The organism is Magnetovibrio sp. PR-2, assembly GCF_036689815.1.
Taxonomy (GTDB): Bacteria; Pseudomonadota; Alphaproteobacteria; order Rhodospirillales; family Magnetovibrionaceae; genus Magnetovibrio.
The window spans coordinates 57,510-104,191 of sequence record NZ_JBAHUR010000013.1 but is presented as its reverse complement, the minus strand read 5'-3'; the positions used below and the strand labels follow the sequence as shown (position 1 = coordinate 104,191).

Below are 46,682 nucleotides of genomic sequence, written 5' to 3'. Positions count from 1 at the left end.
GAATCCATGGGCCTCTCCATGTGGGGATTGTTGCAGACCCGACAGGTGTGCCAGCACAGGAAACTCACATTTTCAACACCTTAGCCCCTGGAACAAAACTTGCTTTGTGTAAGCCAAACCCACAACCAGGACCGACCCATGAGCTACACAGACGTCGACATCACCGCCGCGCAAGATCTTCTGAAACAAGAGGGCCTGATCGTCATTGATACCCGCACCGCGCACGCACAAAGTCAGGGACAACTTCCCGGCGCCCAAGCGGCGTCCGATGAGTTGATGATGAAGCTGATGAAAAGCCGCCGCACCAACCCGCCGGTGCTGGTGTACTGCTACGAAGGCAATTCCAGCCGCGATATGTGTCAGTTCATTGCAGGCCTGGGCCTCACCCAGGTGTATAACTTGGCGGGCGGGTGGAAAGCCTGGACTGCAGCGCCAGCTTAAACGCCAACTTGAAAGCGGAACATGGCGATGACAGTGACGATCAAACCGTTGATCAAACAGGCCACCGCAAACAAAAATAGCGCGCGCTCAATATCGACCGCTGTGGCTTGGGCCGTTCCATCCCCCATGTAAGGCGCTTCCACAGCATGCTGTGAATATTGGCGTGGGCCCGCGAGCGCCAAGCCCAAGGCCCCGGCCATGGCGGCTTCGGGCCAACCGGCGTTGGGTGAATTGTGTTTGGGTGCGTCGCGCCACATGGTCTTAAACGCGCGCGCCGGGTTGGCTTTGCCGGAAAACAGGGCGGCGATGGTGAAGATTAGGCCAGACAGCCTGGACGGCACCAAATTCAACACATCGTCCAAGCGCGCCGCCGTAAATCCAAACGCGGCGTATTTGGCGTTTTTATAGCCGATCATGGAATCCATGGTGTTCACGGCCTTGTAAACCAATAGGCCCGGAAAGCCGAACAGCACGTACCAAAACACCGGCGCCACAACGCCGTCGGAGAAGTTTTCCGCCAAGCTTTCGATGGCCGCCCGGCTAACCCCGTGCTCGTCCAAGTAGGCCGGGTCGCGTGCGACGATTTGGCTCACCGCCGTGCGTCCGCTTTCCACACCGTTTTCGCGCAAAGCCACCATCACGCGTTTGACGGCGCTATACAGTTCGCGCTGGGCCAGCAGGCTGATCACTAAAAACAGCTCCACCGCCCAGCCAAAATCGTGGTGGAAGGTGAGCCACTGCACGCCCCAGCCGACCAAAGCGGCAGCCGTGGCGATCACAAGGACCGTGATAAAGCCCCGCACCGCCCGGTCCATATTGGGCCGGCTGTCGCGGTTGAGCTTATTGTCGAACCAAGAAATCACGTTGCCGATGACAACGACCGGGTGCGGGACCAGCTTAAACACGGGCCCCATACCGCCCAAGGCCGCGTCTAAAACCAGCCCCAAAATCAAAAGGATCAAGGGATCGAATGTGGCCGCAGGGTCAAGGGTTCCAAAGGTAAACATGAGCGCACTTTAATCGCCCTGGATGAAAGAAAGAATAAGATTTGAGGTGCAGGTGCGAAAAGACTATAACGGGGGCCACCTAAAACGGCACTGAGCGGGCGGAGGCCATGACCACCCCAGCCGTTTGAGCTCGAAGGCCATGACCAAGCTATAAAGGAACAAAAAAACATGTCAGACCTCCCATCCATTATGATTTGCGGCCACGGTTCGCGCGACAAAGGCGCTGTGGAAGAATTCAACCAGTTGGCCGTGCGCATCAAAGAACGCTTGCCCGAACACAATGTGGAAAGCGGCTTTTTGGAGTTTGCCACCCCGGTGATCGGCGAAGGTTTGGATAAGCTGCGCGATGCGGGGGCAAATAAGATCATTTGCCTGCCAGGCATGCTGTTTGCCGCTGGGCACGTGAAGAACGATTTACCCAGCGAAATCAATAACTACATGAACGAAAATCAAGGCCTTGAGCTTATTTATGCTGCCGATCTGGGCATCAACGCGGGCCTATTGGACGCGGCCAAACAACGCGTCGAAGAAGCCTTGGACGCGGCAGATAACGACGTTGCGCGCGAAGACACCTTGTTGTTGGTGGTTGGGCGCGGCACCAACGATTCGGACGCCAACTCCAACGTTGCCAAAGTCACCCGGATGATGTGGGAGGGACTGGGCATCGGCTGGGCGGAAACGGCATTTTCCGGCGTAGCCTACCCATTGGTAGACAAGGCGCTTGAGCGGTGTGTTCGCCTTGGTTTTAAACGGATTGTTGTGTTTCCGTACTTCCTTTTTTCCGGGATTTTGGTCACCAGAATATACAATTGGGCTGATGAAATCCAAGCTGCCTACCCTGAGGTAGAAATCCTCAAAGCGGGCTATCTCAACGATCATCCTAAGGTCATCGACGCCTTCATTACGCGTATGGAAGACGCTTTGGCGGGTACGGGTGATATGAACTGCCAGCTATGTAAATACCGTGAGCAGATTATCGGCCATGAACACGATCATGGTGCTCCACAAGTCGGCCATCACCACCATGTGCAAGGCGCAGGTGTGGAAGATAACCCCGAAGACCGCGGTGTGCATCACGGTCACGGCCATCACCATGGTCACGGGCATGATCACGGGCACCATCATCATTCTCATGGAGAAGCGGAGGAATAAGCCATGTCTTCTGCAATCTCGCGGTCAGTTTCAGACACGTTCGCATTTGATTACATCCACGAACCCGACGCCATTTCGGCGGAAAGCTTTGCGCGCATTCGTGCCGAAGCCCAACTGGACCATCTGCCGGGTTTGATGCAAGCGGTGGCGGAGCGTGTGATTCACGCCAATGCCTCTTTGGAAGCCGGCGACAGCCTGCGCTTTACCGAAGGTGCGCCGGAGCGGGTGCGCCAAGCGCTCGAAGCGGGTGCGCCTATTTTGGTGGATTCCCACATGGTGCGCCGGGGCATTACGCGCCGCTTTTTGCCCGTCGATAATGAAGTTGTCTGCTGTTTGGATGACGAGGGCGTGTCCCCAGAGGCCAAATCGCGCGGCGAAACCCGTTCCGCCATTGCGGTGGAACGCTGGGCGGATCGCCTGGACGGTGCGGTGTGCGTGTTCGGCAATGCGCCCACGGCGCTGTTTCGCCTGCTGGAAATGCTGCAGCTGGAAACGACGGCAAAACCGGCGGCCATTTTGGGCTTCACGGTCGGGTTTGTCGGCGCAAAAGAAAGCAAAGAGGCGTTGTTGGACCAGGTTATGAACGGCCCGCTTTCTGACATTTCGGTGATTGCCACGGCTGGACGTTTGGGCGGCAGCCCCGTCGCGGCGGGGGCGCTCAACGCCATCGCTTTGGGTGGGAATCCATGATCCAAGCCCTGATGACGGTTGTTGGCATCGGCGAAGACGGCCTGTTGGGTTTGAACCCTGCGGCCCGCGCGCTGGTGGACGGCGCCGAAGTTTTGGTGGGCGGGGAACGCCATCTCGCCAAAGCCCCGGAGGTTCAGGCCGAACGCCTGGGCTGGTCTGCGGGTTTCGATGCGACCCTGGATAAAATCGAAGGCCATTTCGGCAAGCGCATCATCGTGCTGGCCTCGGGCGATCCGTCGCATTGTGGCGTGGGCACAACGTTGATCCGCCGCTTTGGGGCTGAAAAGGTCGCGGTTTTACCGCATCCCAGCTCCATTTCGCTCACCTGCGCGCGCATGGGCTGGTCGGTGCCGGACGTTCAGGTGGTCACCATTCACGGACGTCCCTTGGAAAGCCTCAACCTGCACCTGCACAATGGAGCCCGTTTGGTGGTGCTGGCGCGCGACGGCAAAAGCCCGCGCGAAGTGGCAAAGTTGTTGAACGACCAGGGTTTTGGCGGCTCGACCATCTCAGTGTGGGAACACCTGGGCGGCGAGGCTGAACATAAAGTCAAGGCGCTGAGCCTAAATTGGGGCGATAAGTGCTGCGCCGATTTGTGCACGCTGGCGCTTGATCTTGTGGCGGGTGCGGATGCGAAACCCTTGTCGCGTCTCGCCGGATTGCCCGACGCTGCGTTTGAACACGACGGGCAACTGACCAAGCGCGAAGTGCGCGCCGTGACCTTGTCGGCCTTAGCCCCTAAGCCCGGCGAGATGCTGTGGGATTTGGGGGCTGGCGCGGGGTCCATCTCCATCGAATGGATGCGCGCGGATCGAAGCTGCCAAGCTGTTGCGGTTGAACGCGACGGGGACCGCGCCGCACGCATCGCCCGAAATGCGGCAGCTTTGGGTGTGCCGCGCTTGACTGTTGAACAAAAAGATAGCTTAGAATCTTTAAGCGAACTGAGCGGTGAGCCGGACGCCATTTTCATTGGTGGCGGTGTGGGCACGCCGGGACTGTTGGACGCGGCTTGGGTCCGGGTGAAGCCCGGCGGGCGCTTGGTCGCCAACGCCGTGACGCTCGAAGGGGAAGAGGCCTTGAGCCAGCTGCGCACCAAAGTCGGCGGCGATTTGCTGCGTCTGACGGTGGAACGTGCCGAACAAACCAAGGGGGCCACTTTCATGACCGCCCTGCGCACTGTGACACAGTTTGTGGGAGCCAAACCATGAGCACCATTGATAACGAAGCCCCGGACCCGGGCAAGCTGATCGGCGTCAGCATTGGCCCCGGCGCGTTGGACCTGATGACCGTGCGGGCCCAAAACGCGGTTAAGGATGCGGGCGTCATCGCCTATATGCACGCCATGGGGAAAGAGCCCTTGGCGCTCAAACTTGTGCAGTCATTGGTGCAGCAAAATGTGCAGCATATCGCCATTCCCGTGCCCATGGGGGCGGATCGCAAAACACGGCGTGAATGCTACAAAGCCAAGATTTTGGAATTTCGCGCGCACCTGGAAAATGGGCGTAATGTTGCGTTCATCTGCGAAGGTGATGCGCTGTTTTATGGGTCGTTCCAATACGTCATGGAACAACTGATCGAAGACTACGCCGTTGACATCATCCCCGGCGTGACGTCGGTTCAGGCCTGTGCGGCGGTGGCGGAAATGCCGCTGACACGCGACAACGACACGCTGCATGTGCTGCCGGCCACCTTATCCGAAGGGGCTTTATTGGCGCGCGCCAAAAAACGCACGGCGGCGCTGGCGTTCATGAAAATCGGGCGGCACTTGGACAAGGTCAAACGTGTGCTCGCCAAAACGGGCCGCCTGAAATACGCCAAGTGGATTGAACGCGCCACGCAAGACGGGCAGAAAATCGCCAAGCTCAAAGACGCACCGGATGAGGCGTCGTATTTCTCCCTGGTGCTCAGCCCCGCCAAGGGCCCGAAGCTGCCTAGCGATATCCCTGAGGGGGCAGTGATTTTGTGTTTGAACCAAGCGGGCCTGGACACGGCTGAAGCTTTGAAAGACGCCCTGCCGTTGAGCGAACTTTGGGTGCGCGAAGACCGTGGATTGGCAGGCGATCAAACGTTCCCCCATACAACAGAGGTCTTGCAAAGCCTATTCCGCCAAGGCCGTCCCATCGTGGCCATCATGGCAACCGGCATTGTGGTGCGCGCGTTGGGACCATTGTTGAATTCCAAACACGCCGAACCCCCGGTGGTGAGCCTGTCGCCCGACGGCGGTTTCGCCATTCCCGTACTGGGCGGGCACCACGGGGCCAACACATTGGCGTCGGCCATTGCGACCGTGACCAACGGCTTTTCCGCCATCACAACAGCGTCCGATGTGGTGTTAGGTGTGGCGCTGGACGAACCGCCCAGGGGTTGGCGGGTGGAAAATGTAGAGCGCGTCAAAGACGTCACGGCGAAGCTGCTCAATGGTGAACCCCAGGGCCTCACGGTTGAAAGCGGAGATGCGGACTGGTTGGAACCGGCAGATTTTGATGCGGGCGCGGACGTTGTGGTCACCCACAAACACATTGACGCGTCCGATGCTTTGGTGCTGCATCCCCCCACCTTGGCGCTGGGCGTGGGGTGTGAGCGCGACTGCCCGACGGATCACCTGCGCGACCTTGTTGAAACGACTTTGGCGGAGCATGCCCTTAGTCCGCAATCCATAGCCTGCGTTGCGTCTATCGATGTGAAGGCAGACGAAGCGGCGGTGTTGGCGCTTGCCGATCATTTGGGCGTGCCTGCACGCTTTTTTTCGGCGCACGATTTGAACGCCTACGCCGAACAACTCAAAAATCCATCCGACGTGGTGCAGGCCGAAGTCGGCTGCCCCGGCGTGTCCGAAGGCGCGGCGTTGGCCGCGTCAAACGGTGCGTTGATCGTTGAAAAAACAAAAACAAAACGGGCGACGTGTGCCGTCGCCCTATCCGAAGGAGACATCGACCCCATGGACAAGGGCAAAGCTCAAGGCCGCCTGTATGTTGTCGGCATTGGCCCCGGCACCGACGTGTGGCGCACGCCGCAAGTGACCCAGTTGATTTCCGACGCCACCGATGTGGTTGGCTACGGATTCTACTTGGACCTGATCCCCGATTTGATTGAAGGCAAAACGCGCCATACTTCGAACCTCAGTGAAGAAGAAGACCGGGTGCGTATGGCGCTCGATCTGGCGGCCGAGGGCAAAGACGTTGCCCTGATCTCGTCCGGTGACATTGGCATTTACGCCATGGCGTCCTTGGTGTTTGAGTTGTTGGACCGCGAAGACAAGGACGATTGGAACCGCCTGTACATCCAAGTCGAACCCGGCATCAGCGCCTTCCAAGCCGCTGCCGCACGCATTGGCGCGCCTGTGGGACATGATTTTTGCTTGATCTCCCTGTCCGATTTGTTGACGCCGTGGGACGTCATTCAACGCCGCTTGAAAGCGGCTGCGGAAGGTGGCTTTGTGGTGTCGTTTTACAACCCCGTCTCTAAACGCCGTCGCACCCAGTTGGCCGAAGCCCGCGACATCTTGCTGCAACACCGCGCACCCGACACGCCCGTCGTCCTAGCGCGCCAATTGGGCCGTCCGGACGAAGAGATCACCGTGATTGAGCTGAAAGATCTAACCCCGGATCACGCCGATATGCTGACGCTTGTTATGGTCGGCGGCGAAGACACCCGCGTCATTGAGCGCGGTGAAAACCGCTGGGTCTATACGCCGCGCGGATATGGCGGAAAGATGGATGCGAAAGCAGAGGAGCAGGGGCAATGAAGGTCCATTTCATCGGCGCAGGTCCAGGTGCCGCAGATCTGATCACGGTGCGAGCTCTCAAATTGGTGCAAACATGCCCCGTGGTTTTGTACGCAGGATCGTTGGTGCCGAAAGAAATTGTCGCTGAAGCCAGCGACGACGCCCGCGTGGTGGATACCGCGCCGCTGCATCTCGACGAAATCATCGACGAAATCAAAGCGGCCCAGGACAAAGGGCAAGACGTGGCCCGGGTGCATTCGGGTGATCCGTCCATTTATGGTGCCATCGCCGAACAGATGCGCCGCTTGGACGAGCTGGGGATTGATTATGACGTGACCCCCGGCGTTCCGGCGTTCGCTGCCGCTGCGGCTTTGTTGAAACGAGAACTCACCCTGCCTGACATCAGTCAGTCCATCGTGCTGACCCGCACGGCGGTGCGCGCCAGCTCTATGCCGTCGGGTGAGACCTTGGACAACTTCGCCAAAACGGGGGCGACCTTGGCGGTACATCTGTCGGTGAACAACTTGGCCAAAGTGGTTAAGGAACTGAGCCCGCATTACGGCGAAGATTGTCCCGTGGCCGTGGTCTACCGCGCCAGCTGGCCGGACCAGGATTTTGTGCTGGGCACGCTGGGCGACATTCGCCAAAAGGTCAAAGAAAAGGGCTTTACCCGCACAGCACTCATTTTAGTGGGCCGTGTGCTGGGCGCGGAAGACTTTACAGACAGCAAGCTATACGATGCCGATCACACCCACGTGTTGCGTGGGGAGTGAGGCAGTTAAGCGTTCAGGTTCCTCACCCAATCCACGGCCTCTTCGACACTGAAGACCCGATCCCCGTCCGGTGGCAGGGGACGGCGGATCAAGATGATGCGCGCCCGCACGCGTTCCGCAGCGTCCAGCTTCGCGCGTGTGGCATCCCCACCGCTGGCTTTGGTGACCAAGGTGTCGATGTTGTGTTCGCGCATCAAGGCTTCTTCTTCATCAACAGAAAACGGCGGGCGACCCGTCACGATGGTGTGTCGAAATAAGCTCAAAGGTTCGGCCGGTTCGTCCAACACGCGCACCAACAAGTGCGTTTTGTCCATCCCCTCAAAGGCGCTCAGCGCCTTCCGGCCAATGGTCAAAAACGCGCTTTCAGAGGTCGTGCGCACCAACAAATTGGCCGCTTCAATGGCGTCCGGCACAAACACTGCGTCGGTCTTGGCAGGCAATACCCATTGGGCGCGTTCTAAGCGCAGGCGCGGCACACTGGCCGCTTCACACGCGGCAACGGCATGGGCGGTGATGCGTTCGGCAAAGGGGTGCGTGGCGTCAATTAAGGCGTCGAAGTCGTGGGCTTCTAGATGATCGACCAAGCCTTGAATGCCGCCAAAACCTCCGATGCGCATATGGGCGCCAAAGTCGACGGGGCTGTCCGTTGCCCCGGATAAGGAATAAACTACCTTCAGGTCAGGTATCTGATTTTCTAGGGTTTTGTAAAGCTCTTGTGCTTCGCCGGTCCCGCCTAAAATTAATAAGCGTAATGTCATGAACTTAATCCAATACGGGTTCCGTCGCGATCATAGATCCAAATTTCCACCTCTGTCCCCCCGGCTAAGGTCGCCAGCGCGACTTCACGCGCTTGTCGGGCCATGTGGGTGGCGAGCGCGTTCGACAGCGGTCCGGCCAGTTGTAAGACACGCATGGCGGTGACGGTTTCGCGGGCTTCTCGGACGGCTTCGGGCCCTCCACCAACGTGGTCCAGCGCATTGGCAAGGCGTTCAAAGTCCACGCGGGAGCGGGACGAGTGCAAATCCATCGCCCCTTGAGCTAATTTTGTCATTTTGGCAAAGCCCCCCGCGATGGTGAGTTTGTCGACCGGGTGCCCGCGCAGATATTTGAGCAACCCGCCGGCAAAATCGCCCATGTCGATGAGCGCTTGGTCTTCGAACTGCAAAACGGTGTTGGCGGCGTGTTCGGATGTGCGCCCTGTGGCGGCGAGGACATGGGAAAGTCCAGCGGCGCGGGCCACATCGACGCCACGATGGATGGAATGGATCCAACTGGAGCACGAAAACGGCACCACGATCCCCGTTGTGCCCAAGACCGAAAGGCCACCGACAATGCCGAGACGGGGATTCATTGTCTGCTGTGCAGTTTCTTCACCCTTGGGGATGGTGACTTCCACGGTGACATCGGGCAGGCGCGCGTCGGGCCCGTCAAGGTCTTGGGCAACCGCCAAGAGGGCCGCTTGGATTTGTGCCCGTGGGCCGGGGTTGATGGCGGGCTCTCCCACGTTGAGGGGCAGGCCCGCCAACGTCACCGTGCCCACCCCGGGGCCAGCGCGAAATTGGACGCCGTCGCCGGGTGTGGCGGGGGTGAGTGTGACGATGATTTCCAAACCGTGGGTCACGTCCGGATCGTCACCGGCGTCTTTGACGATGCCTGCCGTGGCACAGCTGTCGCGGAGGTCTTTTGTCTTTAGATCAAACGTCGGGGTCTGGCCGCGCGGCAGCGTGATGGTTACGCTGCCGGCAAACGACCCCGTCCGTAACGCACGATAGGCCGCCGCCGCCGCGCCTGTGGCGCATGCACCCGTGGTCCAACCCTGACGCAGGGGCTGGTTTTTGGGTTTTCGGGGGGGCTCGTGCGTTTTCGACATAGGGCCAATGTAAGGAGAGCTGAGCGCGAGGGCAACGCTCTTGCGGCAGGGCGCGGACAAGCCTATTGTCCACTCAGCAACTGGGACACATTAAGAAACGGACCACGTCCATGCAACGCATCATCGTCATCGCCATCGCCGCTTTCGCCTTCGTCGCTTTTGCAACGATAGGGCGGGTGTATTTGGTCGATCAGCATAGCGAAGACGGTTCGGTCGGCAGTGTTAAAATTGGCGGTTCGTTCAACCTTGTCGACCACACCGGCAAGGCCGTCAGCGATCAAGACTTTATGGGCAAATATATGCTGGTCTATTTCGGCTATACCTTCTGCCCCGATGTATGCCCCACTTCGTTGAGTTTGATGGCGGGCGCTTTGGATGAATTGACGCCCCAGCAGTTGGACAATGTCACGCCGGTTTTTATCACGGTCGATCCCGAACGCGACACGCCTGAAAACATGGCAGCTTATGTGGAACACTTTCATGACCGATTGGTGGGCCTGAGCGGCACGGCCGAGCAAATCAAAGACATTGCGCGCAAATACAAAGCCTATTACGCCAAAGTCGGTACCGATCCCGACACGTACACAATGGATCACAGTTCCATCACGTATTTGATTGGGCCGAACGGTAAATATGCGGCCCACTTTGGGCACAACACGCCGTCAGAGCAAATGGCCAAGCGCTTGGCTGATTTTTTGTAAGGTACCTCCCCCATGTCGACAAACATTTCCGCCAACGGGTTGATTATCGCCGCACCATCGTCAGGCAGCGGCAAAACCGTCGTGACCTTAGGCCTATTGTCGTATCTGAAGTCCCAAGGCGTGCGGATTGCTTCCATGAAGGCGGGTCCCGATTATATCGATCCGGCGTTTCATGCGCGTGCGACCGAACGCCCGTGCTTTAACGCGGACAGCTGGGCCCTGCGGCCCGAAACCTTGGAGGCCGCCGCCGCCTGTGCGGCGAAAGACGCTGATCTGGTGATTTGCGAAGGGGTGATGGGCCTGTTTGACGGTGCCACCTCGCGCGAAGGCTCCAGTGCCAACATTGCGCAAACGACAGGCTGGCCTGTGGTTTTGGTGGTCGATAGCCGATCCCAAGGCACCTCGGCCGCCGCGCTGGTTAAAGGGTTCGACACGTTTCGCAAGGGTGTGCGCATCGCAGGTGTGATCTTCAACCGCGTCGGAAGTGCGCGCCACCAACGCGTGATTCGCGAAGCCATGTTGGAAGGCGCGCCGCACATTCCCGTATTGGGCATGATCCCGTGGGAAAGCGCCTTGGAACTGCCTTCGCGCCATTTGGGCTTGGTCCAGGCGATGGAACACCACAGTTTGGACCGCCTGATGCGCCGCGCGGCCAACACCATCGCCGAACATGTGGATGTTGCAGCCTTGCAAGCGTTGGCAAAGCCCTGGGACGTGGGGGGAGACATTAAGCCTATAGCACCCTTGGGCCAACGCATCGCCGTCGCCCGGGACGAAGCCTTCGCGTTCACTTATCCCATGGTCTTGGAAGGCTGGCGCAACCAAGGTGCTGAGATCAGTTTCTTTTCGCCTTTGGAAGACCAAGCACCACAAGACAACGCCGACGCCGTGTTTTTGCCGGGTGGGTATCCCGAACTGCACGCTTACCGCCTCGCCAGCGCGAATCGATTCCTAAGCGGATTGCGCGCGGCTGCGGCCCGCAGTGCCACAGTGTATGGGGAATGCGGCGGGTACATGGTCTTGGGCCGCGGCATGCAAGACGCAGACGGTACGCCGCATGCCATGGCGGGGTTGCTGCCCTTGGGCACGTCATTTGAAAACCGAAAGCTCCACCTGGGCTATCGCCAATTGAAATTAATCGCAGACACGCCCTTAGGCCCCGTGCATGCGCGCCTGCGCGGGCACGAATTCCACTACGCTACCGTGTCCAGCGAAGGCCCCGGCGATTCCCTGTTTGAAGCAGAAGACGCCGATGGCGCACCTTTGGGGCGCATGGGATTGGTGAACAATTCTGTCTTTGGCTCCTTTATTCACCTCATAGATCGCCAATCAAAGGGCTGAATTGTATAACTTTTCTAAAAATCCCTGCGAAAAAATGCTGCACTGCAAAAAAAATGCGTGAGTTCCCAGCCTAAATTGTTTAGGATTTTCAGCCAAACTAGAAAAAGAAGTGACCATGCTCTACCATTTTCACGAAATGCAGCACCTGGCTTTGAGTCCGTACCGCGCGTGGCTCAATGCGTCTCGCGCGGCGATGAAGCCGTTTCAACATTCTGCCGTTGGCCGCCCTTTGGCTGCCAGTCTGGAAATGGCTGAACGTCTGACGCGTCGCTATGGCAAGCCGGAGTTTGGCATCCGCCACGTCAATGTTGACGGTAATCCGGTGCGTGTGCGTGAAGAAATCGCCGATGAAACGGCCTTTTGTAGCCTGTTGCACTTTCGCAAAGAAGGTGTGTCCGACCAGCCTAAGGTTTTGATGATCGCGCCTATGTCGGGTCACTACGCGACACTGCTGCGCGGCACTGTCGAAGCCATGCTGCCCGATCATGACGTCTACATTACCGACTGGACCGATACGCGCGATGTGCCGGTGCGCGCCGGTAAGTTCCATTTGGACGATTATATTGAGCTGTTGACCTGGTACATCCAGCTGTTGGGTGACGATTGTCACGCCATGGCCGTGTGCCAGCCGTCTGTACCGTTGATGGCTGCCGTGGCTGTGCAGTCTCAAGAAATTAATGAAGGCCGCATTGGTCACATTCCCAAAACCGTAACCTTGATGGGCGGTCCGGTGGACACCCGCGAAAGCCCGACCCCGGTGAACCAATTTGCCAAAGAGCGTGATCTCAACTGGTTCAAATCCCATTCCATCCACCGCGTGCCGATGGTCTATCCCGGCATGGGGCGTGAGGTCTATCCCGGCTTCTTGCAATTGCAAGGCTTCATGGGCATGAACATGGACCGCCACATGAACGCTCACACGGAACATTTTTGGAATTTGGTCAAAGGTGACGGTGACGGAGCGACAGCACACCGCAAGTTCTACGACGAATATATGTCGGTGATGGACTTGCCTGCGGAATACTTCTTGGAAACCATCGAAGCGGTGTTCTTGAACCATTCCTTGCCTAAGGGTGAGCTGATGTATCGCGGGCGCAAGGTGGACCCGTCCGCCATCAAAGACGTGGCGTTGCTCACCATCGAAGGTGAGCTTGACGATATTTCCGGCGTTGGTCAGACGTCTGCGGCCCATACGATTACGCCGGACATCCCGGACGCCAAACGCGGCAAGCACGTACAAAAAGACGTCGGTCACTATGGTATTTTCAATGGACGCAAATGGCGTGGTATCATTCAGCCGTTGATTGCTGAATTTATCAAAACCCATGGCGGGGCGAGCGGTGCCGTTCAATCCAAGGCGAAAAAATCCAACGGATCCAAAGCTTAACAAGGCCTCTGGCGAACCGTTTTGGCGCACAAAGTGCCTTCAAGATCTCTCCGAATCCGAGTGGGAATCCCTGTGCGACGGCTGCGGTCGGTGCTGCTTGGAAAAGCTTGAAGACCTAGATACCGGCGAAATCAGCTATACGGATGTTTCGTGTTTTTTGTTGGACACGAACACGTGCCGCTGTTCCAACTATGAAGACCGCCACCGTTTTGTGCCCGATTGTGTGCCACTGGACCACGCCAATGTGGCCGAGCTGAAGTGGATGCCGCCAACTTGTGCGTATCGGATTTTGGCCGAAGGGGGCGAGCTGCCCAGCTGGCATCCGTTGATAACAGGAGATCCCCAATCGGTGCTGCGCGCAGGCGTTGCGGTCAAGGGACGGGTGACGTCTGCCCACGATGCCGATGACCTGGAAGATCATATTGTGGCGTGGCCCGCCAAATGGCCCAAAGGGGGGCGGTGATGGCGCGCGCGCGAAAAACGTCTGCACGGCACAGCATCGACATCGACGGTCAAAGTGTGCCGGTCGAAGTCAAGCGCCACCCCAAAGCCCGCCGCATGATCTTGCGTCTGGATAGGGAAGGGACTGGGGCAACCGTTACTATACCAAGCTATGTACCTTTCGACGACGGGCTGGAAATGGCCCGTCGCAAAGCGGCTTGGATCAAGCGTCAGTTGGCGAAAACGCCTGAAACAGTTGAGTTTGCAGACGGTGTTGAAATTCCCTATCTGGGCGAGATGATGGCGGTGCACCATCGCCCGGAGGGGCGTGGGGTGGTTCTTCGGGGCGGAAAAATTCTTGTTGCCGGGCGGCCTGAGCACCTACGCCGTCGCTTGGCGGATTGGCTCAAAGCCCAAGCGCGTAAAGAGATGACAGAGCGCGCCCACGCCAAAGCCAAAGAGATTGACAAAAAAATCACCCGCATCACCATCCGTGACACCAAATCGCGTTGGGGGTCGTGCGGTGTGGGCGGGACGCTGAATTTTAGTTGGCGGTTGGTGTTGGCGCCGGAGTACGTTTTGGACTATGTGGTCGCCCACGAAGTCGCACACTTGGTGCATCACAATCACAGTGATTGGTTTTGGGCGTTGACGGAACGTTTGTGCGATCGCTGCGACGGAGCGCGCGACTGGCTCAACGCCTTCGGTCACGATTTGCACCGCTATGGATAAGGAGGATATCCGCACGTGAAACATGCTTTGACGACCATTGATGTGCACACCACGTCTCAGGGTTTTTTTGAGATCACCCGGGATATCACGGCTTGGGTGCGCTCAGCTGGGATTGAACAAGGTCTGCTGACGGTCTTTTGTCGCCACACATCGGCATCGCTGACCATCCAAGAAAATGCAGACCCGGATGTGCAGCACGACATTCTTACATACTTCAAACAAACCGTGCGCGAAGACCCGTCGCTTTACACCCACCTCAACGAAGGAGCGGACGACATGCCCGCGCACATCCGCACAATGCTGACGGACGTGTCCTTGTCCATTCCGGTGCAAAACGGCCAGCCCACCTTAGGCACATGGCAAGGTGTGTTTTTGTTCGAACACCGCGCGCGTAATCATCACCGTCAAGTGGTGCTGCAGCTGATGGGCGACTAATGCCTAATACGTGGTGATGCCACCACCGGCCATTTGTTTCGCGCACGGCGCGCGCCGTTTTAGTCTGGTGTAAGCCGTCCAAAAACGGGGTGAAACCGAACAACATCCCCGGTGTTTCGATCAATTCAGCTGACACTCGTCCCATCAGTCCAGGTAAGGACAGCTCGACCCGGCCGCTTTCCAGTAAAAACGCGACCTTGCCCGGATCACCTTCTTTATAAAGCGTTTCCCCCTTGGCGAAGGTTTCCAGCTCCATATGTTGGGCGGAAGCTAAATCTTGGGTGTCCAAGTCATTGTCACTGAATATGGAACGCGAGTAGCGGCACAAACGGTCTGTCGTGGCGCGGAAAACGAAACGTCAAAATCCGCATCAAGTTGCGCACAAATGCAGGGGAAGCGTTGATGCGGTTTTCCAGATCTTCAGCCGTGATCAGCTCGCAAATGGTGTCAGGGTTTGTGGCGACGGCACTCATCATGCGCGGGCCATTGTCAATCAACGGGATCAGGCCAAACGCTGTTCCCGGCTTGGTGACGTTTTCCGCCACAAAGCTGCGCCCTGCTGCCTGTCCACGCTTAACCAAGTCCACACCGCCATGCACCATGACGTAAGCGGTGTCGCCTGTTTGCCCTTCTTCGAATAATGTTTCGTCCAGGCCAAACGAAACCCGAGGCGCATCTTGAGACACGTCTCCCTCCCCATATTGTGGTGTGCATCTTTGTTACACTTTTGGGACACTGTACATGAATTCCATTGTATGTAAATTCCGATCAGCCCTTGCCAAGGACGTTTGTTCGCACCACATTCTCATGAGCCTCCCCGGGTGACATGAACACAAACGGCTAGAAGAGTTACATATGAAAGCCTTGATATTTGATGTCGACGGGACTCTCGCAGATACCGAAGACGCCCACCGGGAAGCCTTCAACGACGCGTTCGCCAAAGCGGGCCTGGACTGGCACTGGGACCAAAAGCTCTACAAACACTTGCTCAGTGTGACGGGCGGAAAACAGCGCATCCGGTTTTTCTTGGAAGAACAAAAATCCCCCCTTCTCAACGAGTCCGATATCGATGAGCGCATCGCCGCGCTGCATAAAAGCAAAACCAGCTTTTATGTGGAACGCTTGCAAAATGGCCAAGTGCCGCTGCGCCCGGGCATCGAAGAGCTGATTTTGGAATGTCGCGACAAAGGCCTGACGTTTGCCATCGCCACCACCACAACACCGGTGAACGTGGAAGCCTTGCTGAAAGCCAACTTGGGCGAAGAAAGCTTGGGTTGGTTTGCGTGCATTGGCGACGGTGGTGTGGTTCCGGTCTTAAAACCCGAACCCGATGTTTACAACTGGGTTTTGGAGAAGCTGGGCTTGGATGCCAAAGATACCCTTGCCCTGGAAGACAGCCGCAACGGTTTGGTGGCCTGCCAACGCGCACATGTTCCGGTCTTGGTTGTCACCAATGCCTATACCGAAGGCCAGGACTTCACCGGGTGCTTGGAAGAGTGGCGCAGTTACGAAGGTGTAACCATCGAACAATTGCAAGCAGTTCATCAAAAGAACGGCTAATCGTCATAATTACACCATATTGGCACGATACTTTGGCATATATACCAAATATCGTGCCTTTTATGCGTTTGAACAGGTGCATTCTTGGCTATTTGGTCCTATATTTATAGGTGACCCTCGATCCGTGTTTGGCGCAAGCTGGATACGGGTCACACAATAAAAAAAGGAGTACCGCTATGTTGGATGCTCAATTTGTGTTCGTAACCGAAGATGCCCGCGTGTTGGCCAAGTGTATGGACGGACGCTTGGAAGACGTAACGGAAAAGTGGGATTTGCTGCCAAAGCGTCAAGCGAAGTTGAGCCCGCAAGAGCTCAGTGAAAAACGGCGCGCGTTGCTGCTGAAGTTCGCAGCTTAAACGTCTGGTACAGACGTCCGGCGATCAGCCTTTGATTCGTGTGAAGAAAGGGCTTGAAGGCTTTGTTGTCTCTGATCATCTTTTCCGGTCATGAGCGATGTCAGCGATTATCGCGTTTTCTATACTTAACAAATATAGACGTGGCTGCGGACAAGCCGAAGGTTCCGCCCAAAACCCGAACGCCCGCCAAGCGCAAAAAAGCGCCCAAGCGATCCTGGTGGCAAAAATTAATGGGTACAGGGGCAAAACCGAAACAGAAAAAACCTAAAACGTAGGGGTGGCCGCTTAGGCCGGGTAACGTTGCATCAGCGCCATGACCGCACAGACGTGGAGCGGTTGGGATTTCATATCTGCGCGTTCTTGTAAAAATTCGTCAACCAAAGCTTCTAAATTTTGCGGGCTCAAGGCCTGATCGGTGCCGTAGACCGCAGGCTTGCCGTTGGCTGTGAAAATCCGGTTGGCGGCATCAAGTCCTTGAATCAATCCGGTCAGGTAAACATCTAACACAGCACGTTCGTCTGCATTGAGCTGGGTGCGATGGAGAAATTGATCCATGGGCGAGGTGTGGTTTGGCCGCTTTTTGAAGAACATTTTTGACCTATAATTCATACAATTACACAAAATTATGAACCAAAGCGGGTGCGTCAGCTGTGACGTTCATCACAGGCATGAGTTTTGTGTCCATTGTATGGATATGGAGTTGAAAAAAATCAAAACGCATGGTTACTGTGGGACAGCAGAGGGGCGCCAACCCAACGCCGAAGTGGAGAATACCTTGCGCATTAAATTTTGGGGGGTTCGAGGCAGCGTATCGTGTGCCTATGAAGACTACCTTGAGTATGGCGGGAATACGTCGTGCGTAGAATTGGAAATACTCGGACGGACCGTTATCTTGGATGCGGGCACCGGCTTGCCGTGGCTGGGCAATGACCTGATGAAACGGGGCGTGCGGGATGTTGCCTTGTTGATGAGCCACTTCCACTCCGATCACACCAACGGCTTTAACTATTTCAAACACATTTATATTCCTGAGCACTCCGTGAAGATCTATGCGGCGTTGAATTACGGTGAACTTTCCGTCGAAGATCTGATCCGCCGCCAACTGTCTGAGAACCTCCACCCCGTGCAATACGAACACTTGCCGTCGACACTGAAATGCACCGGTTTTCGGGCCGGGGATGGTTTTGAACTGTTTGAGGGGGTGAACGTCAAAACCTACATGCTCAATCACCCGGCTGGGTGCTCGTGCTACCGCATCGAAGCTGACGGCAAAGTTTTGGTTTATGCCACCGATACCGAACACACGCCTGGTGAAACGGATGAGGGTTTGGTGGAAATGATGAAGGATGCAGACCTCGTCATTTACGACGCGACCTATACTGAAGAAGAATTTCCGAGCAAAGTCGGTTGGGGACATTCCACCTGGAACGAAGGTGTGCGCCTGTGCCAAATGGCCGGGGCGAAACGCATGGCCATGTATCACCATTCCCCTGATTATAACGACGACAAGGTGCGTGGTCTTGAAAACGAGGCCAAAGCGGCTTGGAGCGGGGCGTTTGCGGCCAAAGAGGGCATGGTTCTCGAGATTTAATGCCAGTTGGACTTTGCCTTCAGGGCGTATACGATTATCAAGGGCCGCCGCAGGCGAATTGAGTATCAACATGACGCGTATTATGGGCACACGCTGGTTTCGCAAGCTGGGTCTATTGCTGTGTGCGTGCATTGTGGGGTGGGGGCCAGTCGCCTTTGCCCAAGACCGCCCCGAACATCAAATCATGTGGATGCATCCAGACTTTCCCCCGATCAACATTATGGAAGGCCCGTTGGCTGGCCAAGGTGTTGGCGATCGGGTTTTGACCTATTTCCAGCGGCGCTTGGCGCAATACGACCACAAGCTTTTGGTGGGAAACTTCAAACGCATTATCGCGACGGTGTCGTCCGGGCAACAAGCTTGCGGCGTGGCGCTGCTGAAAAACGACCAGCGCGCAAAAACAGTCTTGTTTTCAGAACCCTATATGTTGGCACCGCATAACGAAATTATTGTCATGCGGAGCCGCTTAGAAGAATTTGAACCGTACAGGGATCAAAATGGGGCCATTTCGTTGGTGGAATTGCTCAGCAGTTCGGGTTTTGTGTTCGGGTATTCTATGGGCCGTTCTTATAGCAGTGACCTAGATGACGTTCTGAAATCCCATTTGTCGGAAACGAATGCCTACGGTACATACGGCCATGAAATCTTCGCAGGCCTGATCCAGATGCTGGACCGCCGTCGCTTCGATTACACCATCGGTTATGGATATGAAGCGCGCTACCTTCAAAAACAACTGGGTTTGAGCGATGATATCGTTTCCATTCCCGTGCGCGAACATGCGGGCTACACCAAGGTTTATGTCGGCTGTCCCAAAACGCCATGGGGGGAAAGGGTGATCGGAGATCTCAACGCCATCATCTTAAAGTCCCGCCATAGGAGTGAACTGTATGGGGTCTACAAACCGTGGCTCGATGAGCAGTCCTGGCAGCGTTATGTCGATGCGTTGCCGACATTGACTGAGTAAACCCACACCCCTAAATGAACGGGGTTTTGCCCCTAAATCCGCCGGATATTGTGTTCGGCGGTATTTTGTTGTTGCGTCTCAGGTTTTTGCCGTTGATGCAAAATCTTTGGTGAAAACAGCTAAAGCAGATGTGCGCTTCGACAATCATTGTCGTGTGGTGTAATGCACCACGTTATCGACGGGGGAATAACGGTTTATCACGGCGTGGCGGCGGCGGACGCTTGTTGTTGGGTCTGGGGGGTGGGGCACGATAGATGTTGATGCTGTCGTCTTGTTTGACCACGGTGTTGCGTTCGATAAATCGCTCAGCGCGTTGGGCGAAATAGCCGTCCGGGTGATGACGCAAATAGGCGCGGTAGTTCGCAAGCCTGCCGGTGGTGGACGCGGCACGCCAACGGGCCAGCTCCCCGGCCTCCAACAAAGCGACATTGGCGCGGCGGATAAAGCCGATGATGCCGTTGGTGTCGGTTTCGTACCACTTACCGTTCTTAGTGCGTCCTGTAAGCATGAGGCTATGGTCTTTGCGCACAAACGTGAGAATCTCCGTCCCCTTTTTGGGGTGTTCAAAAACTTTGGCATTGCGCATCGCGACACCGTAGCGCCGCGTGACAAGCAAGGCAGGAGCAGGCTCAACCGTTTCATAGGGTTCGTCAACCTGTGGCGCAACGGCTTTGGGCTCGACGGTGGCAACTTGTGTTTTGGGGGGCTCCGGTTTTTTATCTTCAACAATCGTCTTCGGGCGCACGGGCATATTCCCCGGCGGGTAAGAGGCAAAGACACGATCGAAGTTTCCCGACAAGGACACGTTTTGTTCGCGGCCAAAGTGACGCCGAGCGGCTTTGGACATGGTTTTGTCCAAATAGGCTTTCAATTCATCAGCCCACACCACACCGTCGGTGTTGGCATCGGCTTCGCCGTAGACACCACGCAGAAAGTATTCGGTGAACAAGCCTTGCTTGGCGTCGTGATCCCAACTGGCAAGTTGGTTGGATCCCGCAGCGGTGAGCACGGTGAGGCTGTCGTCCACCTCTTCGCTCAAAGGAACGATGACACCGCCTGACGATGACGGGAACAGGGTGCCGCCTGCGCTGGATCCGGAAAAGCACGAATCAATCACCACGGTGGCGCGCTTGAAACCTTTTAGGTTGTTGTAAAGCGTGGATAGCGGATAGCCATTAAGCTCCGCAAAGTCCGGCAGGGCGTCCGCAGGCAAAAGGTATTGGCGCTGATCGTTGAGACCCGACACGCCGTGGCCGGAATAATAAACAAAGACTTCGTCGTCTTTTTTCGAGCCGGCATAATGCCAAAGCTTGCCCTTCGGGTTCGTCGCGGTGCCCAGCGCCGTTTCCATTTGTGCCTTGGTGGCGTTGCGCAGATCGATGATGTTGTCTGGGTCAACCTTCATCACGTCGATCAAATAGGTGCGAATAGCATCTGCGTCACGCTCGGCATATTCAACGGTGGGCAGGTTTGTGCCATAGGTGGAGTTGCCGATGATGACCGCTGCCGTTTCTGCAACCGCAGGCGTGGCGCAAAGGGCCAACGTCAGGGAAAGTAATGTGCGCAAAGGCTGGATCATTCTGGCTTTGTCCTCTCAGACGCATATCTTAACGTTTCTTTTCTCAAACCCCAATAGATCGGTTACCGGATATCGGGCAAGGTTGTCAGAATACGGCGCACCGCATCATTGGCAATAGAATACACCAAACCTGTATCCGCGCTGAACGACGCGGCTTTGGCGGCATTGGCTAAGATCGACAGGGGCGAAAGCGGCACGCCGCCGTCGCCGCGCCGCGCCACGTGGGCACCGCGCCACAAGACTTCGTCCGTGCGGGTTTTCAACAGCTCCATCTTCACGCCGACGTGTTTGTCGGACCAGATCACAGCATATTGATCGCCGCTGCCTTGCAGCTCAATGGTGACGTGGTAGGCACAGCGTTGCGTGCGCGCAAAACTTTTAAAGTCGGCAGGCGTGCTTAAGTCATAGCCGTTCTTGCGCGCCAAGCGATCGCGTCTGAGCGGTGTGATCACCCGTTCCACCTTGCCGGTTAACTGGCGGGCTACAGACTTTTCGACAAACCGGGTCAGTTCTGTGGGGCCGTTTCCGATGATGGGCTTGATGATGGCGCAGTCGGGTGCGTTTTGATAGTAGGCCTCACTCACGTGAAACTGCACCGTGCGGTCGTTGGCTTGCATGGCCCCTTGGGCATCGGTTTCGACGGGTTTGACTTGGGTGGGGATGCACGCGCCCAATCCCAGGGTTACACTCACCGCACAAACGATTTGAAAAAGTTTCATGATTTACGTCCTCCATACACATCTGGACGTTTGGGCTTTGAGCCCGATGCGCCCGGCGACGGCTTTGCCATCGACGCTTAAGTTTTCGACAACGACGACAGTGCCGTTCAACCGGTAGCGCGCGCGGATGGATTTGGCTGTGCTGTAATGGGTGCCGATGTATTTGCGCAAGCCCCCCAACAACGCCGCATCCACTTGGCGCGGAAAAATGCGCACACCGGACGCGACGGACTTCATGTTGTGGTGTTTGCGAATGGCGGTTTCGGCGTTGCGTTCCAACGGGGTCAGCCAGCCTGCGGGCTGGCGCAAAAACCCACTGTAGCGGTCCAAGTTGATGTCCCAAGGCTGCCCGGTTTTGCCTTCGGCGACAAACAGGTGAGAGCTGTTGTCCATCACCGCCACACGCATGCCCAAGCACGCGGTCATGTGTTTGAACAAACGCCCGTGTTTGGAACGGTCACTGGGCCACGCGATTTCGATCAAGGGGCCTTTGCCGTGTTCCAAGGTTCTCAGCAATGTACGCCCTTCAACCACATCAGCCGCCGCAGGAACGAAGGGGGCCGGGGTTTTGGGCTTGGGCTTGGGTTTGGGCTTCGGTTTTGATTTCTGTACAACCTTTGCCTTGTGTACGGGCTTGGGCGGAGCCTCTTGCACAGTTTCTGTGACCGGTTCGGGTTGGGGCTTGGGCTTAACCCCTTTTGTAGGAGCTGGCTTTGGCGGTGTTGGTTTTGGGGGTGCTGGCAACGCCAAGGCTGCAGGAATGGGTTCGGGGGCTGGCTCGGCCTTTGCCACGTCCTCAGGCTTGGCTTGTGTTTTGCCCGGTTTCGGCTGCGGTGGTGTGGGCTGGATCAGCAGCGCTAAGATCCACACGGCCAACAGGGCGCTCACGCCTGTGGAAACATATCCCGTCCATGTGGTTCGGCGCGCCATGGCTTACCTCATCATCTTTTCGGCGAACATGAGCTCCATGTCGCTGGCTAAATCCATCAGGGCTTTGCGGCGGCTGACGGATTTGTCATAGGTGTTTGTCTCAACGGCTGCGGTTTGGGCAGGCTCTTCTTGGTCTTCGGGGAGCGGTGCGTTTTGACGCTGGGTGATTTCAGCTTTGATGCGCTCAGCCGTTTGCGTCAACCCGGGTGAAACGTCGCGGGGCGCTTTGTGGGTGACGCGCACGGGAACCTCTTTAGCAGGGGGGAGTTCAGGCATCTCCGTCAGCTGCTTGGGCTTTGGCTGGGGCTTTGGCTTGAGTTGGGGTTGAACGATTTCAGGAGCGGGCTCGGGCTCGGGCTGGGCAACGGCTGGGATGGAAAGATCACCCGGAACGGCGCGGGCCAGATCGACTTGTGGGCGGTCCATGACCAAAAATGCCAAGGCGGCGACGACGACGATGTTAAAGATCAAGAAACGCATGAGGCATCCTCCTTTTGGGCATCCAGGCGCGAATGGCTGATCAGCACCAAGGCGCGCAACGCCGCCGACGTGGGCAGGCCCACCACGGTGGTCATGAACGCAAGGCTGAAGTGATCGGTGAGTTGGCTGATGACGGTTTGCACCGTTGCGGGGGTGAGCTCTTGTTCGGACAAGGTGCCGATGCCAAGCGAGATGCCCAACAGGGTATAGGTCAACGCCAATGTCGACACACCGTTGGCACCGTGCAGTCCGGCTTCCAGCCACACACTGCGCTGTTTGTCGCTGAGTGTTGTGTCGCTTAAGCGCGTCCAGCAATAGACCGTGGCGAAGATCAGCCCGCTGAACAAGGTGATGAAGGTCACACCGAACACTTCCAAGGTCCACTCGGCAATGGCGTCGGGACCTTGGGAGGTCATGCCCACCGCGATGGCCAGGGCGATGACGCCACCGCCCAAAACATAGCTGAGTGAGCGCGACCCGGTTTCGGCGATGTTAAGCACTCTGCGCATATCAACGTTTCCCGATTTTGGCGGTCATCAAGGTGTCGGTGCTGACGGCAAACTGGTCCAGCCAGTTGTCGACCATGGTGAGATTTTTTTCGGTCGCGGAATGGGCCATGAACGTCACGTCATAGTTCAAAAATGCGCGGCGCACGATGGGCGTGGTTTTGCCGCGCAAGGATTTGTCGCGCAGGACCATGCGTTCCATATCGATCAAGCGGCGCTTGGACACATCGATGCGTGCTAAGCGTTCGTTGGGTTCCAGGTTGGTGTCCAAAAAATACTGAACGGTCTGGGCGCGTTCGCGTTCTAAGTTTTCCAAGGTGCCGGCTTTGGCGGTGGCGGCGACGGAAAATGCGGCGACGATGAAAGAGCCGACCAGCACGGTTTTTAAAGAGCGTTTCAACATAACAAGGTCTCCTATCAAATCAGTTGTCGAGGAAATAGCTGACGGACGTTGCGGGTTTCAGTGCGTTGGTGACGTCGCTGTCGGCAAGTTCCATATCCATGCCGTCTTCGGCCAGGTCCATGGCATCGAGCGCCACCAGCTTGGCCATGTAGCCCAAGATGGTTTCTTCTTGTTCGATGACGGACAGTTCCGACTGCACGTCGGACACCAAGCGGCGCAGGTGTTCTTTGCGGGTAAGCGGCAGGCCGTCATCAGTCATACTGGACGCGTTCATCTTGTGATTTTCGATGCGCGCGACCAGTTGTTCGATGGCCTGCATATTTTGGCTGAACTGCTGGGCGTATTTGCTTTCCGGTTCCATGTTGGTGGCGAAGAAGTTTTTGTCCACATCGGCGTAGGTGCGCTCGAACCGCTCAAACGCCGCGTCTTGGTTTGCAATGACCTCTTCTGCACCGGGGCCTTGGTTTTCCTGTGCGTTTAAGTGATCCAACATGTCTTCAAACAGATTGCGCTTGGTTTCCAAGTGTTGGCGGCGCAACGCGTTGCGATCCGTCATCATGTTTAAGTAGGCGCGTTTTTCGGCCAAAAACTCGTGGCGCAGTTCTAGGCGCACATCGCCGTTGCTGGATCCGATGGCTTGTTTCAAGTCCGCCAAGGTTTGCCCTTTGAGCGAGATGTTTTCTTCCGTCTCGCCCAAGGCCTCGCCGAGGCTGGATTGTTTGAAGTCGTGGTCCAAGGATTTTTTCAAATAGCTGGGTGGGAGCTTCACCAGACGTTCGCTTGATTGCGGCGACCAGTTGGCGTTGTCGGCCTGGGCGGGGGCTGTGCCCAGGACGGTCGTCGCCAACAAAGCCGAAGCGAATACCAGATGAGATAGGGAGGTTCTGCGGGTCATAGTGATCTCCTCACGCTTCGCGGATTAGTGTTTCTGCCAGTGTTTGACACGGCGCAGCTCGGCTTTGAGCTCACGGTTCACATTGGCGTTGGAAAAGCGCCCGGTTGCACCCGGTTTTTTTGCACCGACCAAAATTTCAACCGTGTCGATGAAGGACGAGCCGTCGGCGTAATAAAGATCCATGTCGACATAGGCGACTTTGAACTTGTCCAAGCTCACGCGGGCTGCTGTGACGTTGCCGCCTTTCAAATGGTTTTGGATGCTCAAGGCGTAAGCGCGCATGCGTTCTTCCTTGGCGACGCTTCCCGCACCCGGCCCAATGCTGGCTTCACATTTTTCCAACAGACGGGCGGAGGCTAAGTATTTGGCGGCATCGCCGCTCGAGCGGGCTTGGCGGTCCAGTTCCAACGCATCGTCGCGGCATTGGCGGAATTCGCGCATGGCGGACACTTCTTGGAAGCGCGCTTCGCGGTATCCGATGCCTTCGTCAAAGGTTTGGCTGGTGACGCACGCGGACAAGGCCGCGCTGGAGATCAAAACGGCAGCCAAAGCGCGGCTGCGGCTCAAGAATTTCTGGGATTTGATGTGGGTCGGCATAGCTTCGAACCTCTTCATAACTGTTTCTGAAGAGGGCTATGGACGGCCTAGGCGCGTTTTTTAGGGAAAGCAGAAAAAAAATTAAGGCTCGATCACAAACGGCAGTTCTGCCACGGCCAAACCGTCACCCGCAAGGGAATGGAAAATGCGCGGGATGTCGTTGGCGACGGTGGCCGGAAGCGGGCCTTTGGTCTGGCCTTTGAGGGGCTCGGGCAGTTCATCGGTGAGGTTTTCTTCCGACGCGAAGCACACGATGACTTCTTCGCCCGCCGGCGGGGCGAAGCGGACTTGGAAGGGGAAAAATTCTTCGCTGGGCATGTCGTAGGTTTCTCCCGCTTCAAAGCGGAAGACCTCTTCGACGTAAGGATTGGGGTAGAGCTGCAAGACCTTGCCGTCGGCTTGGAAATAAAAACAGTTGAGCCACGCGTTGCGGTTCATCTCAACCGCAAACTCCAAATGGTCGCCGTAGTTAAAGACCAAGTCTTCGCCGTCTTCGTTAAAGATTTCTAGGGCGAAGTCTTCTTCCTCGGGCTCCGGTTCCGCTTCGGGCTTTGGTTCTGCGGCGATTTCAGGTGCGGGCAGGGTGATGTCGCCTTTGATCTCCAACGCAGGCGGTGGGGTGGGCGTCTCAGACGCAAAATCGGGCAAGTTATAGACGATCACGGCAAATGCTGCGGCCACGACACCAAACATGGCCCAGCCCGCACGGTTGGTCTTGGCCTTTTGTGTTTCTTGTGCCCCCGAAGCAGAGCCTTGGGAGAGATGCAAGGGGGCCAGGGCATGCTCGACACTGCCTGCGGGCAAAATCTCGACCCCGTCGGGCAGTCGGCTGGACAACAGGTCTTTGTGATTGTTGCCCTTGGGCACGACGGCGAAAACGCGTTTTCCGTCCGCCAGCCACGTGGTCATTTGATCTTGGGCCGCTTGGGCTTTGTCGGCGATGTGGTCCACGGCTTTGACGTTTAAGTCATAGTCCACCATGCCCGTCATCCACAAAATGGTGTCGGCGTCTTCATCTGAAGACAGCACACAATGTTCGCTGTGATCGATGGCGTGGGCGGCATAAACACCCAGCTGCCAACTGCGCCCGGTGCCGATGGGGCCCGACGCGTCCAGGCGGAAGGCATTTTCTTCAAAGGGGCCGAATTCGCGCATGATCACGCCGCTGCCCGGTTTGACGAAGTCGTCATAGTCCGCGCTGATGGGCAGCACTTCGGACGTGCGGCCCAAACAGATCATGGATTGGGCGGCGAACTCGGGCGTGATGCGCTGGACCAGCACAGGACCGCCCGTGGTCGCGACGTGAACGGCGATGCGCTTCACTTCAGATAGGCCTCCGACTTCGGATCTTTCAACAAACGGACGATATCGGAATTTTTCTCCACAATCACTTGAATAATCCCATCGCGCGCTTGGGGCAGGGTCAGCAAAGCGGTGCGGTCCTTTTTGTCGGAAACGACCAAAGCCTTCGGTTTCTTAGAGGTATCGGCAAGTTCAATGATCAAATACAGCTGCGTTTGTTCCGCGCGCGACGGTTTGAGCGACAGCTTGCAGCCTTGGCCTGCGCGTTCGGGCAAGGTGTCCGCTTCGGCTGCGGCCATGGCTTCGGGGAAACTGTACATGGCGGCGCTGCGGATCATGGCGCCGTAAGCTTTGCGCATGTCAGGGTTTTGGTCGAGCGCATGTAAAACATCTTCAAAGCCGTCGCTGAGCTGGCTTTGGGCGTAGGCCCACAGGCGGCTGGGGGAGACGGCGCCGCCTTCGGCATCCATCAAGCCTTGGGCTTGGCTGAGTGCGCGAAACTCGGCTTGGGCGACCTCTTTATCTTTGGGGTTGGGTGTGTAGGTGATCATGAGGCTTCTCCGTAGAGTGCTCTAAATTGTTGGCGAAAGGCTACGCGGTCCGCATCGAAATGGGTTTCAAGATCAAGCTTATCCAAGGCCTTCAACAGGCCTTGCAGTTGCGTGCGCACACTGAGCAAGGGATCGGCGGCCAGCTTGAAGGCATCGGCGTTGTCGCGGGCACGGTCATCAAAGCCTTTGCGTGTGAGCTTCTTAAACGCTTTGGCGCTGTCGTCCTCTATACCCGGAAAGGCGACGACCGTGTCGGATGCGACCACATGCAGACAGGCTTGGATCAGTTGGTGGACATGGGCTTCTAAGGTTTCAAAGGTGGTTTTGCGTTCGGTGTACGCTTCAGCATCGGTGCATTGGACCCGGTTCTGCACAGACTCTTCGCCGCGCCCGATTTGCAAATCGTTGGTGATGGCCGATTGCAAAAATCCGAAAATTTCATAGCGCAAAAAAGCCAAAGCCAAAGACTGAACCTTTGGCCCATAGGTCATCAAAGTCTCAAGGGGTTTCAACTCGGTGCTTTTTTTGAAAAACTTGATGTCGGATAAGGGCGGTTCTTCGAAGACGTCCAAAGGGCTTTCCCAATTTGGGGACAAGACGTCAATGCTGTCTTCGCCAATGTCCAGCTCTCCGCCTTCGCGGTCGGCACCCAATACGCCTGCGTCTTGGGCAGCGCGACGCGACGTGACTTCGTCCATCGCGGCCATGAATTTGAAAAACAAATCGAACACGGTTCTATATCCCTTATAATCGTTTTGTTGATTATGGAGGGCCCAGAACTCAAAAATTGCCGCGTCGTCGATTTGGAAGGCATTTTGTGGACTGCGGTCTTGCAAAAAAGAATACACCGTCGTGAATTTCCCATCGCTTTCGGCAGAGGCTAAGTGTTGCAGGCGATAGTGGCGCATGCGGCTGGACAATTGATTGGCGGCGGCTTTGATGGCGGCAAGATTTGGGCTTTGTTCCAACTCATCGAGGATGTCGTTGAACGCGCCAAAAAACGAAAAGGCGTCGAGCCCGGCTAAGAATTCGAACAAGGCGACCAAACGCGGCATGCGGCCATAACGGATGGAGAACGGGGCCGGGCCTGAGTTGAGGGTGACTTGCTCGTCTTCTACAGTGAGACCTTCTCCAGCAACGGCGTCGTCAAAGAAGGATTTATACGCCGCCGGTGTGGCTGGGTTGAGGCCTAAGAAGAACTCAGCACGCAAATCTGCACCGCCACCGAAGCCGAGTTTCAGTGCTGTTATGAGATGACAGAGTTCAAAAAGCGGGGCGTCCTTGTTGGGACCGCCTGCAGCCCCGGTGACGAACTTGGCCAGCCACATCAAGGTCGGTGTCTCACTATAGCGCGGCGCACCACTGAGCGTGGTGGCTTCGGCGACGGCGCGAAAATCCTGGATTAAGGTGTCACGTCCCCCGGATTGGGCGAGTGTGCTGATCGCAGTGTTCACGAAGGCGCTCCCCTTGTTGGCCTGGTGCCTAGTTTACGTCCTGGTTCATGTCAAATCAAACGTCAGTGCCAATGCTTGGGAAAGTGTGAGCCGCGGAACACACGGACCGGTCCGCGGCGTTTGGCGTGATGGCGCGGCGGCGGGCGGCGGTCGAAGGCAACATCACGATGGCGCGGGCGTGGTTCGAGGTCGATCACTTCCCATTCGTCGTGTTCATACGCGACGTCTTCTGCATGCGATTCCCATTCCACGATATCAAGTTCTTGCACATCTTCTGGCACATCTTTTGGCACATCGCTTTTCGGTGCGGCTTTCGCTACGCGGACGTTTTCAGTCTGGTCGGACAGCACTTGCCACACGGCGTTTTGTTCGGTGTAGACCTGTTGCCATTTCATCACCGATTTGACATAGCGCCGCGTATAGGCATGGGGATGGGCGTCGGCACCGCTTCTATTCAGTGAGCCGCCGTTGTAGTGCGATAGCGCCAGTTCCCAACGCTCACCGTACATGTGATGCAGTTCTTTGAGAAAGCGCACGCCCAAACGCACGTTGGTCTGCGCATCCCACAAATCGTCTTCGGCCACACCAAATTCGTCTTGTGCGGTTTTTGGCATAATCTGCATCACGCCGCGCGCCCCTGCGGGGCTGAGCGCGTGGGCGTTAAAGTCGGATTCGACTTTTGCGACAGCTAAGGCCAAAGACGGCGGCACGTTTTTATCCAGCGCGGTTTCCACGACCAAACGTTTGACTTCGACGCGGGTCAGGGCAAAAGCGGGCGCAATACCCACAATCCAAACGGCGAGGGTGAGCAGGCCTAAGATGATAAAGCGGGGGTAAACGCGGATCATAATGACGTCTCCTTCAGGGCTTTTTGCCACCGTGCGTCTAAAGGTGCGATGGTGAGGTTGCCGACCGGAACGCCTTCGCGCGCTTTTAAGGCTTCGGTCATGGGCAAGTTGCCGTCAACGGCGAGAACGACTTTCTCACGTCCGGCCAAAGACGCTGGGTCTAAGGGTTTCAAATCCGCATCCAGATAACGCCCGGCGTGATAGATGACTAAGTCCGCGCTGGAGACTTTGATGTCTTCTTGGGCACTTTGGTCTTGTGATTTTGTGGGCTCGGAGTGTTGCACCTGAACGCCGGGGCTGTGGGCGGTGTCTACGCTTTGGGCGGGGGTTAGGCCGCTGCCCATGGACACCAAGGTCAAGACCATGATGGAAAAGAACCCCATGGCCAGCGCTAAGGCGATTTCCGCCATGGCATTGTTTTGTACACCGTGAATCATGGGTCCATTCCTTATCCGTTCAAGTCGCGACGCAGATCAAGATCATCGACTTCGTCATATTCATAAAAGTCGTCGCCGTCGTCATAGTCGGCGCGCATATCGTCTTCGCGCTCTTCAATTTCTTCGGTCAGGCGCAGGGCTAAAAACGGGGCGATGGTGTCATTGGCTTCATATGTGGCGTTGCGCATGCACGGCGGGCCACACCGCTTTTTAGGGATGTGTAGCGTCTGAGATTTCACTTTGATGGTTTCCAGCACCCGACCGTCCAAGGGATCGATCAAGCGGGCGATGACCTTTAGGGAAAATTGGGTGTGATCTGCACGGCGTCCCACTTCGCGCTTGGCGGTCAACAACACGGCAAAGTCCAACCGGTTGTCGGGGAGCTTTTCAACCGCCGAAATGGTTTGACGCAGATTGCGTGGATTGCGGTTCTTCTTTTTGAAAGGCTTGTCGTTGTTTTCGGTATAGATGACGTAGGTGGAGCCTTTGAGCCGTTCAGCCAACGCGTCGGTCAAATCCACAAAGGGTTGGTTGTGACGCGGGATGGCGCCGCCGCCGTCCACACCGATTAACAACACACGCGATTGCCAACTGGCGTTTGCCGTGGGGATGAGACCAAAAACCAGCAAAAGCGCCAAAACTGAGGGCCAAATGGGAACGGAATAGGAGCAAAACATGAAAGCCTCCACGCTTGAAAAAACCAAACTGCAAAGGCTATGGAGGGTCGAGAGCGTTTTTTTCTCACGAAGACTAAAAAAACGTCTACTTGATCATGGCATTGGTGATGTCTTGATGGAGCGTGCGGTGGTTGGCGAGGTTGAGATAATGGCTCCAATTACGGGTCCAACTCAGAGCCGGAGACGCGCGCCGGGTCAGCTTTTTTATGCGAAGGCTGCGCTCTAAATTGAAATTTTCATTTTGCTTTGAACGGCGTCATAGCCGTTCATGAATGTTTCAATGGCGGCGGGGTCATCAACGCCGCCGGCGCTTAGGGCCGCTTGGAAGGCTTCGCGGCCGATGGCCATGTGTTCGGATGAGATGTTTTGCCCGCGGTGTCTAAGGCCGATGGCGCGCAGCTGTGTTTCCACATCTTCGCCTTGTTCCTCAGCAATTTCAATGTACTTAAGCGCGCCTTCGAACATTTGGCGTTGGAAGCTCAAATTGTTGAATTTGCTTTCTAATTCGGGCGCTCTTTCAAACAAGACCTTGTAGAACGCCTCTGAAGCCGCCTCTAAATTGACGTGGGAACCCATATGGTTTTCTCCATACCCATAGCTGTTGTGTTGCGGTGATTGTTGCACAAGCAAAAACCTTCTGCGCCACCCGAACGAGCAGCAGGGCTGGGGAAGGCACTTTCAGGTCTAAAAAATGGCGCACCCGGCGAGATTCGAACTCACGACCTCTGCCTTCGGAGGGTGAGAGAGCGAATTAAAGTGTAACTAAATCAACTCGTTGTTCGGGTGCTGTTGTGCCATTTTTCGAATATCGGGGATTAAACGGGACTGAATCAGACTGGCCATGGCACAATTGAGGAAAAAGCCACACCAGAAAGCCTCAGCCAGAATATTCAAAGCTGCTCTCTACACAATGAAGTGAAAAGAGCCACTTTGGATTTATCTAACGCCATCATCATTGATGTAGCCGACTACAACTTAAATGTGTCGTCAAACGGTTCGCGACCTTCGACAACGGGTAAGGACAATTCATTGCCCCAATGCCCCCAGCCACCGTTGTACAAACGAACATCCTTGTAGCCTATTGCCTTGAGCTGCATGTAAGCCAAGCTCATGCGGAAACCATCGTGGCAGTATGCAATTACGGTCTTGTCTTTCGGAATGTCCGCATACATTTGTGCAAGGTCTTCAGCCGTTTTCCACAACTGGGTTTCACCTTCTGTACCGCTGAGGCTAACAATGTTGATTGCACCTGGAATATGCCCGCCCCGCACAGCATGAACAATTTCTTTGCCACTGTAGTGGGTCGACGGACGTGCATCCAGCAAGACCATTTGGGTATCGCGTTGTGAAACAACCCGGTCGTAAACGCCGGTCCACTCAACACTCAATTCAGAGCGTGCCTCTTTAAGGGTGACAGTCCCACGCTTAGGCTCGACCTTATCTGTTTCCAAGTCATTAAAACTTTGCCAGGCGACAGTACCGCCATCCAATACCTTCACCTGGGTCATATCATAGCCATAGTAGTCCAGAAGGAAATATAGCCGTGATGCCAATGCAGAACGTGAATCATCATAAATAACGATTGATGAGTTGTCATTCACGCCCCAGCTTCTCAGGGTTTTTTCAAAGGCAGGCTTGTCTGGAAATAACATGATGGATTGACCATCATTATCGCCAAGGTCTTTAAAGCGTTGAACCTGTACGGCCCCAGGTATATGGCCAATGGTATAATATCGGTGCGGGTGATAACGGACTTCCAAAATCACCAAATTGTCGTCGTCAATGTGCTGTTCGAGCCAATCTGTGTCCACCAACACGTCCCCGGTATCGGCAGAGGCTTGCCCCCCCATCACAGCCATGAGAGCCAAAAGCGCAAAAACAGCTTTTTTGATCCATGTCATTTCTTTCAGCAACATCACAACACATCCTCCCAATAGTCATTAATTTACCTGTTAAACTGGCACAGTCATGTACCAACGTTTGGTTTTATTCACAATTTGCACCCCTACGTTCCTGCACGGTGAGCGTATTGAAGTCGGCCTTCAGCTGCATCGGGACAATCATGCGCCAAATGAATATCGCCACGGGCAAATGGATTTGTGCAACCACCAAACCTCATTTCATTTTGTTTTAGATTTGAAAGACACCGTTTTTATAAACCGAAATCCCTTATGCCGTTTTGTCGCAGCAGCTTTTTGTGGACTCGACAGTGCGAATACACAGCTCAGGCCGACCACCACAACAGTCATCCACCAAGAAGCTCAATAGATCATTGAGGTTGTCAAAGTTCGCGGCATAGATGACTTGCCGCCCTTGCTTTTGGCTGGATACTAAACCCGCATGGCGCAAGTCTTTGAGATGAAAGGATAGCGTTGAAGCCCTAACACCGAGTTCTTCAGCTAACTCGCCAGCGGACATGCCGCCGCGTGCAACCAAGCTCCGAAAGACTTCAAGACGCATTTCGTTCGCAAGTCCGGAAAGAATTTGCGTGGCTTGAAATACGGATAACTTCATCAAAACGGCACACCTTGTCGGCAGGAGTAACAAACAAAAACGGATTAACGCTATTATTTCGAAATTTATTGAAATGTCAAATTATGTGCCCGCATGCTCGCCAGCTGAACAGTCATTATTGGTCAAAAGCGGACTTTTAAAGAGCGCGTCCAATTCGTGCTAGACTAAGTCGAAGTCAGAACATGTTGAAAGGTTTCGTTTTGGGCGATTTGGTCGTTTGGCCGTATGTGGCGATTGTTTCGGAAGGGGAGCCTTTGCGCTTGGGCGGCGTTGAAAACGTCTGGGCGCACAAATGGCATCGCTTGGATGGGCCGCGCGTGGAAGTTCATCACCCCCAGTATCCGGACCAGACCTATCAAACCACGCCTGTGGAAATTCGCGATGGTGAGCGGTGTGTTGTGTTTTGTGCCGTGGAACTGTCCAATTATGTCTATGGCTTTTATCAGCCGGGTGGCGCAGACGGAACCTAGGGGGCGTTGTCATCCGGCGACACAGGTTTCCCAACAAGGTGTGCACGGCCTTCCACACTCAACGCAAACCCAATGATGACCAAAAAGGCAGTCCAAAACCAAATGGCGGTGAAGGTGCGGTGTGCGGAAACGATGTCTCCGTTTTCCATCCACTCAATTTTATGCAGATGAACCAAACCCTCCACCTGCCAAAAGCCAAAGCCTGAATACACCTGGCCCGACTGCTCCGTGGCGTGGCGGGTTTGTGCGTACGTCAAAGCATCTTGCAGATCATCTCCATCCATGAACAGTTTCACCGCTGTTCCCCGGGGCAGCCTTTGGGCCATGTGGAAACTTTCCGATCCGCTCAACGACAGGGTAAGGGAAAATTCCGGCGGGTAAGGCGTTGGGGTGAGGTCTTCTTTTAAAAGGATCACCACCGCATCCCCGCCCCCACCGCGCAGGCGCGTGCCGCCTTGTTGCATGGTCGCCGCCACATTGATGTGGCCTTCGACCACAAAAAAGGGGCCGAAGTGGCTTTTCACCAACAACACCGCACTGATCCCCAGACACAGCAAACCTGCGATCAACATCAAAGTTCCCAAAACGGGGCGGCGGACAGATGGTGTATCGGTCATGGTGGTGCCTTAATGGTGGGGTTTGCGATCCTCACACCTTAGCGCGTGTTCCATCGCATTTTATCTCGCCAATGCAGAACCTTCAATTCCCGTAAATGATGCGCGGCCCGCTTTTGGGAATTTTGCCAGGAGGAACTTTAACAGCCCCATCCCCTCTGTGTTCAAGATAAGCTTTGACCTTCGCTGCGGCCGGACAAAGCCCGACCTGCTGCCAAGGGTCGCGTTTCGAACGTAAAAGACGGCTTGTGGCCTCTGCGATACGGCGGTCATAGGGCGAAGGCTCTATGCCCTCCGCCAATGGTGCGAGCGCGCTGAGATATGCAATTTGCCAAGGGGCATCGCCCCGAACACGGGTACACCCGGCAGTGCGATACACCTGACCTTTATAGCGTGTTTTCAGATAGTGAATGGACAATCCCCACTCGCATGCCGCGGCGAGGTGGGCTTGTTCGTGGCGAACGACTTCACGGTCGCGTTTTTGAAAATAGCCGGACACATCAATATTCGGATTGTTTTGCTTCGCTTTTGCAATTTTGGCGTTGATGGCTTTTAGCCAACTTGCGTGCACGCTCTGGGCCCGGCAATTGTGCGCTGTGTCTGCAAAAGCACTGTCCACAGAACCGCACAGAACCGCAGCCGCCCAAGCGCCCGCGACCGACAGGTGTATGAACCGAGTGATCCGTGCATTGATCATGCCTTAAGTATGGCGCGCCCCGTTCAAGCGTCAAACACTTTCATAGGACCATCACAGCCGAAGCGCGCGCCCTTTGTAGTGATAGGTCAACAGCTTCATTGGTCGCTTTTACAATCTGCTCTGAAAAACGTGCATTTGCCCATGAAGACGCAGTACATCCTGTCCAATCAACATCAGATGTATATAGACTAGGGCGGGCTAAATAAACAGAAACACCCTTCCTAGCTGGCCCAAAACCTCTTCGTTTGGGGGTACATACTATTCAAAGTATCTGGAGGGTGCTGGACGCTGTGTTTCTGGGTTCTTCGAGGGGCACTTCCGGGCATTTTGAGGTGATCTGAAATCAGCCCCTAAAACGGCCAAAAGCCCCGGTTTTCGGGGCTTTTGAATGGCGCACCCGGCGAGATTCGAACTCACGACCTCTGCCTTCGGAGGGCGCTAAATCATTGATATTAAATGAATTTAATGGTTCCGCCGATTTGATTTATCTCTTGATACGTCAAGTATCTATGGCTTTTACGCTAGAGAGAATTGCCATCCTCGTCAAGCTGAACAGACCGGGAAATGAAATCAATTTGTGCCAAGATTGTGCCGGGTGTCGATTTAAGCAGAGGGGGGGTATGGGGGGCTGGCGAGACACAACTTGATTGATGTGGGGGCTCGTAAAATCCCATCATTTTTTTGAGAGGACCACTTTAACATTTCCTCGCAAATAAACTTATGAGAGAATGGTTGTCATACGCACACGTTAAATGTGGTGAGTTAATTATGACCTTAGCAAGGGGGAAGATGTGAAGTTAATTGAACATATTTCTGCATTATTTACAGCGGGTGACATTACGTCGAAAATTCGTCTAATTATTATTGGAATTGGCTCTGCGCTTGTTGGTGTCGTCACCACTCTTGCTATTGTAAATGCGCAATCGCATTTAAGTTTGGACTTATTGAAGGTTAATGAGGGTGAATATGAATTCTCATTTGAAGCAATTGGGCCAAACCCAGTTCATGTGCACGAGGTTGGGCTAAATGCTGGACAGTTGATGTGGGAAGTCAAGCATTCCGTAGAAATTCCCGAAGCCCAATATAAGGACCTCTTGTCGCGGAGTTACGCGGATATAGAGGGAAGTACTCTGACAAAATACACGACAGGAAAACTATTCTTTCCAGGAAAACCACAAAAAGAAATTCTTCGCATTGTGCCTGGACACGATAGGTTTGACACAAGTTTTCTGGGCGTAAAGGCGACAACCATCAGTGTTCCATACGAACAGTCATACGATGGGGTAGTGGTTGATGGTGTATCTCAGCTTTTCGATTTTTTAGGACTCGTTCAGAGAAACAGAACAGCTTGTTTCTATGCATGTGGACAATCTGGGCAACAGATTTCATGTGGCATGGCCGACCAGAATATCGGTGAAGTGTGGCGAGACTTTTGTACAGGCCCCTTCCGTTCAGACAGAGTGTGTTGCTCATAAAACAACAACAAATCAATGGGGGGCTCAGTGGTTAAAAAACTTGTTCGTCAGTTGCTATCAACACAAATAATCAAACAGGGTTATATCAAATGCAGGCTTGTGCATATGCCCCATGGTTCTGTAGTTCAGCCTGATATTCTGTTTGGGAACGATAAGGACAAGCCATTCTTCGTACCCGTATTTTTCGATCCAAACCAAATCGGGTTTTTGCCGGATGGAGACGGCGGTTTTTGCCGTTTTACATTTGTAGCTAACAGCAAAGCATGCCTCCGTGTTTTGTTTTTTCAGCAGGGCAAGCTGAGAACGCACAAAGATGGCAGTGTTATTTACAAATGCTTTTATGAAAAGATCGATGGACCTGTTTGGCCTTCCCCAGATGGTAGGTGGAGAAAATCAAATGGAACACTTCAGTTGTTTCTCTACCACCATACAAATGAAAAAGGTTTTGAGGGTATCAATAGAAGCGGAGAAATATGGGGATCAACCTGGAATATTCAGGGGCGGGCACAACTTAAGAATATTGCTTATGGATATTTTACGAGTGTTAGAAAAATTCGCAGCGAAATTGATTTGCAGGAGATTGCAATGTCCACCATTGGTCAGGTTGGACTTATCAAAACCAATGATCCTTTAGATGCTCAATTTGCTCAACAGATAGAAATTCCTGCAGAGGTCCCTGATCAAAGAGACAAGCGTTTAGGGCTATGGATAAATTGCACGAATATTGCCCCTAATCACTTGTGGATGCATAAGCCTATGGATCGACCTGCATACTATGAAATCGTTTTACCAAAAGTATTTCGGGTTGGGCTCGAATTGGGCGCAACAGTTCTAATTGATCAAGGGGTGGCGTGCGTTCCAGATGAGATGCGAAAAATCTTTCAATACGTCATTGTAGGGGATGCCGATACTGATGCTGGCTTAACAGCTCCCTATCATGAGGAAGAAACAACGAGCTTAGCTAAAATCGAGAAGCTTGCTCTGGATGATGACATTATTGGTTTCTGGAAAGAAAATGCAAATTCTGATCATTACTCGGGGCGTATTCTTGAACATGCAGAGCTTCATCCTCCTGAGTAAGCATTGGAGCAATAAGCCTGTAATTTCTATTTGTCAGTTAATGCAGAAAACATATGATCTATATGTTCATGCTCCAGCTGTGCTTTCTGTTGGAATTTTTCCCAACCATCGTGGTTTTGGGTTTCTGCATGCTCTTCTTCGTAAACAGCTTGCTGCAGCACTTCATCATAATTTGAGGGGGTATCGATAGCGGGGCCTCCGAACTCATTATTTATTTTTTGATATGTAGCAAGATACTCTTCAATTTCAGATGATGAACTTAAGTAAGAAAGTTCATGTTCGGCATCTAATCCTTGGAAAGCATTACTAATCGAATCTCGCTCTTCCACATTTAGGGGATGGTGGGAATCAATATCAGCCAGGGTTACATAATCTTCTAGCCAGTTCGCGTGTGTTGCGTTCTCGATGATAAATGTTTTGAGAGTTTGTACGATTTCATCGAGCGTTGAGTCGTTAATGATTTCTGATGGTAAGTGTAGGTTGAGCATATTTGCCCAATCCACAATTCCATCGTCACCGTGAAAGCCTTGCTGTTTCGTGCTCTCGAGTATTTGTGGAATTAGCTTAAGGTAATTCGAATCCTTTGTTATATGAGCTAGCTGAGTCAATGTGGGGATGCGAGATGAGAATGAAGCGTCCTGTTCGGCAAATGACCATATGTAAGTTTCGTCATCTTTTTCCATATGTCCATGTGGTCGGTCGATTAGACGCTCTACAGCAGTAAATATTTCATTTTGATATTGTGTAATAAACTTGTCTAAGTCGTGATTTTGATTATCAGCTAAAAACCCCCAAATGTGATTGATTTGAGAAAAGCATTCCGCTGTTTTGATAATATCCAAAGCATAGTCTGGGTTTTGATGTAGCCATTGTTGCAAAAAGTCACGAACGGATGGGTTGTAGAAATGAACAAGAGTTTTGCTGATGTTAATAAAGCTTCCGTCTAACTCTTTTAGTGCGGCCTTAAAGTCTAAACTTTTTCGGAAATAATTATATTTATTGCATGAGTATTCATAAAATTTATCAAACAGGCTCTCTAAATCATTAAGAGAGCTTGCTCCACCTTGTGCTAACAAACACCATAATAATGTTTGCCCAGCAAAGGAGATTTGTTCATTAAAGGCGTGCTTCCACAGTTGTTCCGGATTGTCCAAACTGTGCAGAAAGAAAGCTGGATAGTCTCCGCTTGATACATTTACGAGATTTGTAAGTGTAGTCATCCATTCAATGATACGGGGACTATAGTTCGCATGATTTATGATTTTACGATAAGTCTGATCTTGAGCTATAGATTCTAGAAAAGATATGCCTAGATCAGAAAAATAGAGATGATTGTAGAGTATGCGTGCACGAATTGTTTTAGTGTAGTTATCTAGTTCTAAAACATACTTTATATCCATCAATTCACTATGATCGAGCTTTTCATATGCCTTTAAGGCGTTTTGTAAAATGTATTCTCTTGTAGTCATAACAAGTTTGGCATTTTTCGATTTTTGAATAATGCGGATTAAGCGAAGCAAGCTTTGATCGTGAATGACATTGCCACTATCTCCTAAAAATGTCTGTCCTAGGAAATCGTCAAAATAAAAGATCATTGGCTTTGAGTTGTCAAAGCGTTGAATAGCCTCATCAAGATTATGGAGCTCAACGATGACGGGGATATAGTTGTGCTCTAAATGCTGATAGATAAGCATTTCAGCTAGAGTTGTCTTACCAATTCCTGGTGACCCAGATATTATAACGAAGTTGTGCTTATCTAGAATAGTTGATGCTTTTGGGAAACTATCGTTTTGAACATAGATAGGAATCTTAGCTGCAATTTCTTGGACTTCAAATTCACTCTTTACCACTGACGCATTATTTAAAACACGATCAAGAACGGCTTGGCTTGTTAACCAAAGTTTGAAGTTCTTCTTTTCGATTTCATCAAATTTGCCGAGGAGATTGTTTAATTCATCGTTTCCCAGGACGTCACCATCGGAAATTATATATGGTGAACACGCCTCTTTTATTTTTGATTTTTGAGCAGGGGAGAGGGGAACTGATGTAGCTAAGATGTAGCGCTCTGGCTGTAGCTTTTTAATCTTAGGAAGCTCATCATTTTTCAGTGTTCTTAAAAGGGAATTGAACCCAGATGCGGCATAATGCTTGCATTGAATGATTGTCTTTGAGCCACTTGGTGAAATATGCCGAAGGTCAATTCCTTGATCTTTTCCGGGCTTAAATGACTCTAGCATTAAACCCCACTCCATTTGTAAAAGATCCCGAGTTAATTCTTCGAAATCGATGTTTGAGAGGGTTTTGAAATCGTATGATGGCATTTGATTAACTTTAAATCTGAGTGTTTATACGGGGGTATTAGAAATACTAGACCAAACGCAGCTATATAATTGTAGCCGTGTTCACTCCATGCGTGGGCAAGACCACGCCCCATGGATATGGCGGAGTTGCTGATCTCTCATATTGGTAGATGTTGCAACGGGGCATGTTGCGTCTGTCATACGTGCGTCCAAGTCTAATCACGAGACTATTTGCCCCAGCTATAAACAAATGAATCAATTCAATGTGTTTATCTGACAGAGTCACGAGCACCTCACGGAGCTGAGCGGATAAGGCTTGTTGCTTGCTCTCTGACCAGTGGCAAGACGTGCTCCGATTCGCCAATTCTAATTCTACGATTGGCGTGTTGTGTTTGAAGTTTTTAACACCCTCTATATCGATGCTGTAGGATGCTGAAATGGCAACGATAACTTCATTGCTACGCTGAGGGATACTTCCAAGTCCTTTGATAAGAAATCGGTTGCCATCGTCCTCTTCATCCAGCTCTCTCCAGCTTGATTTATCACGGTCCCAATCAAGCATCCCATTGACCATGTGTTCATCATCTAAAAGCATCCCGGCCAAGAATGAGAATGGAACTGGCATTAAGCCGCCAAGATATGCAGATACATCACCACGGTCTATATCGCGCCGCCACTCATTAAAGTCATGTGTGATTAGGTTTACCCGGTCTAGTGCCGCCTGCGGATTGGTAACAGTGCCGTTGTGCATGAACTTGCGGATGTCGATCAGAAGGGTGTCTTTTCGTCCCTTTATATGGCTCGGAAGAAATGAGGCTAAAGGGGTGTCACTTGTGTCTTGAAGCCCCCGAAGTTCGATAGCCAGAATCCTATGGCGTTCATTGAGTCGTTGTTCATTCTGAATTTTGTATACCCCAACAGCGAGACCACTCAGGATCAGTGCGGCTCCAAATAGCATTCCCCAAAGGGAGCTTCCACCTTCTGGCAGGTAATCAAAAACTAACGAACCATATTGTGTAGGAATTGCGAGGCGGACAATTGCAGCAACACCAGCGCCACAGAATATTACACCTCCAACGGATATTAGTTTTCCTTCTACGGAGGCTCTAACCTTCAACACCTCGAAAGCCTGTTCGAGTATCCATCTTAGACTGACTTTGTTGTTGGACATTCTGTTCTCACTTATTGGATATTCACAATAAATACGCCGCTCTGAGCTACACAGTATCCATCTTTTACAATGAAGCATTCGATAGAGTGCGACCCCGAATATTCGGTGCTTTCTTTCCGCTTTAAGCGTCCGCGTTCGATTACCCCTTTATCAAAGCCACCACGCAATCCATTTGCACGATCTGCCTCATCCCCAGTATTAACGATCTGCCAAAACACTTCGAAGGGTCTTGGCGTGTTGGTTGAAGCACGAAACCAAAGTGTGCTGTGTTTTGGTAAGGGAGTACCATTGCTTTTAAATGTGTGACGACGAAAACCACGCTTGCTAACGGTCGCGCTGGTTATTTCTACTTTATGATGACCTCGCTGTGTCCAGACGGGCTTTTCTTTGTGAGGTGCTCTGAGCACCTTATTCTTTAGGCCTACATCTAATGTCAGGGCTCTCACAGCTGATGGGAACATTGTTTTTGCTGCCGCTTCAACTGGCTGATGCCCAAGCAGTGGCGATAGGTGCTCAACAATTTCTTCAGCGGATGTCATTGCAAACGTGGCATCAGCATCTCGTTTTACATTATCTAACCACTCTATAAATGCTGTACGACGTTTAGGATGTTCGGCCCATTTGTCAGCAAAATTTTCACGCGGATCTACAGGGTTTTGCACCCAATAAGTTCCATTTCTGTTTTCGATAAATTGATCCATTGTGTTGATGATATTGCGGAAGGCTGAAACGAAATCTCTCTCCTGATTGTATGCCTTTGCTGACAGAGTAGTGATGATAATTGAGATGGGTTTCAGATTGTCCTCATCATCAGCATACATCACATCACGGTGTCGCTTTAGGAGTTGGATAGATAGTTGCAGTGGGGTTTTAACCCGGTAGTGCGGGACTTTATCAACAGTCACACGCTCATTCATGGCAATAGCTTGACGGCGTTCGTCAAGGAGCTCCTGCATTTGCTCGTTGAACCATTTTTTATAGCCCCGAGGGTTGCTGCCAAGCCAATCATCGTAAGGAATTGAGTAGTAAGGATGTTTTTCGTCTGTTATCGAAATTGCAGATTCGATGAAGTGGCCCAAATTTCTTACATCATAACCAGCAGCTTCAATCAATGCGCTATGACGGCGGCTGTCAGGAACGGCAGGCAGTACATCCATATGGAACTGGGCTTCATCAGCGTAATTTAATGTCCAGCATCTCCGTGCTGATTCAGGCTCTTCCATCTTTTTTGATTGTGCATATCCTAGAATCTCATGCCCGATAGCTTCTTTTAGATGTTTTTGAGAGTGGGCGCTTTTGTCCCATTCGATTTGGCAAACAGCATCAATGTCGTAATGATCGTCACCAGCAAGAGGACGAATTGCTGTCCCTAATGCAAATGATCCCTGCACATATACATGGGGGTTCAATTCGCGAATTATTGACTCAGGCCGGGCAAGCCACTTGGCAACCGATTGATATGAGCGTTCAGCAGATACATAACGGGCTCTTGGCACATCTATGTTTTCAATGATTTTGGTTATGAAGTCTTCAATAGTGTATTGCCGTTTATGGAAAATCATTTCCTGCCCTTGCTAGTATAGCGAGTCGATTCGCTGGACTATTTTACAGCAATTGCAGAACTCTTAATAGTTGCTGGCTGTTATGTGTCACACCAGGAGTTAGAGGCGGGTGGTGCGCATAGATGTGCCTAGATTTACTTTCGCCACTCCCAAGGCCGCTCAAATCGTCCAGACCATAGCCCACGCAATTGTTTTCGGGCTTCCTTTTCGGCAGCCACGTAATCATTCGAATATTTGACATATGCTAGTGCCCACCCTTGCCGAACCATTTCGTGGTTCAGCTCAATTGCTCCGGCATAACATCTTGCGATTAGCCGTTTGTAGCGATCATACGATAGGCCCTCACAAACAATGCTTTGATTCTGTACAAGCGATGCCAGGACTTTAGAGGATGTGTTTCCGCAGCTATAGGGTGATCCGTTTGGCAAGGTGCACAACTGTTTCATTTCAGGTGTGTCTATTCCATGGAGTCTGATTTTTGTTTTATCAATCCAAAGGGTGTCGCCATCAACTATTCGAGCCTTACCTCTTATGTCCATGGCTGATGCTTGAAGGGGGAAGAGGAGCAAATAGATTAGGCATATGCCAGACGGCAATAGGCGCATTGATTATTTGCCAAGTAGCGTAGGAGCCAACTTCTGACTCTCGGCGATCTGCTCTTTGGTCATTTTTTCTGAGAGCCTCTTTCGCGCGACATATCCATCAGGGCTTCCCAGGGACACTGCGACCAGTGCCCAGGCATGAGCGTGGATATAGTTTTGCAATACACCTTTGCCTTCTTCGTAAATCAAAGAAATTTGTTTTAATGCTGGGGCGTTTCCCTGAGCTGCTGACAGACGATACCAACGTAATGCTTCCTGAGTGTTTGAGCTCACGCTTTTCCCATCACTAAAAATATTTCCCAGTTCGCATTGGGCTTTTGCATGACCTTGCTTTGCCGATTTACTGAACCATTCAAATGCTTTTGTTTTATTTTGCTGGAAACCAGCGGTGCCTAGATCGTATGCTACAGCGAGGTTGAATTGTGCCGTTGGGTGTCCTTGCTCTGCCGCCTTTTGGTTCCAATACATGGCTTTAGAAATATCTTTGGGCACTTCTATTCCATTTGCATAGGCAAACGCTAAGCGTACCTGGGCTTCAGAATGCCCCAACTCAGCTGACTTTCTAAACCATTCAATAGCTACAGACGGGTTGTCTTGTGATTGGTGAGCAATGCCAGTGAAATAGAATTTTTCGGCCTCTGTTTGCGTGAAGGCATCAAGGGGAAATTCTGCTTTAGAAGGTGCCGGGGAAGATGTTAACGCCATGGCGAATAGCACAGTTGCCAGACATTTTTTATAAGTCCTCATAGTTAAAACCCCTGAACTTCTCACCAAAATAAAAATCTACGTACATATATGACTAAAATATATACGTACGTAGATTGTCGTGCAAAGTAAATCGCTGTCCATTTGAAGGATGGGGATTGAGCATACATTCGGAAAAAACGTAAAAGCTCTGCGCAAGTTGGCTGGACTTACGCAAGAGACCCTTTCCCATGAAATGGGTGTTAGTCAGGCCTACATCAGTGAGATCGAGTCTGGGAAACGAAAGGACCTTAGCATTCAAGCTATAGGGCGTTTGGCAAAAGCTTTGGGTACAACACCGTCAGAGCTTATGGACGGTTGCTAACCATCTCTCTTTTTCCGTTGGTTCTCTTCGAAACAAAATAGATACAGTGCCCGGATGGACGGAGCTTATGCCCCGCCCTTGATCCGGTTCTGTCGTTTCCAAAGTGGTTGTAGGTTTGTGTAGCTGCACAGGTTGATGAGGTCTTGTTCATCCTTGGCCGCAGACAGAGGGATAATGTGATCAACTTCCCACTGTCCGTATTTAGCCCAGCTCATTCCTTCCGTAAATTTTGCCTGGATATGGGTTGAGAGTTTTCGGCTTGTGCAGCCCAGTGCTCTAGAAGGGCTGTGTTTACCTCTCAGGGCTTGCCCTGAACGCCTCTGGACATTCCGATACATCCGATAGGCTGGATCGATCCTAGAGCGCCTCTGTTCTCGTTCACGGGCTTTCTCTGCATTGCAGGCAACACATTGTTTGTTGCTGACGTATCGTTCGGCAAGGTGACCTGACTTACAGGGCTTGCCAGTATAGAAACGCGAAAGGCCGCACTGGGCGGCCTCTTGTCGCGAAATCTTTTGTGGTTGGTTTATTCGTTTGTCTGTCATCAATTCCTTATGATTTTAGAAAATATGATTTGGCCCCACGTCCAACCCCTTCGACTTGATAGGTGACGCCGATGCCCATTAAATCTGAATAGATGTCTGAGGCTTCATTCTTGATCTTCACAATCATCTTTTCGAATGAACTCTTCGGGATACCAGTTTCTTTTCTGAGTTCATGGGCTGGGATTTTTCCTGGAATGCTGTTGTTTAGGAATGCAACCAGAGAAGCCGCATGCTTAAGCTTTCGTACCTTACGAGTAGCTCCTGCATATTTCCAATCCAGAACCTGAATACCCGGCATTGCTGTTTGTATATGGTCTAGAATTTCCGTACCAAGTTTTCCATTCGGCAAGGGAATGTAGACATTGGTGATTGGGCAGTTGCCAACCTGATCGACAACACGCCGACACCGCACACGGTTGATGGCTTGAATAATGCTTGTTGAAATCACGCCTACATTTAGCTCGTGCAAAATATCCGTGAATTGTCCAAAAGGCCTGTTACCTGTATCTCCAAGCCATTCTGTACTTTGTGGACCTTGAACGGCCATGAATGCATTTGCTGCCCAAATATTACCCCGGTATGGAAGCCCAAAGATGATTGCAGTATCACAGTCCTGCCATTTATTCAGGCCATCAATAGCACCCCAATGACTGACCTCGAATGTGCTGTTACCTACTAATTGATATTCTAAGTCTTTATGACAGCAGACAAATACTCCTTCGGAGTTTGGTGCAAGAGAAGAAGCAAAAGCGGCAATTTTCTCAGCTTCATTTTTTACATTCTTTCTATTTGTGAGAAAGCCTTTCCCCAGACGGTGACCTTGCGAACCATGCAAGGTTACATTGGTGTAATTCCGTGCTTGCTCTGGTGTTGGAATTATCTCCATCTGATCTTCAAAAAGGTGGTGCAATAAATTTGTTGATGCAGTTGCGTCCAAAATCACAGCACCTGGATGATCTACTGGCAGAATATGTCGAGCATGATTTAGTGTTCCTTGTTTTCCTGACTGTGCATACATGCACCAATCATCTCCCAAGCTTGCAATCGATTTCAAAGTTTCCGTAATAATTTCGTGGAGGTTCTTGTTCACATCGAAATCACGACGTTTTACAACACTACAATCTAAAGCTTGACCTTTGATGGCTTTGCGAAGCGCCGAAAAATCAGGTTGCCTCGAAAGCATATTTTTATCGGGAAGCATCTGTTCGCGTGAACCTTCCGAAGGCAGGCCTTTCATCCATGCGAGCAAATTGTTTAGGTATGCAATCTCTTCAGGAAAACGATTTGCTATAGCTTCAGGAATGTGCCCCAAAACTTGTTTTAAGTGTTCGATATTGACCTGTGTTGTTTCGATCAAATCTGGGGCCTCATCAATGATGATAAGATCGCGTTCTTTATGAAACCATTGATGCAGCAATCGTAGTCGGAGATCGTTTCCAACCTCTGAGCTGGCACTGCTTAAGGCATTCGTATAAGCAGCATGTGTAATAATAAGAACCGGGGTTGAAGTAATTTCTGCTTCAGAGAGTTGGCTCTCGCTATGGCTTGCCCGCGCCGTTTCTTTACCCGCCAGCTCATTGATTTGTGCAGCCATATTTTCAGCATCTTTAATTTGCCGTGTAACGATTAGCACCCCAGGATGTAGGTCTGTGGCTTGTGACGACTTCATAATATGTTCAATTGTGATTTCAGTTGAAAGTTCGGCAAGCATGGAACAATAGACCGCCGTTCCTTGGCTTTTCCCGGTGCCTGTAGCGGGCTGTAGAATTTGCCATAATTTTGGATTGGCGCGGGTACATTGATCGTTAAATGTGCTTCCCATTTGTAGCCAAGTAGCTCGTAAATTTTTGCTGCTGACATTGCCTAAATTTACTGTCCAGTGATGGTCCATCGCTTCAACAAAGTCATAAGTGTTAACTGTCATGAATGCTCCTTCTTGTTCATAAAAAAACGGCCCCTACTTTTGCAGGGACCGTCCAGTCATTTTTTGGAAATCAAACACCACCAGTTCTCTTTATAAAAAAAGAGGGTTCTGATTAG

The 46,682-nt window shown here is 52.8% G+C and carries 51 protein-coding genes, 1 tRNA gene and 1 pseudogene; 21 read left to right on the top strand and 32 right to left on the bottom strand.

Translation table 11 applies throughout. The annotated features are described in order from the left end of the window. Window positions 1-138 precede the first annotated feature (138 nt). On the top strand, window positions 139-441 hold the full coding sequence (locus V5T82_RS14785) for a rhodanese-like domain-containing protein (protein WP_332896432.1): 303 nt from the start codon (window positions 139-141) through the stop codon (window positions 439-441). On the opposite strand, the gene cbiB is transcribed toward V5T82_RS14785, so the two are convergent. After that, on the bottom strand, window positions 438-1,448 hold the full coding sequence (gene cbiB / locus V5T82_RS14780; RefSeq protein WP_332896431.1) for an adenosylcobinamide-phosphate synthase CbiB: 1,011 nt from the start codon (window positions 1,446-1,448) through the stop codon (window positions 438-440). The genes V5T82_RS14785 and cbiB overlap by 4 nt on opposite strands. Before the next feature lie 168 nt (window positions 1,449-1,616). Here cbiB and V5T82_RS14775 point away from each other — a divergent pair, with 168 nt between their 5' ends. From V5T82_RS14775 to cobM, 5 genes are read left to right on the top strand one after another with little or no spacing between them, the layout of a single operon-like run. After that, window positions 1,617-2,600 (top strand): sirohydrochlorin chelatase, encoded by a 984-nt coding sequence (locus V5T82_RS14775; protein WP_332896430.1) that lies wholly within the window; start codon window positions 1,617-1,619, stop codon window positions 2,598-2,600. Between the two features lie 3 nt (window positions 2,601-2,603). Continuing rightward, complete coding sequence (locus V5T82_RS14770; protein WP_332896429.1) at window positions 2,604-3,290, top strand: precorrin-8X methylmutase; 687 nt, start codon at window positions 2,604-2,606, stop codon at window positions 3,288-3,290. Beyond that, window positions 3,287-4,498 (top strand): precorrin-6y C5,15-methyltransferase (decarboxylating) subunit CbiE, encoded by a 1,212-nt coding sequence (gene cbiE, locus V5T82_RS14765; protein WP_332896428.1) that lies wholly within the window; start codon window positions 3,287-3,289, stop codon window positions 4,496-4,498. Before V5T82_RS14770 ends, cbiE begins: the two co-directional genes overlap by 4 nt. Continuing rightward, window positions 4,495-7,035: a precorrin-3B C(17)-methyltransferase gene (cobJ, locus tag V5T82_RS14760; RefSeq protein ID WP_332896427.1), complete on the top strand. Its 2,541-nt coding sequence runs from the start codon at window positions 4,495-4,497 to the stop codon at window positions 7,033-7,035. Before cbiE ends, cobJ begins: the two co-directional genes overlap by 4 nt. Further along, window positions 7,032-7,787: a precorrin-4 C(11)-methyltransferase gene (gene cobM, locus V5T82_RS14755; protein WP_332896426.1), complete on the top strand. Its 756-nt coding sequence runs from the start codon at window positions 7,032-7,034 to the stop codon at window positions 7,785-7,787. Before cobJ ends, cobM begins: the two co-directional genes overlap by 4 nt. Before the next feature lie 5 nt (window positions 7,788-7,792). Here cobM and V5T82_RS14750 read toward each other — a convergent pair whose 3' ends face one another. Beyond that, on the bottom strand, window positions 7,793-8,545 hold the full coding sequence (locus V5T82_RS14750; protein ID WP_332896425.1) for a cobalt-precorrin-6A reductase: 753 nt from the start codon (window positions 8,543-8,545) through the stop codon (window positions 7,793-7,795). Then, window positions 8,542-9,657 (bottom strand): cobalt-precorrin-5B (C(1))-methyltransferase, encoded by a 1,116-nt coding sequence (locus V5T82_RS14745; RefSeq protein ID WP_332896424.1) that lies wholly within the window; start codon window positions 9,655-9,657, stop codon window positions 8,542-8,544. Before V5T82_RS14745 ends, V5T82_RS14750 begins: the two co-directional genes overlap by 4 nt. Window positions 9,658-9,767: 110 nt before the next feature. Here V5T82_RS14745 and V5T82_RS14740 point away from each other — a divergent pair, with 110 nt between their 5' ends. The 6 genes from V5T82_RS14740 to V5T82_RS14715 all read left to right on the top strand — a co-directional run bounded on the left by V5T82_RS14740 (window position 9,768) and on the right by V5T82_RS14715 (window position 14,694). Continuing rightward, window positions 9,768-10,358, top strand: coding sequence for an SCO family protein (locus V5T82_RS14740; RefSeq protein ID WP_332896423.1), 591 nt, complete (start codon window positions 9,768-9,770; stop codon window positions 10,356-10,358). Window positions 10,359-10,370: 12 nt separating this feature from the next. Beyond that, window positions 10,371-11,699 (top strand): cobyrinic acid a,c-diamide synthase CobB, encoded by a 1,329-nt coding sequence (locus V5T82_RS14735; protein ID WP_332896422.1) that lies wholly within the window; start codon window positions 10,371-10,373, stop codon window positions 11,697-11,699. Between the two features lie 115 nt (window positions 11,700-11,814). Further along, window positions 11,815-13,086, top strand: a complete 1,272-nt coding sequence (locus V5T82_RS14730; protein ID WP_332896421.1) for a polyhydroxyalkanoate depolymerase — start codon at window positions 11,815-11,817, stop codon at window positions 13,084-13,086. Between the two features lie 70 nt (window positions 13,087-13,156). Continuing rightward, window positions 13,157-13,549, top strand: coding sequence for a YcgN family cysteine cluster protein (locus tag V5T82_RS14725; RefSeq protein WP_442917789.1), 393 nt, complete (start codon window positions 13,157-13,159; stop codon window positions 13,547-13,549). After that, window positions 13,549-14,259, top strand: a complete 711-nt coding sequence (locus tag V5T82_RS14720) for a M48 family metallopeptidase (protein ID WP_332896419.1) — start codon at window positions 13,549-13,551, stop codon at window positions 14,257-14,259. Before V5T82_RS14725 ends, V5T82_RS14720 begins: the two co-directional genes overlap by 1 nt. A gap of 15 nt (window positions 14,260-14,274) precedes the next feature. Further along, on the top strand, window positions 14,275-14,694 hold the full coding sequence (locus V5T82_RS14715; RefSeq protein WP_332896418.1) for a secondary thiamine-phosphate synthase enzyme YjbQ: 420 nt from the start codon (window positions 14,275-14,277) through the stop codon (window positions 14,692-14,694). Between the two features lie 46 nt (window positions 14,695-14,740). On the opposite strand, the pseudogene V5T82_RS18275 reads toward V5T82_RS14715, so the two are convergent. After that, window positions 14,741-14,950, bottom strand: a pseudogene (locus tag V5T82_RS18275) (cyclic nucleotide-binding domain-containing protein); the annotation flags it as partial. Between the two features lie 40 nt (window positions 14,951-14,990). Next, window positions 14,991-15,380 carry a Crp/Fnr family transcriptional regulator gene (locus V5T82_RS14710; RefSeq protein WP_332896417.1) on the bottom strand — a complete coding sequence of 130 codons (390 nt, stop codon included), beginning with the start codon at window positions 15,378-15,380 and terminating at the stop codon, window positions 14,991-14,993. Window positions 15,381-15,549: 169 nt separating this feature from the next. On the opposite strand from V5T82_RS14710, the gene V5T82_RS14705 reads away from it, so the two are divergent. Together V5T82_RS14705 and V5T82_RS14700 are read left to right on the top strand one after the other, a co-directional pair. Continuing rightward, window positions 15,550-16,254: an HAD-IA family hydrolase gene (locus tag V5T82_RS14705; RefSeq protein ID WP_332896416.1), complete on the top strand. Its 705-nt coding sequence runs from the start codon at window positions 15,550-15,552 to the stop codon at window positions 16,252-16,254. 176 nt (window positions 16,255-16,430) lie between these two features. Then, window positions 16,431-16,610, top strand: a complete 180-nt coding sequence (locus tag V5T82_RS14700) for a hypothetical protein (RefSeq protein WP_332896415.1) — start codon at window positions 16,431-16,433, stop codon at window positions 16,608-16,610. A gap of 285 nt (window positions 16,611-16,895) precedes the next feature. On the opposite strand, the gene V5T82_RS14695 is transcribed toward V5T82_RS14700, so the two are convergent. Further along, a complete protein-coding gene (locus V5T82_RS14695; RefSeq protein ID WP_332896414.1) occupies window positions 16,896-17,201 on the bottom strand; it encodes a hypothetical protein in 306 nt (101 codons plus the stop codon). A 184-nt stretch (window positions 17,202-17,385) separates the two neighbouring features. On the opposite strand from V5T82_RS14695, the gene V5T82_RS14690 reads away from it, so the two are divergent. Both V5T82_RS14690 and V5T82_RS14685 read left to right on the top strand, forming a co-directional pair. Beyond that, a complete protein-coding gene (locus tag V5T82_RS14690) occupies window positions 17,386-18,201 on the top strand; it encodes an MBL fold metallo-hydrolase (protein ID WP_332896413.1) in 816 nt (271 codons plus the stop codon). 70 nt (window positions 18,202-18,271) lie between these two features. Beyond that, window positions 18,272-19,165: a TIGR02285 family protein gene (locus V5T82_RS14685; RefSeq protein ID WP_332896412.1), complete on the top strand. Its 894-nt coding sequence runs from the start codon at window positions 18,272-18,274 to the stop codon at window positions 19,163-19,165. A gap of 172 nt (window positions 19,166-19,337) precedes the next feature. Here V5T82_RS14685 and V5T82_RS14680 read toward each other — a convergent pair whose 3' ends face one another. From V5T82_RS14680 to V5T82_RS14615, 14 genes are all read right to left on the bottom strand, one after another. Further along, window positions 19,338-20,744 carry a caspase family protein gene (locus V5T82_RS14680; protein ID WP_332896411.1) on the bottom strand — a complete coding sequence of 469 codons (1,407 nt, stop codon included), beginning with the start codon at window positions 20,742-20,744 and terminating at the stop codon, window positions 19,338-19,340. Between the two features lie 62 nt (window positions 20,745-20,806). Then, window positions 20,807-21,463, bottom strand: coding sequence for a hypothetical protein (locus tag V5T82_RS14675; RefSeq protein WP_332896410.1), 657 nt, complete (start codon window positions 21,461-21,463; stop codon window positions 20,807-20,809). 3 nt (window positions 21,464-21,466) lie between these two features. Then, on the bottom strand, window positions 21,467-22,393 hold the full coding sequence (locus V5T82_RS14670) for a hypothetical protein (RefSeq protein ID WP_332896409.1): 927 nt from the start codon (window positions 22,391-22,393) through the stop codon (window positions 21,467-21,469). 3 nt (window positions 22,394-22,396) lie between these two features. Beyond that, window positions 22,397-22,873 carry a hypothetical protein gene (locus V5T82_RS14665; protein ID WP_332896408.1) on the bottom strand — a complete coding sequence of 159 codons (477 nt, stop codon included), beginning with the start codon at window positions 22,871-22,873 and terminating at the stop codon, window positions 22,397-22,399. Continuing rightward, the gene (locus V5T82_RS14660) at window positions 22,861-23,382 is read right to left on the bottom strand and encodes a hypothetical protein (RefSeq protein WP_332896407.1); all 522 of its coding nucleotides are present in this window, start codon (window positions 23,380-23,382) and stop codon (window positions 22,861-22,863) included. The genes V5T82_RS14665 and V5T82_RS14660 overlap by 13 nt, the downstream gene beginning before the upstream one ends. A gap of 1 nt (window position 23,383) precedes the next feature. Next, window positions 23,384-23,782 (bottom strand): hypothetical protein, encoded by a 399-nt coding sequence (locus V5T82_RS14655; protein ID WP_332896406.1) that lies wholly within the window; start codon window positions 23,780-23,782, stop codon window positions 23,384-23,386. Window positions 23,783-23,801: 19 nt separating this feature from the next. Then, window positions 23,802-24,677, bottom strand: a complete 876-nt coding sequence (locus V5T82_RS14650; protein WP_332896405.1) for a hypothetical protein — start codon at window positions 24,675-24,677, stop codon at window positions 23,802-23,804. 24 nt (window positions 24,678-24,701) lie between these two features. After that, the gene (locus tag V5T82_RS14645; protein WP_332896404.1) at window positions 24,702-25,274 is read right to left on the bottom strand and encodes a hypothetical protein; all 573 of its coding nucleotides are present in this window, start codon (window positions 25,272-25,274) and stop codon (window positions 24,702-24,704) included. Window positions 25,275-25,355: 81 nt separating this feature from the next. Beyond that, a complete protein-coding gene (locus V5T82_RS14640) occupies window positions 25,356-26,597 on the bottom strand; it encodes a DUF4384 domain-containing protein (protein WP_332896403.1) in 1,242 nt (413 codons plus the stop codon). Next, the gene (locus V5T82_RS14635; protein ID WP_332896402.1) at window positions 26,594-27,127 is read right to left on the bottom strand and encodes a hypothetical protein; all 534 of its coding nucleotides are present in this window, start codon (window positions 27,125-27,127) and stop codon (window positions 26,594-26,596) included. Before V5T82_RS14635 ends, V5T82_RS14640 begins: the two co-directional genes overlap by 4 nt. Then, window positions 27,124-28,581 carry a hypothetical protein gene (locus tag V5T82_RS14630; RefSeq protein ID WP_332896401.1) on the bottom strand — a complete coding sequence of 486 codons (1,458 nt, stop codon included), beginning with the start codon at window positions 28,579-28,581 and terminating at the stop codon, window positions 27,124-27,126. Before V5T82_RS14630 ends, V5T82_RS14635 begins: the two co-directional genes overlap by 4 nt. A 62-nt stretch (window positions 28,582-28,643) precedes the next feature. Further along, a complete protein-coding gene (locus V5T82_RS14625; RefSeq protein WP_332896400.1) occupies window positions 28,644-29,429 on the bottom strand; it encodes a lytic transglycosylase domain-containing protein in 786 nt (261 codons plus the stop codon). Beyond that, window positions 29,426-29,866, bottom strand: a complete 441-nt coding sequence (locus V5T82_RS14620) for a hypothetical protein (RefSeq protein ID WP_332896399.1) — start codon at window positions 29,864-29,866, stop codon at window positions 29,426-29,428. The genes V5T82_RS14625 and V5T82_RS14620 overlap by 4 nt, the downstream gene beginning before the upstream one ends. Window positions 29,867-29,877: 11 nt before the next feature. Then, entirely contained in the window at window positions 29,878-30,543 is a 666-nt protein-coding gene (locus V5T82_RS14615) for a hypothetical protein (protein ID WP_332896398.1), read from the bottom strand. Between V5T82_RS14615 and V5T82_RS14610 the strand changes: the two genes are divergently transcribed. After that, entirely contained in the window at window positions 30,542-30,769 is a 228-nt protein-coding gene (locus V5T82_RS14610) for a hypothetical protein (RefSeq protein ID WP_332896397.1), read from the top strand. The genes V5T82_RS14615 and V5T82_RS14610 overlap by 2 nt on opposite strands. Here V5T82_RS14610 and V5T82_RS14605 read toward each other — a convergent pair. The 4 genes from V5T82_RS14605 to V5T82_RS14590 form a co-directional block, all read right to left on the bottom strand. Next, window positions 30,766-31,119 (bottom strand): globin, encoded by a 354-nt coding sequence (locus V5T82_RS14605; protein ID WP_332896396.1) that lies wholly within the window; start codon window positions 31,117-31,119, stop codon window positions 30,766-30,768. The genes V5T82_RS14610 and V5T82_RS14605 overlap by 4 nt on opposite strands. Window positions 31,120-31,235: 116 nt before the next feature. Next, window positions 31,236-31,330 (bottom strand) — tRNA-Arg (locus tag V5T82_RS14600). A gap of 181 nt (window positions 31,331-31,511) precedes the next feature. Next, complete coding sequence (locus tag V5T82_RS14595; protein WP_332896395.1) at window positions 31,512-32,459, bottom strand: sulfurtransferase; 948 nt, start codon at window positions 32,457-32,459, stop codon at window positions 31,512-31,514. Window positions 32,460-32,712: 253 nt separating this feature from the next. Further along, complete coding sequence (locus V5T82_RS14590) at window positions 32,713-33,057, bottom strand: ArsR/SmtB family transcription factor (RefSeq protein ID WP_332896394.1); 345 nt, start codon at window positions 33,055-33,057, stop codon at window positions 32,713-32,715. Between the two features lie 182 nt (window positions 33,058-33,239). Between V5T82_RS14590 and V5T82_RS14585 the strand changes: the two genes are divergently transcribed. Next, window positions 33,240-33,527 (top strand): hypothetical protein, encoded by a 288-nt coding sequence (locus V5T82_RS14585; protein WP_332896393.1) that lies wholly within the window; start codon window positions 33,240-33,242, stop codon window positions 33,525-33,527. Here the strand turns inward: V5T82_RS14585 and V5T82_RS14580 are convergent. Both V5T82_RS14580 and V5T82_RS14575 read right to left on the bottom strand, forming a co-directional pair. Beyond that, window positions 33,524-34,144, bottom strand: a complete 621-nt coding sequence (locus tag V5T82_RS14580; RefSeq protein ID WP_332896392.1) for a hypothetical protein — start codon at window positions 34,142-34,144, stop codon at window positions 33,524-33,526. The genes V5T82_RS14585 and V5T82_RS14580 overlap by 4 nt on opposite strands. 82 nt (window positions 34,145-34,226) lie before the next feature. Then, window positions 34,227-34,838, bottom strand: a complete 612-nt coding sequence (locus V5T82_RS14575; RefSeq protein WP_332896391.1) for a hypothetical protein — start codon at window positions 34,836-34,838, stop codon at window positions 34,227-34,229. Window positions 34,839-35,629: 791 nt separating this feature from the next. Between V5T82_RS14575 and V5T82_RS14570 the strand changes: the two genes are divergently transcribed. After that, window positions 35,630-36,313, top strand: a complete 684-nt coding sequence (locus V5T82_RS14570; RefSeq protein ID WP_332896390.1) for a hypothetical protein — start codon at window positions 35,630-35,632, stop codon at window positions 36,311-36,313. A gap of 27 nt (window positions 36,314-36,340) precedes the next feature. Beyond that, a complete protein-coding gene (locus V5T82_RS14565; RefSeq protein ID WP_332896389.1) occupies window positions 36,341-37,393 on the top strand; it encodes a hypothetical protein in 1,053 nt (350 codons plus the stop codon). A 26-nt stretch (window positions 37,394-37,419) separates the two neighbouring features. On the opposite strand, the gene V5T82_RS14560 is transcribed toward V5T82_RS14565, so the two are convergent. From V5T82_RS14560 to V5T82_RS14545, 5 genes are all read right to left on the bottom strand, one after another. Continuing rightward, entirely contained in the window at window positions 37,420-39,714 is a 2,295-nt protein-coding gene (locus tag V5T82_RS14560; RefSeq protein WP_332896388.1) for an nSTAND3 domain-containing NTPase, read from the bottom strand. A 61-nt stretch (window positions 39,715-39,775) separates the two neighbouring features. After that, window positions 39,776-40,864: an SAVED domain-containing protein gene (locus tag V5T82_RS14555; protein WP_332896387.1), complete on the bottom strand. Its 1,089-nt coding sequence runs from the start codon at window positions 40,862-40,864 to the stop codon at window positions 39,776-39,778. Window positions 40,865-40,875: 11 nt separating this feature from the next. After that, a complete protein-coding gene (locus V5T82_RS14550) occupies window positions 40,876-42,426 on the bottom strand; it encodes a nucleotidyltransferase (RefSeq protein ID WP_332896386.1) in 1,551 nt (516 codons plus the stop codon). A gap of 134 nt (window positions 42,427-42,560) precedes the next feature. After that, complete coding sequence (locus tag V5T82_RS18270) at window positions 42,561-42,965, bottom strand: thermonuclease family protein (protein WP_442917776.1); 405 nt, start codon at window positions 42,963-42,965, stop codon at window positions 42,561-42,563. Between the two features lie 69 nt (window positions 42,966-43,034). Continuing rightward, window positions 43,035-43,775: a tetratricopeptide repeat protein gene (locus tag V5T82_RS14545; protein ID WP_332896385.1), complete on the bottom strand. Its 741-nt coding sequence runs from the start codon at window positions 43,773-43,775 to the stop codon at window positions 43,035-43,037. 109 nt (window positions 43,776-43,884) lie between these two features. Between V5T82_RS14545 and V5T82_RS18265 the strand changes: the two genes are divergently transcribed. After that, entirely contained in the window at window positions 43,885-44,097 is a 213-nt protein-coding gene (locus tag V5T82_RS18265; protein ID WP_442917774.1) for a helix-turn-helix domain-containing protein, read from the top strand. Between the two features lie 552 nt (window positions 44,098-44,649). Here V5T82_RS18265 and V5T82_RS14540 read toward each other — a convergent pair. Beyond that, on the bottom strand, window positions 44,650-46,566 hold the full coding sequence (locus V5T82_RS14540; protein ID WP_332896384.1) for a hypothetical protein: 1,917 nt from the start codon (window positions 46,564-46,566) through the stop codon (window positions 44,650-44,652). Window positions 46,567-46,682 lie beyond the last annotated feature (116 nt).

Excerpts from the sequence above, each read along its gene's own strand:
- V5T82_RS14785 (WP_332896432.1), top strand. The coding sequence starts at position 139 with ATGAGCTACACAGACGTCGACATCACCGCCGCGCAAGATCTTCTGAAA.
- cbiB (WP_332896431.1), bottom strand. The coding sequence starts at position 1,448 with ATGTTTACCTTTGGAACCCTTGACCCTGCGGCCACATTCGATCCCTTG.
- V5T82_RS14775 (WP_332896430.1), top strand. The coding sequence starts at position 1,617 with ATGTCAGACCTCCCATCCATTATGATTTGCGGCCACGGTTCGCGCGAC.
- V5T82_RS14770 (WP_332896429.1), top strand. The coding sequence starts at position 2,604 with ATGTCTTCTGCAATCTCGCGGTCAGTTTCAGACACGTTCGCATTTGAT.
- cbiE (WP_332896428.1), top strand. The coding sequence starts at position 3,287 with ATGATCCAAGCCCTGATGACGGTTGTTGGCATCGGCGAAGACGGCCTG.
- cobJ (WP_332896427.1), top strand. The coding sequence starts at position 4,495 with ATGAGCACCATTGATAACGAAGCCCCGGACCCGGGCAAGCTGATCGGC.
- cobM (WP_332896426.1), top strand. The coding sequence starts at position 7,032 with ATGAAGGTCCATTTCATCGGCGCAGGTCCAGGTGCCGCAGATCTGATC.
- V5T82_RS14750 (WP_332896425.1), bottom strand. The coding sequence starts at position 8,545 with ATGACATTACGCTTATTAATTTTAGGCGGGACCGGCGAAGCACAAGAG.
- V5T82_RS14745 (WP_332896424.1), bottom strand. The coding sequence starts at position 9,657 with ATGTCGAAAACGCACGAGCCCCCCCGAAAACCCAAAAACCAGCCCCTG.
- V5T82_RS14740 (WP_332896423.1), top strand. The coding sequence starts at position 9,768 with ATGCAACGCATCATCGTCATCGCCATCGCCGCTTTCGCCTTCGTCGCT.
- V5T82_RS14735 (WP_332896422.1), top strand. The coding sequence starts at position 10,371 with ATGTCGACAAACATTTCCGCCAACGGGTTGATTATCGCCGCACCATCG.
- V5T82_RS14730 (WP_332896421.1), top strand. The coding sequence starts at position 11,815 with ATGCTCTACCATTTTCACGAAATGCAGCACCTGGCTTTGAGTCCGTAC.
- V5T82_RS14720 (WP_332896419.1), top strand. The coding sequence starts at position 13,549 with ATGGCGCGCGCGCGAAAAACGTCTGCACGGCACAGCATCGACATCGAC.
- V5T82_RS14705 (WP_332896416.1), top strand. The coding sequence starts at position 15,550 with ATGAAAGCCTTGATATTTGATGTCGACGGGACTCTCGCAGATACCGAA.
- V5T82_RS14700 (WP_332896415.1), top strand. The coding sequence starts at position 16,431 with ATGTTGGATGCTCAATTTGTGTTCGTAACCGAAGATGCCCGCGTGTTG.
- V5T82_RS14695 (WP_332896414.1), bottom strand. The coding sequence starts at position 17,201 with ATGTTCTTCAAAAAGCGGCCAAACCACACCTCGCCCATGGATCAATTT.
- V5T82_RS14685 (WP_332896412.1), top strand. The coding sequence starts at position 18,272 with ATGACGCGTATTATGGGCACACGCTGGTTTCGCAAGCTGGGTCTATTG.
- V5T82_RS14680 (WP_332896411.1), bottom strand. The coding sequence starts at position 20,744 with ATGATCCAGCCTTTGCGCACATTACTTTCCCTGACGTTGGCCCTTTGC.
- V5T82_RS14675 (WP_332896410.1), bottom strand. The coding sequence starts at position 21,463 with ATGAAACTTTTTCAAATCGTTTGTGCGGTGAGTGTAACCCTGGGATTG.
- V5T82_RS14670 (WP_332896409.1), bottom strand. The coding sequence starts at position 22,393 with ATGGCGCGCCGAACCACATGGACGGGATATGTTTCCACAGGCGTGAGC.
- V5T82_RS14665 (WP_332896408.1), bottom strand. The coding sequence starts at position 22,873 with ATGCGTTTCTTGATCTTTAACATCGTCGTCGTCGCCGCCTTGGCATTT.
- V5T82_RS14660 (WP_332896407.1), bottom strand. The coding sequence starts at position 23,382 with ATGCGCAGAGTGCTTAACATCGCCGAAACCGGGTCGCGCTCACTCAGC.
- V5T82_RS14655 (WP_332896406.1), bottom strand. The coding sequence starts at position 23,782 with ATGTTGAAACGCTCTTTAAAAACCGTGCTGGTCGGCTCTTTCATCGTC.
- V5T82_RS14650 (WP_332896405.1), bottom strand. The coding sequence starts at position 24,677 with ATGACCCGCAGAACCTCCCTATCTCATCTGGTATTCGCTTCGGCTTTG.
- V5T82_RS14645 (WP_332896404.1), bottom strand. The coding sequence starts at position 25,274 with ATGCCGACCCACATCAAATCCCAGAAATTCTTGAGCCGCAGCCGCGCT.
- V5T82_RS14635 (WP_332896402.1), bottom strand. The coding sequence starts at position 27,127 with ATGATCACCTACACACCCAACCCCAAAGATAAAGAGGTCGCCCAAGCC.
- V5T82_RS14625 (WP_332896400.1), bottom strand. The coding sequence starts at position 29,429 with ATGATCCGCGTTTACCCCCGCTTTATCATCTTAGGCCTGCTCACCCTC.
- V5T82_RS14620 (WP_332896399.1), bottom strand. The coding sequence starts at position 29,866 with ATGATTCACGGTGTACAAAACAATGCCATGGCGGAAATCGCCTTAGCG.
- V5T82_RS14610 (WP_332896397.1), top strand. The coding sequence starts at position 30,542 with ATGAAAGCCTCCACGCTTGAAAAAACCAAACTGCAAAGGCTATGGAGG.
- V5T82_RS14615 (WP_332896398.1), bottom strand. The coding sequence starts at position 30,543 with ATGTTTTGCTCCTATTCCGTTCCCATTTGGCCCTCAGTTTTGGCGCTT.
- V5T82_RS14605 (WP_332896396.1), bottom strand. The coding sequence starts at position 31,119 with ATGGGTTCCCACGTCAATTTAGAGGCGGCTTCAGAGGCGTTCTACAAG.
- V5T82_RS14595 (WP_332896395.1), bottom strand. The coding sequence starts at position 32,459 with ATGTTGCTGAAAGAAATGACATGGATCAAAAAAGCTGTTTTTGCGCTT.
- V5T82_RS14590 (WP_332896394.1), bottom strand. The coding sequence starts at position 33,057 with ATGAAGTTATCCGTATTTCAAGCCACGCAAATTCTTTCCGGACTTGCG.
- V5T82_RS14585 (WP_332896393.1), top strand. The coding sequence starts at position 33,240 with ATGTTGAAAGGTTTCGTTTTGGGCGATTTGGTCGTTTGGCCGTATGTG.
- V5T82_RS14580 (WP_332896392.1), bottom strand. The coding sequence starts at position 34,144 with ATGACCGATACACCATCTGTCCGCCGCCCCGTTTTGGGAACTTTGATG.
- V5T82_RS14575 (WP_332896391.1), bottom strand. The coding sequence starts at position 34,838 with ATGATCAATGCACGGATCACTCGGTTCATACACCTGTCGGTCGCGGGC.
- V5T82_RS14560 (WP_332896388.1), bottom strand. The coding sequence starts at position 39,714 with ATGCCATCATACGATTTCAAAACCCTCTCAAACATCGATTTCGAAGAA.
- V5T82_RS14555 (WP_332896387.1), bottom strand. The coding sequence starts at position 40,864 with ATGTCCAACAACAAAGTCAGTCTAAGATGGATACTCGAACAGGCTTTC.
- V5T82_RS14550 (WP_332896386.1), bottom strand. The coding sequence starts at position 42,426 with ATGATTTTCCATAAACGGCAATACACTATTGAAGACTTCATAACCAAA.
- V5T82_RS18270 (WP_442917776.1), bottom strand. The coding sequence starts at position 42,965 with ATGGACATAAGAGGTAAGGCTCGAATAGTTGATGGCGACACCCTTTGG.
- V5T82_RS14545 (WP_332896385.1), bottom strand. The coding sequence starts at position 43,775 with ATGAGGACTTATAAAAAATGTCTGGCAACTGTGCTATTCGCCATGGCG.
- V5T82_RS18265 (WP_442917774.1), top strand. The coding sequence starts at position 43,885 with ATGGGGATTGAGCATACATTCGGAAAAAACGTAAAAGCTCTGCGCAAG.
- V5T82_RS14540 (WP_332896384.1), bottom strand. The coding sequence starts at position 46,566 with ATGACAGTTAACACTTATGACTTTGTTGAAGCGATGGACCATCACTGG.